Here is a 57,671-nt window from a genome sequence, read left to right as displayed (position 1 = left end):
CTGGTCACTCCGGTCACGCCGATGAGCGGCACGACAGATTCCTATTTGCCGCTTCCTGTTGAAGTGCAGGTGGGCGGAGCTACCGTATTCGTACTTCCCGTCGATCGTTTCGAGCATTATTGAGCATAATGAAGATCAACCCGGGCTACAGGCCCTTAAAAAGCGAAATGCTGACCACGGAGGCTGAGAGGCGTCCGGTCCAGCAAAAAAACTTCAACGATGTATTTCAACAGCAAAGCCAGCAGAAAACTATAGATGAGTTGAACCGTCAGATCAAAGATATCCAGCTGCAAGGCGACCGGCTCTCCAAATCCATGACTGTGCGTGAGCTATCCATCTACCGGAACCTGATCAAACGGTTTCTGGAGGAGACGGCCCGCCGCGGAGTGATCCTGAAGGATACCAAGGGCTGGGACCGGCGGGGCCGCGGCAAACGCTACAAGCTGCTCGAAGAGGTTGATGCCGCTCTGCTGAATATGGCAGATGATCTGCTGGACAGCGAGCAGGGCCGGATTGATCTCCTGGGCCGGGTTGGAGAGATCCGCGGGCTGCTGATTAACCTTTCTTTCTGACAACTTGGAGGAATATATGTCTTTTCATGAACTATTAGGCCAGGAGGACGCTAAACGGCTGCTTCAGAATGCCTTACGCAAGGATGCTGTCAGCCATGCTTATCTGTTCACGGGTCCGGCAGGCAGCGGGCAGGTGAAGATGGCTTTGACGTTCGCCCAGGCGATATTCTGTACCGCCAGCAAAGATGATGCCTGCGGAGAGTGCCTGGAATGCCGCAAGGTGGAGCATGGCAATCATCCTGATTTAACGCTGCTGCGCCCCGATGGGGCGAGCATTAAGATCGATCAGATTCGTGAACTTCAGCGTGTTTTTTCCTACCGCTCGGAAGGAATTAACCCGAAGGTTTATATTATAGAAGGAGCGGACAAAATGACGGTGCAAGCCGCGAATAGTCTGCTGAAATTCCTGGAGGAGCCGCCGGCCCCTGCGGTAGGCATTCTCATCTCCGATAACAGCAGTTCCCTGCTCCCGACGATCCAGTCCAGAACCCAGCGCATTCCGTTTAGCCCGCTCCATCCGGATATTATGCTTCAGGCGCTGTCCGGTGAAGGGGTTCCGGTGCCGCTGGCACGGTGCGCGGTGTCGCTGACTGCCGGTCTTGACGGCTGCAGGGAACTTTTGGCACAGAATTGGTTTGCAGAAATGAGAAATCTAGTGTTACAATTAGCGAAGGAGTCTCTGGGCAAGGGCAGCACTGCGGTAGCAACCGCGGGTTCGAAGCTGTTCAAGACCGGACTTGGTGAACATTTGGACACTCTATTCAGCATGTTCCACTTATGGTTCAAAGATATGCTCTACTTCCTGTACCGAAAGCACGAAAGTATCGTTTTCATAGATCAGTTAGACTTTATTTCGAGGGCTGCCCGTCAGAGGAGTACGCAGCAGTGGGTGGCTTATATGGAATACGCGGCGGAGAGCAAGCGGAAGCTGCGTTCCAATGCCAATGCCCAGCTGTGTCTGGAGCAGTTTTTAATCCGGCTGGAAAGCTAGAGGCTCGGGTTATTTATAATAGATCCTCCGGGATATAATCCTCAGCACCTGGAAAGACCGGGTATAGCGGACGAGGAAGGACAAGCATGGATCATCAGGGAAGCAGTCTTGCTTAAGGGTTCCTTTACCGTCAAACAAGGGGGTTAATTTTTGTACAGCGTAGTAGGTGTCCGCTTCAAAAAAGCGGGTAAAATATATTATTTCGATCCGCTTGATTTCCCGATTGAACGCGATCAATGCGTTATTGTCGAGACTGCAAGAGGGGTCGAATACGGTAAGGTTGTCGTTGGCAAAAAAGAGGTGCAGGAAGCTGACGTTGTACTGCCGCTCAAGAAAGTCATGCGCATTGCCGGTGAAACCGACGCGCGCGTGGTGGAAGAGAACAAGGGTGCAGCGAAGGATGCTTTTACCACCTGTTTAAATAAAATCCGCGATCATGGCCTCAAAATGAAGCTGGTGGATGTGGAGTTTACGTTTGACCGCAACAAGATTATTTTCTATTTCACGGCCGAGGGCCGCGTGGATTTCCGCGAGCTGGTGAAGGACCTGGCCAGTATTTTCCGTACCCGCATTGAGCTCCGGCAGATTGGTGTGCGGGATGAAGCCAAGATGCTGGGCGGATTAGGCCCATGCGGACGGGTGCTCTGCTGCTCCTCCTGGCTTGGTGATTTCGAGCCGGTGTCCATCAAGATGGCGAAGGATCAGAATCTGTCGCTTAACCCGACCAAGATCTCGGGATTATGCGGACGGCTGATGTGTTGTCTGAAGTTTGAGCATGATAATTATGAGAGCACGAAGGAAGAAATGCCGGCTGTAGGAAAAATGGTCGTTACTTCACTGGGTGACGGCAAGGTAGTCGGTATCAATGCCGGAAGCCGCACGGTTCATGTGCAGCTGTTTGAAGTGGGCAAAGTTAAAGAACTTCCAATGGATGATGTTGTCGTCAAGTAAACCATTATAAGGTTACTTTCGGGGTGGAAACTTGGAGAAGAAAAATATATTTGCACACATGCAGGAGATGGAAGCGCAGATGGATGAAATGCGCACCACTCTGGGCGATTGGAAGCAGACGGTCAAAGAGCTGATGGAAGCGAATCAGAAGCTGAGTCTGGAGAACGAGCAACTTCGTATCATATTGAAAAGGGAAGCGCCTGTAGATAAGGCCGCACTGTCTGCGGAGGCGGAGGCTATACTTGCTGCCGAAGGGAAAGAGGAGGTTGTCGGGGAAGGCTACGATAATCTGGCCCGGCTGTATCACGAAGGCTTCCACATCTGCAATGTCTACTTTGGGCATTTGCGGACGGAAGGGGATTGTCTGTTCTGCCTTTCTTTTCTTAATAAATGAGGATATCCAGCCGTAGGAGATTGTCGCCTACGGTTTTTTTGAATGTAAGGCTATGCTTCCGAAGCATACGCTCAACAAAAACTTTTAGGAGATTACATTACAATGACCCATTCAATGAACAATACACCTGTACCCTTACATGAAGCAGAACGGGTCGATGACCTGCTCACCCATGATCTGAGAATTATCCAGAGTGACGAAGTGTTCAGCTTCTCGATGGATGCCGTACTGCTGGCACGGTTCGCCAGTGTACCGCCGCGCGGACGGGTGCTTGACCTGTGTACGGGTAACGGAGTAATTCCTATGCTCCTGACTACACGGACGAAGGCTTCTATTGAAGGAATCGAGATTCAGCCCCGTCTGGCAGACATGGCCCGGCGCAGTGTATCGCTTAACGGTCTGGAGGAGCGGGTACAGATTCATGAGGGCGATTTGCGGGAGCTTCATCTTACAGCGGGCTATGGCGTATACGATGCGATCACGGTGAATCCCCCTTATATGCCGCTGAACGGGAGCGATCTGAAGCTGAATTCCCATCAGGCGATGGCCCGCCATGAAATTGGTTGTACCCTGGAGGAGGTCATTCAGGCCTGTGTCCGGCTGGTCCGTACTGGAGGCAAAGTCAGCATGGTGCATAAGCCGCAGCGCCTAGTGGATATTATCAGTCTGATGCGGAAGCACCGGCTGGAACCGAAGCTGATCCGCTTTGTACATCCCCGCGCCCATCTGGAAGCGAATATGGTTCTGATCGAGGCCGCGCGTGACGGGAAGCCGGAGGTGCGTTTACAACCGCCTTTAATCGTATATAATGAGGACAATCAATATTGCCCCGAGATTATGGATATTTATTACGGAAACAAAGAGGATACGAGCCAATGACCATACAATGCCAAAGCAGCTTTCAAAATAACCATGACGGAGCGAAGCCCGAAGGATGCGGATGCCTGTATCTGGTGGCTACGCCGATCGGCAATCTGGAGGATATGACTTACCGGGCAGTACGCACGCTGAAGGAATGCGATATTATCGCTGCTGAGGATACGAGACAGACGCGTAAGCTACTGAGCCATTTTGAAATTACACCGTCCATGCTGTTCAGTTACCATGAGCATAACAAGGCCGCCAGTGGGCCGGAGCTGATACGCTATATAATAGAAGGTAAAAATCTGGCACTCGTCAGCGATGCCGGTCTGCCGGCGATTTCCGACCCTGGTGCCGATCTGGTAGCTCTGGCTGTCAGCCATCAGATTCCGGTGATTCCGGTGCCTGGAGCAAATGCCGCCTTGTCGGCTTTGATTGCCTCAGGGCTGCCTACCGCCAGCTTCACGTTCGTCGGCTTCCTGCCTAGAGAGCGCAAGGATATAAGGGCCGTTCTTGCACCTCTGCGTTCTGCCCAGGGGACACTGCTCTTCTATGAATCGCCGCACCGAGTTGCCAAGACCCTTGTTCATTTGCAGGAGGCCTTCGGCAACCGCCGTATCACACTGGCCCGTGAGCTGACCAAGCGATATGAGGAGTTCCTGCGCGGAACGATTGAAGAATGCAGTAGATGGCTGGAGGAGCATCCTCCGCTTGGAGAGTACGTAATTGTCCTTGAGGGAGAGAGTAAAGAGGAGGCCGAGCTGGCCGAGTCTTCCTGGTGGCGTCAGCTTAGTACCGGGGAGCATGTAGCCCACTACGAGGCTTCAGGTTTAACGCGTAAGGATGCCATGAAAAAGGCAGCGTCTGACCGCGGCTTGTCCAAGCGCGATATTTATAATGAACTTCTGGAGCGGAGTTAGAACACCGCTGTGCTGAAGTTATTCGAATTCCAGTGAAAACCTAAAAATGGGTTTAATCATCTGAGCACCCAATGAAATAAATGTATTCTATACACTTATATGGATTGTAATATTCCTTTTATTAGTTATAGTTGTAGTTTATACATTTATATGTATAGGAAAAGCCAGTAACCATCCAGCACCCAAGTCGCTAGTCACTCTATGGTTAAGCGATTCTCGCAGAGAGAGCGGGTCTACGCAGATCAGTCGCACGAGAGCACCCGGCGCAGCCGCCATAGGCAACTGCCTATGGCGAAACCCTTCGACTGGCAAGGCCTGACGAATCACCGCAGGGAGGCCGAGGAGGGCCGGTACACCGCCGAACCCCGCTTCCTTCCGAGCCAGCAGCAGAGATTCACCAAGCCTCCGGGTGTCCAGAGGGCCGGGGCCCTTGGGGCCCTCCCTGCAGGGAGGGTTTGGGAGGGTAAGAATCAGAGGTTTAAGAATTAGATGTGAGGTTTAGGAAGCAGACAGGGTAGGAAAAAGGGGCATCCGGGGAAAGTCCCCGAAAATAGCGCAAAAAAATACCTCCCGCGCGAACGGGAGGCCAAGGAGATATAAAAAGGTTAGAATTAACAATTGGATTAGTTCCTATTATACCCTATTTATTTTAGTTTGTCACAGGGGTAGGGATAGCCGAAATGCATTCATGACAAACAATTTTACCTTTGAAGTAAGTTACATTCTCAGCATTGCCGCAGAAAATGCAAGCAGGCTCGTATTTCTTAAGCATGATCCGCTCACCGTCCACGTAAATTTCGAGCGCATCTTTTTCTCCAATGCCTAGGGTGCGACGCAATTCAATTGGAATAACGACCCGTCCAAGCTCATCTACCTTACGTACAATTCCTGTTGATTTCATCATTACAATCGTTGCTCCTCTCAATGTTCAAAAGCGTCATTATTCGACATTCTTCACTGTTTTATGATATTTATAATACCAACCATTCCCAAAACAGTCAACCTTTTTTCAGGCTAATTTTAAGAAATCTTTTGAGACCACATTTATTCCGCGTTTGATCGGGCAAATCACTCTTAAAAAGCTTATGAAGATGTTTGTCGATTTGGCAGTATATGAATCGCTAATATTCGACAAAGAGCGACAATATATTATATAAAACAAGAAAAGGAGATGATTTCATGAAGCAACCGCTGTCAGAAGAGAAGGTATTTAAGGACCCGGTTCACAACTACATCCACGTACAGGACACTATTATCTGGAGATTGATTAATACTATGGAATTCCAGCGTCTGCGGCGCATCCGGCAGCTGGGTACCTCCTATTTGACCTTTCACGGGGCGGAACACAGCCGGTTCTCCCATTCTCTGGGGGTATATGAGATTACGCGGAGGATTATTTCCCAGTTTGAACGGAGCGGCTATAAGGACTGGATGCCGGAGGAGAGACTGCTTACCCTGTGTGCGGCACTGCTGCATGATTTGGGGCATGGCCCATTCTCCCATTCTATAGAAGAAGCTTTCGAAATGGATCATGAAGACTGGACCTGCCGTATCATTCTGGAGGATACAGAGATTACGGCTATTCTGCGTGATGTGGCTGAAGATTTCCCCCGTAAAGTAGCCTCGGTCATCTCCAAAACCTATGAGCATGAAATTGTTGTCAATTTGGTGTCGGGACCGCTGGATGCTGACCGGATGGATTATCTGCTCCGGGATGCATATTATACTGGGGTGAATTATGGAACCATCGACATCGACCGCATTCTGCGGATGCTGCGCCCTTATGACGGCCGGGTGGTTGTGAAGGAATCGGGGATGCATGCGATTGAGGATTACCTGATGTCACGGTACCAGATGTACTGGCAGGTCTATTTCCACCCGGTAACCCGCAGCTCTGAGATTATTCTCAGGCAGATTCTCCGCCGGGCCAAGGAGCTGGTGCAGCAGCAGCATGCCTTCCGCTTCAAGATCGAGCCCTTAAGTGATCTGTTCAGCGGAGAGGTAACGGTAGGGCAGTACCTGCTGCTGGATGAAGCCTTGATGCAGACTGCCTTCATGCAGTGGACGCTGGAGGAGGATGACATTCTGAGCGACTTGTGCAGCCGGTTTATCCATCGTAAACTGTATAAATATGTGGAGATGGAGCATTTGGATTCTGACACGATTGACGAAATTCGCCGCAGCTTCGCCGGTGCGGGACTCCGGCCCGATTATGATCTGGAAATTGATTATCCCACCGATCTTCCCTATGATGTGTTCCGTCCGGGAGATGGCTTTGACAGCAAGCAGATCCTGCTTCTAGACAAGCATGACCGGCTGAGGGAAATCTCCGAGGTCTCGGATATTGTTCGCTCTATCAGTGGTATTCACCGCGGCAGATACCATCTGTATTTTCCGCAGGACAGACTGCAGAAAGCCCTTCCACAGCTGCCGCCGTCCATCGCAGAGATTTTTGCCAAATAATCAGATCAAGCTTGGAATTATAGATACAACAACAGGCCGAAAGGATGTAATGTAATGCAGTTATTCGACACCCATACCCATCTGGATGCTCCACAATTCGACGAAGACCGCGAAGAGGTCATTGCCAGGGCGCTGGAAGCCGGCGTCAGCAAGATGATCAATATTGGCTTTAACCGGGATACGATACCGACCACCATGCAGCTTGCCGAGAAATATGATTATATTTATGCAGCCGTTGGCTGGCATCCCCAGGATGCCATCACGATGAAGGACGGGGACCTCGAATGGATCGCCTCCTTATGCGCTCATCCCAAGGTGGTTGCCATCGGCGAGATTGGGCTGGATTACTACTGGGATACCTCTCCTAAGGATGTGCAGCATGAAGTATTCCGCAAGCAGATCGGGCTGGCCCGTGAGCTGAAGATGCCAATCTCTATTCATAACCGCGATGCTCATGAAGATGTAATCCGCATACTCCGTGAGGAGAAGGCGGGCGAGGTTGGCGGCGTAATGCACTCCTTCTCCGGGAGCTGGGAAAGTGCCAAGATGTGTCTTGATTTGGGCTTCCATCTTTCTTTTGGAGGACCGATTACGTTCAAGAATGCCCGGGTGCCCAAAGAGGTGCTTGCCCAGACTCCGCTGGACCGGCTGCTGATCGAAACCGACTCCCCATATCTGACTCCGCACCCCTTCCGGGGCAAGCGAAATGAGACTGCTCATGTGAGGCTGGTAGCGGAGGCGGCCGCGGCAATAAAAGGGATTGAATTACAGGAATTGGCGGAAATTACGTATGCGAACGCACTGGAACGATTTGGGATACTCTGAAAACAGGAGTAAAAGCGGTGAAAAATGAAGTATAGCGGATATATTAAACTTTTATGACGGAAAAACGGCCGATTATTACAATATTTTAATCATTTTTTTACGTAAACGTGGTTGAATCGTCCTTTACAACATGTATCAAAACAGGATATCATCTTTTCAGTGCAGTGAGCTGTTGTAACTGTGACAGTCACTAATTTCATGGATCGTCTCGCTGAGTCTCCGCAACGGAGAATGGGGGAACCAATAATGCGCTGCCGCATGAACGTACAAAAGTACTGGCACAGAATTGCCGCAGGCATTATTTGATTTCTTTACGTGGTCTTGGGGTGAATTTGAGGGCAACCGCCGTGAGCGGGTGACCTGAGATAGGGCGTCTCTCTTATGTCCGAACCCGACAGCTAACCCCGTAAGCGCAAGTAAGAGAGGAAACCTCGTGTATAAGCATTCCGACGTATTCGACACCGGGAAGCCACGAAAGAGTCCTCTATGAGCTCTTTTTAGGCTTCTTTTGTTTTGAATAATGAGAATGCTCCCGGCATACTGTTATATAACAGATCTCCGGAGTAACTATGCCGAGCAGGCGATCCATGAGCAGGAAACGCTGAAGCAAGTGCGGGCGTATCCTGTTGCAAACTCAAACCTAGTTTCGTCAGAAGTGATACAGTCACCTTGATATAACTTGGACGACGGGGCTATGTAAGGAGGATGGAAAGAGTGGGCGTATTCCAACCAGAAGTATCCCATGATTCGCAATCATCCAGCAGGTCTTTCGCATTACGGTTGAAGCAAGTGAATCCCCGCGTAGTTTTACTTGCCGGTGTGGCATCGATTGTTATCGCACTGTTAATACTGCTGTACGTACACGGTCAGAGCAAAAAAGAAATTACCCTAGTAATAGACGGACAGGTACAGACACTGGAGACGCGGGAAACGCTGTTCAGTGATGTGCTGGCTAAGGAACAGATTTCGCTGCAGGCGCATGATGAATTATCTATTGGCCTTAGTGATGAAATAAAAGACGGCGACCGTATCGTGATTAACACTGCGCAGAAGTTCGCTCTTACCGTTGACGGAAAGACCGAGACGTTATTTACGACCGAGGATACCATTGGTCAGGCCATCGACAAGCTGGGCTACAGCCTGGAAGGCTTAGACAAGATTTACCCTTCGCTAGAAACCGCAGTATCTGCAGACATGGAAATCAAAATTGTCCGGATTAACAAGCATGTGGTTCAACGGACAACTAATTTGCCTTTCCGGGTCATTAAGACAGCAGACCCCTCATTGACCAAGGGAACCGTAAGAGTGGCACAGGCAGGTAAGCCTGGCGTAATGATCCAGCACATCGAGAAGATCTATCAAGATGGCGAGCTGGCATCCATGCGCATGATCGGCAAGGAAGTACAGACGGTTACCAAGGACAAAGTCATTGCCATTGGAACCAAGCCGCTTCCTAAGCCCGTCGTAGTTACTGCCAAGGTCTCCAAACCTGTAACAACCTCCAAGTCATCTAAAGCCAGCGCAAAGGCCAGCAATGTTACCAGTAAGGCTGGTGTGGATTTCGAGTACAAAAGAATGATCAAAAACGTATCCATGACTGCGTATTCGTCGCAGGAACCGGGTATTGGAACACGTACTGCCTCCGGCACACGCGTAACGGAAGGCCGCACTATAGCTGTTGATCCTAGTGTTATACCAATTGGCTGGTGGGTGTACATTGAAGGATTAGGGTTTCGCCGAGCAGAGGATACCGGCGGTGCCATCAAAGGCAACAAGGTGGATGTCTATTACGATTCACTGAGCCATGCCCGTAATTTCGGCCGCAAGTCGCGCACACTCTATGTGATCGGACCTGTGAAGCCGGAGCTGAACTAAACGTAAAGTCTTTTGCAAATTAGCGGTTAATACGATATAGTGAGGGAAGCACTTACGAAATTTTAGAGAGCTGCCGCTCATCACTTATACATTCTTTAGCCAAAAAGAAGGGGAGCGAATCCTCTTCTTTTTGCGTTCTGGAGTAAGGAGTTAAAATATTTATGATTAAAGAGCTAATTGTGGTTGAAGGGAAAAGTGATACCGTTGCCGTTAAGCGGGCGGTTGAGGCCGATACGATTGAAACCGGGGGTTCGGCAGTGGATAACAGGGTCATTGCCAAGATCAAGCTGGCCATGGAGCGCCGGGGTGTAATCATTCTTACCGACCCGGATCATGCCGGAGAGCGAATCCGCAAAATCGTCGCGGCCAAGGTGCCGGGCTGCAAGCATGCCTTTATCCCGGAGAAGGATGCAACCCGCAAAGGAGATATCGGAATAGAGAATGCTTCGCCTGAGGCTATCCGCCATGCGCTGGAGCATGTACATACCTCCTTCGAGGGGGCGCCGCCCATCATTGGGCTGGATGAGCTTATGGCCGCAGGGCTGATGGTACATCCCCGGGCGGCTGAGCGCAGAATGCAGCTTGGCAATCTGCTCGGTATCGGTTATTGCAATGGCAAGCAGCTGTACAAACGTCTGGCGATGTTCGGCATTACCCGCGAAGAATTCGCGCAGGCCCTCGCCCAAATTGATCAGGGAGGCATTACTTCATGAGCGGTATCGAGAATATCTCGTCCCCAACAAGAACCAAAGCGATAATTCAGCGTTACGGATTCTCCTTCAAAAAAAGCCTGGGCCAGAACTTTCTGATCGATCAGAATATTCTGGACAAAATCGTGGATGCCGCCGGTCTGGACAGCACAGCCGGTGCGCTTGAGATTGGGCCGGGGATCGGAGCACTGACGGAACGGCTGGCGTTGACGGCCGGGGCCGTCACTGCGGTAGAGATTGACCGCAGGCTGATCCCGATTCTTAGGGATGTCCTGTCGCCTTATCCCCATGTAAAGATCCGTAATGACGATGTGCTGAAGGTGAATCTGCAGGAGCTGTTCGCTGAGGATTTCACGGGGAGGGACCGGGTTAGTGTCGTAGCTAACCTGCCGTATTATGTGACTACACCCATCCTCATGAAGCTGCTGGAGGAGAAGCTGCCGCTGGATAATATCGTGGTCATGATCCAGAAGGAGGTTGCCGAGCGTATGGCGGCGTCTCCGGGCGGCAAGGAGTACGGCAGCCTGAGTATTGCCGTCCAGTATTACAGCGAGCCTGAGCTGGTCTGTATGGTGCCGCGTACGGTGTTCATCCCGCAGCCTAACGTGGAATCGGCTGTGATCCGGCTGAAGGTCAGAGAACGTCCTCCGGTGGAGGTAGCCGACGAGAAGCATTTCTTTGGTGTGGTTCAGGCGTCCTTTACCCAGCGGCGCAAGACGATTGCCAATAATCTTAAGGCCCGCTTCTTCCCGGAAGAAGGGCGGGAGCGACTGGAGGTGCTGCTATCCGAAGCCGGCATTGAACCCTCGCGGCGCGGAGAGACGCTTAGCATTGAAGAGTATGCGCGGCTCAGTGCGGTTCTTCTGGCTGCAGGCATCGCATAGAATACAGAAAACCCTCCCGGCGGATGAACCAACCGGGGCCTTTGCCCATAACATGGGGTAGAGGTGGTGTTGTAATGAATCTAGGAGACTTGGTCATTCGTAAATCCTATGGCGGCGATGTGACCTTCCGGGTAGACAATATATTGCAGAATAGAGCAGTCATTAAAGGCACGGAGTTCCGTCTGCTGGCGGATTCCCCGCTGGAGGATCTGGTTCAGGTGCCTCCTACACGGGTTACCGAGCGGGGAGCGCGTGCACAGATCAAGGCAACAGAATCTCTAACCTGGTTGCGTAAAGACCGGCAGGTGCAGAGCCAGCGAAGCGGAGAGAGCGTGTCGGGGTCCACGGGAACCTGGGGCCCATCTCCGAAGGAAGCGGCTTATTTTGAAGTGCCGGGTAAGGTCCTGCATTTGGATGGTGATGCACTCTATCTGAAGAAGAGCCTGAGCCTCTACGAGCAGCTGCGCATACCGGCGGAGGGACATCATGTCAACGAATCCAAAATGGCGGAGACGCTGTACCGTCTGCTGCCCCGTGTGCGTCCCGATATCGTAGTGATTACCGGCCATGATGGAGTACTTAAGCAACAGCAGAATTATGATCTGTACAGTCTGAGCAGCTATAAGAATTCACAGAATTTTGTGGCAGCCATCCGGGTGGCCCGTGAATATGAGCGGAATTTCGATGCTTTGACGATCGTAGCCGGAGCCTGCCAGTCGCACTTCGAGGCTCTCCTAGGCAATGGCGCCAATTTCGCCAGCTCCCCGGGCAGAATACTCATTCATGCCCTGGACCCGGTGTATATCGCGGCCAAGGCCTCTTTTACCTCTATCCGGGATACGGTGAACTTAAGCGATGTACTGAGCCATACGATCAGCGGCAATCAGGGGATGGGCGGAATAGAGACGCGGGGCAGCTTCCGGATCGGAATGCCTCAGCTGCAGAATCTGGCTACGCTGAAGGTAGCGCCTTCGGTGCTATAACCGGGTAAGTGATAACTGAACAGGCGGAAGGGATAGGGTAAGCATTCGTGCTTATCCTATTTTGCTGCCACGGAAGCCGCTTATGACACAAGATGGGTCAGGGAGCAGCCGGTCATCATTACTGATAACAAGGTGCTTAAGTCAGGAATTTCCCCGTCTAAAAAAATTCCGTTGACAACTTTTTTCTCATCATCTATAATTATTTATTTAATTTGACAAGTGGTTATGGAAGTTGTATAATGGACAAGGAAAGAGGTGGTCGTCAGGTAATGGCTAATAACGCGCTGTTAGAAATTAAACGCAGTCTTGAAGCTCACGTCGGTCATAAGATCACGTTGCGGGCTAACGGTGGCCGTCGGAAGACCGTTGAACGCACCGGTGTCCTGGAAGAAACGTACCCTTCTGTATTTATTGTCAAACTCGATCAGGAGCAGCAGACATTCAAGCGTGTCTCCTATAGCTATGCCGATATACTTACTGAATCTGTGGAAATCACAGTTACCGAAGACGATGGGCAGATGCGGATTATGTATATCAAAGCTTAGCGTCATGACAGTCTCCCTGCGGGGGGGCTGTTTTTTGATAGAATTTTTATGTTTTGGGGTCCCCGCAAAGTACCTGAGTCATCACCTACGCTAAAGCCCCACTTTGTGGGGTTATTTTGCATGTAGGGGCTCTTCCTGAATTATGCTGCATGACACTGGCCTCCCGGCTGCATACTACATAGGCAGTACGTTCATCATAGAGCAGCATACAAGGGAGGAATTCGTAATGAGCCGCAGAAGACGAAGCATGATGTCGGAGGAATTGAAGACGGAGCTGGCCAAGGAGCTTGGGTTCTACGAAACGGTTGAGCAGGAGGGCTGGGGCGGAATCCGGGCAGTCGATGCCGGGAATATGGTGAAACGGGCGATTCAGCTGGCAGAGCAGGCTGCTGCGCGGAAATTGTAAGCGGCTATAGCGGTGTCATGCCGCACCGGGTATCGCCTGCGGGTGGTACCTTTTCTGCTTCATAGAACCGGATGTATATTTAATGGACTTCACTGTCAGTTTCTCATATAATATGTTAAGTTGTTTTGTACGGGAAAAGCTGAGGGTGGGTGAACGCCTTGAAAATGTATGAGAAGGCACCGGCAAAAATTAATCTGATGCTGGATGTGCTGCATAAGCGGGCTGACGGATTTCATGAAGTGGAAATGATAATGACAATGGTCGATCTGGCGGACCGTCTGGAGCTGTCGGAGCTGAAGCGGGATTCGATTATTATCTCAAGCCAGGCCGGATATATTCCGCTGGATGAGAAGAATCTGGCCTTCCAGGCGGCAAGGCTGATCAAGGACCGGTATAACGTCAGAAGCGGAGTACATATCCATCTGGACAAAAGAATTCCGGTCGCTGCCGGCCTCGCCGGCGGCAGCAGCGATGCCGCGGCTACGCTGCGCGGCCTGAACCGGCTCTGGCGCCTGGGCATCCCGGTGCAGGAGCTGCAGGAGCTGGGCGCTGAGCTGGGCTCAGACGTCCCGTTCTGCGTCACAGGAGGCACTGCCCTGGCTACGGGCAGGGGCGAACGGCTGACCCCAATCGCGAATCCTCCGCAAATGTGGGTCATCCTGGCGAAGCCGCCGATCAATGTATCGACGGCTGAGGTATACGGACGCGTGCGCGCCGGCAACATAGCGGTGCATCCGTCCGCGCTCCGCATGCAGCAGGCTCTGGAGGCCGGTGACTTCTCAGCCGTCTGTGAGGGCCTTGGCAACGTGCTGGAGGATGTGACTCTGAAGCTGCACCCTGAGGTGCAGCAGCTCAAGGAAGCGATGCTGAAGCTGGGGGCGGACGGCGTGCTGATGTCGGGGAGCGGTCCGACCGTATTTGGCCTTGTCTCCAGGCACTCCAAGGTGGCGAGAATCTATAACGGGCTGCGCGGATTCTGCAAGGAAGTCTATGCAGTGCGTTCGCTGAGCTAAGCGGAGCGGGACCATCCTCTGATAACGGAGGCAAAGCGGTTTCCGCTTGTGCAAATCCGTACAATAATGATATTATTCATAGTAATATTCGGTTTTGTATAAAGTGAATTTAAGAATCAAGCATGCATTATTCTTAAATTCAGCTTATAAGGCGAGGAGCATTCCGTGAAAAAACTTAAACGAAGCCAACGGTTAGTTGACATGACCCAATTTTTACTGGAGAAGCCGCATGATCTGCTGCCTCTGTCCACTTTTGCAGAGCGGTACGGTGCGGCGAAGTCATCGGTCAGCGAGGACCTGGCTATTATAAAAGAGGTATTTGAAGGCGAAGGAATGGGCGAGCTGCAGACACTGGCCGGGGCAGCGGGCGGAGTGCGTTATATTCCGCGCATGCCTATGGATATGGCGCTTGCCTTCGTGAACCGTCTGTGCGGGCAGCTTGAGCAGAGCGACCGGATACTGCCCGGCGGTTATCTGTATATGTCGGATCTGCTCGGCCTCCCGTCCCTGATGGAACAGGCCGGTAAGATCATTGCCACCGCCTTCTACGGCGTGGAGATTGATGTCGTCATGACGGTGGAGACCAAGGGGATTCCGCTGGCGTACGCAACGGCTGCGCAGCTGGGGCTGCCGGTCGTGCTGGTCCGCCGTGACCATCAGGTAACGGAGGGCTCGGCTGTAAGCATCAACTACGTGTCGGGCTCCCATAAGAGCATCCATACGATGTCCCTGTCCAGACGGGCACTGCGCGAGAAATCCCGGGTGCTGATTGTCGATGACTTCATGAAGGCGGGCGGCACCGTACGCGGAATGGTCGATCTGTTGGGTGAGTTCAATGCAGAGGTCGCAGGTGTGGGCGTACTCGTAGAGTCCGGCGACGTGGAGAATGAAGAACGCCTGCTGCATGACTACGTGTCGCTGGTGAAGCTGACAGAGGTGGACTCCAAGGTGCGGCGTATTTCGGCGTTTCCGGGCAACTATTTCTCCTCCTGAACGAGGGATACTGCCGGTTCTGAAAAGACGGGCATAATGTCGAAATTATGAGGATTCTTAAGATAACTGCACGAAATCTGTCGAAATCGACGATTCTGCAAAAATAATCTTCTTAATCAGGCATTATTTGGAATGAAAAAGAAGGAATTCGCTTTGCTGTGTGGAATTATACACCAAGTCTCTGATGGAAAAAGGTGGTGAACACACACATGCAAATTACGGATGTCAGACTCCGCCGCGTCAACTCTGAGGGGAGAATGAAAGCAATCGCATCCATTACAATCGATAACGAGTTTGTTGTTCATGACATTCGCGTCATCGACGGGAATAACGGGATGTTTGTTGCAATGCCCAGCAAGCGTACACCTGACGGAGAATTCCGCGATATCGCACACCCGATTTCTTCGGGAACGCGCGAGAAGATTCAATCTGCGGTTCTGGCCGAGTACGAACGTGCCGCTACGGAAGAAGAGGAAGTTATTGAAGAGGGAGCTTAAGCGGTGAACCGCTGACTCTCTGAGAGTTGCTGCCTCCCCAGGGCGGCAATAGGCCATACCGTTTTATATGTTTCGGGGTCCCCGCAGAGTACCTGGGTCAGCCTCGGAGCCAAAGCCCCACATTGTGGGGGGATTTTATTGGGGTTCGAAGAAAAGGGAACCATGCCTGCATGGTTCTCTTTTCTTTTTGCCCGGAATGAGATATATTCAGTAGTGAGTTCAAGAAGTGGGAGGTTGGCATTCTTGAAAAGAATGGCTGTTGTACTTGCTGCAGGCCAAGGCAAGCGCATGAAATCTAAATTATACAAGGTACTGCACCCTGTCTGCGGTAAACCGATGGTAGGGCACGTGCTTGATACAGTGAAGGCGACCGGATGCCAGCATAATGTAGTTGTTGTAGGCCACGGCGCCGAGAAGGTGAAGGCATACTTAGGCGAGAATGCCGAATATGTGCTGCAGGATGTCCAGCTTGGAACCGGCCATGCCGTCAAGCAGGCCAAGGATCTTCTGGGCAGCGAAGAAGGAACCACCATTGTCATCTGCGGAGATACGCCGCTTGTCATGAGCGAGACACTCGAAGGCATGATGGCGCTGCATGAAGCGCAGAATGCTGCTGCAACTGTCCTTACTGCTGTTATGGAGCAGCCTGCCGGATATGGACGGATTATCCGCGGAGAAGACGGCGGAGTGCTGAAGATTGTGGAACAGAAGGATTGCACAGAGAGTGAAGCTGCGGTTAACGAGATTAATACAGGGACGTATTGTTTTGATAACGCGAAGCTCTTTGCTGCTCTCGAGAAGGTTACGAATACCAACAACCAGCAGGAATATTATTTGACGGATGTTATCGGCATACTCCGGGCGCAGGGCGATATCGTTCTGGGCTATCAGGCCCATGATGCAGCAGAGTCCATTGGTGTGAATGACCGACTGGCGTTGTCTGAAGCCGAAGGCTATATGCGTCAGCGCATCAACCGGGGGCATATGCTCGGCGGAGTCACTATCATCGATCCGGCTTCAACCTACATCGGAGCAGATGTTGTCATTGGAGCAGATACGGTGCTGTATCCGGGCACGGTACTCAAGGGCAAGACAGTGATCGGCGAAGATTGTGTGATTGGTCCGGCAAGTGAAATTGAAGACTGCGTGATTATGGACGGAGCGGCTGTGAAGCATTCCGTGCTGAATCAGGCTCAGGTCGGCACACGGGCTTCCGTTGGGCCTTTTGCGTATTTACGTCCCGGCACCGTTCTGGGTGAGGGTGTTAAGGTCGGCGACTTCGTAGAGATCAAGAATGCTACAATCGGCGACGGCTCCAAGGTATCTCATTTAAGCTATGTCGGTGATGCTGAGGTCGGTAAGAATGTCAATATCGGCTGCGGCGCCATCACCGTTAATTATGACGGCTATAATAAGTTCAGAACCGAGATTGGCGATGATGCCTTTATCGGCAGCAACGTGAACCTTGTTGCTCCGGTTACAGTGGGCAAGGGCGCATTCATTGTCGCCGGCTCCACGATTACGCGTCCGGTTTCGGAGAACGATCTGGCGATTGCCAGAGCAAGGCAGGAGAATAAGCCGGGTTATGCAGAGAAGATCCGCTCCCGGGCCAAGGCGAAGAAAGACCAGCATAGTCCATCGTAAAGCGTATAAGCAGAAAGCAGCTGTAGGCTTAGAGCGCCGGACGGACTTCTTGCACATCCGCGCCGGTGCTTTGGCCAGTTAAATTCCGTCACGGAGGGTTTATATTTTATGACTTATTGTGATTCCAAACTCAAGATTTTCACCTGCAACTCCAATCCTAAGCTGGCCAGCCAGATTGCTGATTATATCGGCATTCCGATGGGCGAGTCCCATACGACCAGCTTCAGTGACGGAGAGATTCAGGTTAAGCTGTCGGAGAGTGTCCGGGGCTGTCATGTCTATATCGTACAGTCCACCTGCGGACCGGTGAACGACAATCTGATGGAGCTTCTGGTGATGGTAGATGCGCTTAAGCGTGCCTCCGCGAAGAGCATCAATGTTGTGATTCCTTACTACGGGTATGCCCGTCAAGACCGTAAGGCCCGTTCCCGTGATCCGATTACGGCCAAGCTGGTAGCGAACCTGATTGAGAAGGCGGGTGCACATCGCGTCATTACTATGGACCTTCATGCGATGCAGATTCAAGGCTTCTTCGACATTCCTGTGGATCATCTGCTGGGTGTTCCGATTCTGGCTCAATACTTCCGTTCGAAGCAAATTCAGAACCCGGTGGTCGTCTCTCCTGACCATGGGGGCGTGGTGCGTGCCAGAAAGCTGGCTGACTTCCTTAATGCTCCGCTGGCGATTATCGACAAGCGCCGTCCTGAACCGAACGTCAGTGAGGTTATGAACATTATCGGTAATATTGAAGGCAAAACGGCGATCCTGATCGATGATATCATCGATACGGCAGGAACGATCGTTCTGGGAGCCAATGCTCTGATGGAAGGCGGCGTGAAAGAAGTCTACGCCTGCTGTACGCATCCTGTATTATCCGGTCCCGCGCATGAGCGTCTGGAAAACTCTCCGATCAAAGAAATTATCGTGACGGATACCATTCCAATTCGCAGCAGCAACCCGACCTCCAAGCTCAAGGTACTGTCCGTGGCCCCGCTTATGGGTGAAGCTATCATTCGCGTGCATGAAGAGCTGTCGATCAGTAAGCTGTTCGAAATCGAATAGGCCGCAGGCAGATCAGCAGAAAAAGGGTTACACCTTTCGTCAAGCGGAAGGTGTAACCCTTATCGGCGTGATGCAGCGGCAGGGACTAAAGGCTCGTATAAGCTTCAATATCCCGGACGGGAGATGAAGGTGAAGAGGCTGCGGTTGTACAGCGTACCCTGCAGCTCTACGAAGCCTTCGTCCACCGCTGTAATTACACCGATGTCTACGTGCGCGTTCCCCCTATAGACTTCAACAGGCACAGCATATTGAATATGGTACTGGAAATGGCGCTGCAGTGTTAAGATATCGCCCTGATGTGGCATGTTCATCACCTGTCTCCGGAGTATAAACTTATTGTACCAAAAACGGAACTCTTCTGCTGAGAGTACCGGGCGGAAAGGAAAAACCTTAAATATGAAATGGATTGTTGGACTCGGGAATCCCGGAACGCAATACGCGAAGACCAAGCATAATGTCGGCTTCATGGCCCTCGATGAGCTTGCGTCCAGACACGGAATTGCCTTTAACCAGAATAAATGCAAATCGGTAATCGGTGAAGGGATGATCGGCGGTGTGAAGACGGTGCTGATCAAGCCGATGACCTTCATGAATCTGTCCGGGGAAGCGGTACGGGCTTATATGGATTATTATAAGGTCCAGCTGGAAGATATGATTGTGGTCTATGATGACCTGGATACGGAGCTGGGTAAGATCAGGCTGCGTTATCAAGGCAGTGCCGGCGGGCACAATGGCATCAAGTCCATCATTCAGCATACGGGCACCCAGAGCTTCAACCGGGTGCGGATGGGCATATCCCGTCCGGAGCCGGGCTTTGCTATAGTTGATTACGTACTATCTACCTTCGCCAAGAAGGATGGAGCAAGGCTTGAGAGCATGATAAGTGATACTTGCGATGCTGTGGAATATAGCCTGCAGCATACCTTTGAACAGACCATGGCCAAATTCAACGGATGAAATACAAGGCATAGGGTTCAGGACCCTGCGGCTAAAGCCCTCCCGGGCGGGGCATACTGAAGGTATATACTACCTTCAGGAGGCATATAGATGGCAATACACTATGTATGCAGGCACTGCCGGACGTTCTTGGGAAGCATTGGCAGAAGCGATATTACAGAGATGCAGCTGGGGCTGCAATCCTTGACCCCTGCGGAGCGCAGAGATATCATAGCGTATGATTCAGAAGGCGAGATTACGGTGAAGGTGACCTGCGATTACTGCAAGCAGGCGCTGGATAACAACCCCGAGCTCAGCCTGCTGGCCAGTCCGCTTCAGTAAGGTGGAAGCGCCTGTCTCTATCGTCATCCGCAAGCCTTGGCCTTATCCGCTGAGGCTTGTTTTCGATTCCAATTATAATAGGTGATAGCGGCATTGCTGCTGTCAGCCTGTTTAGTAAGAGAGGTGCACCTGTTGTTACAAGGTCTTATAGAAGCTTTTTCCAAGGATACTGATTTCCAGTCTGTCACCCGTGGCATCGCAGCAGGGATGAAGGAACAGCTTATCTCCGGTCTGTCCGGCTCGGCCAGACAAATCATGCTGGCTGCCCTGCATGAGGAGACGCAGCGTCCGCTCTTGGTTGTGACCCATAATATGTTCTCAGCCCAGAAGATGGCTGATGATTTGCAGGAAGCGCTTTCCCCGGAGCAAGTGCTGCTCTACCCGGCGAATGAGCTGGTGGCGGCTGAGGCCGCTGTCTCAAGCCCGGAGACGCTGGCCCAGCGGATTGATGTGCTGACGCGCTGCGCCCAGGGCTTCCGGGGGATTGTGGTCGTTCCCTACTCCGGCGTTCGGAGGCTGCTCCCCGCTCCGCATGTAATGGCTGAAGCCCAGCTTACGGTTTCGCAGGACGGAACCTTGCCACTGGATGACTTCCTCATGTCTATGATTGAGATGGGCTATGAGCGGGTGGAGCGGGTAGAGAACCGCGGTGAGCTTAGTGTACGCGGCGGTATTATCGACTTCTATCCCATGACCTCTCCACTGGCTTACCGGGTGGAGCTGTTTGATGATGAGGTAGACTCTATCCGCACCTTCGATCCTATGGATCAGCGCTCCATCGATAAGGTCCGCAGTGTGAAGATTACACCGGCCAAGGAGATTATATTCGATCAGCTCCGCCAGGATGCGGCTTCTACCGCTGCGTCTGCAATGCTGGAGCGGCAGCTTGAGAAGATGAGTGACCGTCAGGCCAAGCTGCGTCTGCGTGAGGAGATGGGCCGGGAGCTGGAGATGCTGCGGCAGGGCACCTATTTCCCGGAAGTCTATAAATATATCAGTCTGCTCTACCCTGAACGTATTCATCTGTATGATTATATGGCTCAGGATACTTTGCTTGTCCTGGATGAGCCGGCCAGACTTCTGGAGACCGCCAAGCAGCTGGAGCGGGATGAGTCGGAATGGAATCTGCACCTGCTGCAGAACGGCAAGACGCTGCCTGAGCTGCAGCTCTCTGTCGACAGCGAGGTTATTATGTACCAGCGTCCGTTCCAGAGCCTGTTTATGTCGATATTTCTGCGTCAGGTTCCGCATATTCAGCCACAGAATATCTTGGGCTTCATCAGCCGCGGAATGCAGGACTTCCATGGCCAGATGAATGTGCTGAAGTCCGAGATGGAGCGTTGGCACAAGTCCGGCGTGAAGGTAATCATGCTGGCGAACGGCGAGGAGCGGATGGAGCGTATCCGCCGGGTACTGGATGACTATGGCATCGAGGAGCCGACGATCCTGCAGGGTAACCTGGGCTCCGGCTTCGAGCTTCCTTCGATTCATCTCGCGGTGATCACTGAAGGTGAGATGTTCTCGCAGAAGCAGCGCAAGGCGCGTAAGGTCTCGAAGGGCATTGATAATGCCGAACGGATTAAGAGCTATACCGAGCTGAAGATTGGGGATTATGTGGTTCACCAGAATCACGGGATCGGTAAATATATGGGCATCGGGACGCTTGAGGTCAGCGGCATTCACCGCGACTATATGCATATCCTCTATGCTGGAGGCGACAAGCTCTCTGTTCCGATTGAACAGATTGACCTGATTCAGAAATATGTCGGCTCGGAAGATAAGGAGCCGAAGGTCTATAAGCTGGGCGGCAATGAATGGACCCGGGTGACCAGCAAGGTACGGAGCTCGGTTCAGGATATCGCCGATGATCTGATCAAGCTGTACGCAGAGCGCCAGAGCGCTCTTGGCTATGGCTTCGAGAAGGATACGCAGGAGCAGCGCGAATTCGAAGAGATGTTCCCTTATGAGGAGACCCGTGACCAGCTGCGGGCGATCGAAGAGATCAAGAAGGATATGGAGCAGAACCGTCCGATGGACCGGCTGCTCTGCGGTGATGTAGGCTACGGCAAGACAGAGGTGGCGATCCGGGCTGCTTTTAAATCTGCTATAGAGGGCAAGCAGGTGGCTGTGCTCGTGCCGACGACGATTCTGGCGCAGCAGCACTACGAGACCTTCCGTGAGCGCTTCGCCAATTATCCGCTGAATATTCAGGTATTGAGCCGGTTCCGCAGCCGCAAGGAGCAGAATGAGACGATCAAGGGAGTACGCCAGGGGACAGTGGATGTTATTATCGGCACACACCGGCTGCTGTCACAGGATCTGGTCTTCAAGGACCTCGGCCTTCTGATTGTCGATGAAGAGCAGCGTTTCGGCGTGACCCACAAGGAGAAGCTGAAGCGGCTGAAGACCAATGTCGATGTATTGACTCTGACAGCCACACCGATTCCCCGCACGCTGCATATGTCGATGCTCGGGGTGCGTGACCTGTCAGTTATTGAGACACCACCGGAGAACCGCTTTCCCGTACAGACGTATGTGGTGGAGCATAGCCAGACGCTGACCCGGGAAGCAGTGGAGCGCGAGCTGGCCCGTGGCGGGCAGGTCTATTATCTGTACAACCGTGTACAGGGGATTCAGGAAATGGCGGCGCAGATCTCCATGCTGGTGCCGGAGGCAAGAGTGGGTATCGGGCATGGACAGATGTCGGAATCGGAGCTTGAGAAGACGATTCTCGACTTCCTGGACGGAGAGTATGATGTGCTGGTCAGCACCAGTATTATAGAGACCGGTGTCGATATTCCTAATGTAAATACACTGATTGTTCATGATGCTGACAAAATGGGTCTGTCCCAGCTCTATCAGCTGCGCGGACGCGTCGGCCGTTCCAACCGGATTGCTTACGCCTACTTCACCTACCAGCGCGATAAAGTGCTGACCGAGGTGGCTGAGAAGCGCCTGCAGTCCATCAAGGAATTCACCGAGCTCGGTTCAGGCTTCAAAATTGCTATGCGCGATCTCTCCATCCGGGGAGCAGGCAATCTGCTGGGGGCGGAGCAGCACGGCTTCATTGCCTCGGTCGGCTTCGACCTGTATTCACAGATGCTGGCGGAGGAAATCCGCAAACGCAAGGTGAGCGTGCTTGGCGAGGAGGATACTTCGCTGAAGCAGGGGAATACGGTCATTGATTTGTCGATTGACGCGTATCTTCCTTCCGAGTATATTTACGACAGTATCCAAAAAATAGAAATCTATAAGAAGGTTGCTGCTGTGGCTTCCTTCGAAGATGCCTCCGAGCTTGAGGATGAGCTGCTGGACCGGTTCGGCGAATTGCCGGAAGCCGTTATTAATCTGCTCTCTGTGGCCCGGTTGAAGGTGTATGGCAAGCTGTACGGCATGGAATCCATGGTCCGGCGCGGGGATGATGCCCTGCTTAATTTCCACGAGGGCAGCCTCGGGGCGTTTGATACGGCAAAGCTCGCCAAAGTTGGTAATAGCTTCGAAAGGCGTGTACAATTTGATAAGGATGCCAAGGCAACGATCCGGATCAAAGCGAAGGATTTAGGTGACAAGGAGCTGCTGGATGTGCTGGAGCAATTCCTGGCGGCAGCCAAACAGTCTTTAAAATCGAAGGGAGAATTACACAATGTCGTTAAATAAAAAATCCTGGAAGGTACTGGTGGTCTCGCTGACTGCAGCCCTGTCCTTCTCCATGCTTGCTGCCTGCAGCAATAAAAGTGATGATACTGCGGTGGCAACGTATAAGGGCGGCACCATTACCCAGAAGGAATTCAATCTGGATACCCGCGTAATGAAATTCCTGTCCCCCGAGCAGGCGCAGTATCTGGAGATCGATATGTTCAAGGAGTCCATCCTGAAGCAGGAGGTCGCGTTCGAATACTTGGCGGACAAGGCCACGGATGAAGCGAAGAAGGCTGCGGAGAAGGAAGTCGATACTCAGATCGGCTCTATCAAGACTGCGCTGGGCGATAAGTACAAGAGCACGCTGAAGGAACAGGATCTAAGCGAGTCGGACCTGCGTTCCTATATGCAGCGCGTACTTACCGTATATCAGGACATGCTGCTGAAATTAACGGACGAGCAGGTCAAGACCCATTATGAAGCCACCAAGGCTGATTATAGTGTGGCTACTCTGCGCCATGTCCTGGTGGGCCTGACCGATAGCGCCGGTAAAGAGCGGACGGATGCCGATGCGCTGAAGCGCGCCCAGGAAGTGAAGGCGAAGCTGGATGGCGGGGCAGACTTTGCAGCCGTTGCCAAGGAATACTCGGATGATACCGGCACGAAGGAAACCGGCGGTGAATATAAGGACAAGGCTCTGGTAGAATATGTAGCAGAGTTCAAGGCTGCGGCCCACAGTCTTCCGCTGAATACGATCAGTGAGCCGGTCAAGACTACCTACGGATATCACATTATCAAGGTGGAAGCCCGTAAGGACACTACCTTCGATACGCTGACTGCCGACCAGCTGAAGGCTGTGAAGAACTCTGCCGCTTCTGCCAGCCTGGAGACCTTCCTGGAGAAGGAACTGGACAGTCTGGAGATTAAAATCAATCTGCCGAAGAGCTCAGCTGCTGCAGGCAGCGCGGGAGCCACAGCCACACCGGCTCCGGCTGCGGGCAGTGACACGCCAGCCGCTACAGATACACCGGCTGCTACAGAAGCCGCTAAATAAATTTAGGCTGGACAAGCCGCCTGATGCGCCATGCATCCGGGCGGTTTTTTTTGCCGCAATAGAGCAAAACGGGGAAAATACTGCGGCGGTATAGAAATGACTATTTGTGATCATAACTGGAATGATGCCGGGCCGGGGCGTTCTCATTCTCCATGAACAATTATATGCGGACTGACGGATGTATAAGGAACTGGGAAGAGATGAATACTATGGTCAGATATTACGATAAATCACCGGGATTAACCATTCCCATAATGGACAGTAGTTGGACCATACATCTTAAGGAAAGCGGGGCAACATTTGAAATGAAAGCTACTGGTATTGTAAGACGTATTGATGACCTCGGACGAGTTGTTATCCCCAAAGAGATCAGACGCACCTTACGGATTCGTGAGGGCGATCCTCTGGAAATTTTTGTTGACCGCGATGGTGAGGTTATATTGAAAAAATATTCACCGATTGGTGAATTGGGCGATTTCGCCAAGGAATATGCAGAGTCGCTGTATGAAGGAACAGGGCATATTACCATGATTACGGACCGGGACACGTTCATCGCGCTCGCCGGCGGCTCCAAGAAGGATTATCTGGAGAAGCAAGTGGGTGTGCTGCTGGAAAAGGTAATGGAAAGCCGTAAAACGATGCTTGAGACCAATGCAGGCAGCTATGACATCAGCAAGGACCACACGGAGCTGTTATCCACTTATGTGGCAGCGCCTATTATCTCTGGAGGAGATCCGATCGGCTGCGTAGTGCTGCTGAATAAGGATGATTCAGTCAAGATGGCCCAGATGGAAGTGAAAATGGCGGAGACAGCCGCAGCCTTCCTGGGCAAGCAAATGGAGCAGTAATCAGCTGGTGCTGGAGAGTCCCGCTTTTCCTTTGGTTATTATGACCGTAGGGAATGGCGGGTTTTTGCTGTGAATCGGCCCGCTAAGGAATAGACGCATAGCCATTTACACTTCTACCCTTAGATAAGTTATAATATAGAAATTCATTTGCTTAGGTTAAAGCAAGCTCTATATTATGGCAGTTATGGCTGTAGAAGCAGGTAAACGATGACATCCAATTCGCAAGGCTCGAAGCTGCTGCAGGGCGCTTTTATTCTTAGCGCGGCAGCTATTTTCTCGAAACTGATCGGTACGCTCCAGAAGATACCGCTGCAGAATCTGGGCGGGGACGCCGCGTTCGGTATCTACAATACGGTCTATCCGCTGTATACCATTCTGGTTACGGTGGCGATGCTCGGGCTGCCTGCCGCCATCTCGCGGTTCGTGGCCGAGGCTTCGGCGGCACAGGACGCGCAGAAGGGGCGGCGGGTCCTGCTGCTATCCGCCGGAATTACAGCGGCCAGCGGCCTGGTGCTCGGCATTCTGGTCTACGCCGGGGCTCCGCTCATTGCGGTATGGGTCGGCAGCTCCCATATAGTCCAGGCGCTGCGCAGCAGCGCCTGGGGGCTGGCGGTGGTGCCGCTGATGGCGGCGCTGCGCGGCTACTTCCAGGGACTGCATAATATGATGCCGACCGCCGTGTCACAGGTGGTCGAGCAGTCGGTACGCGTGGCGGTCATGATCGCGCTTCTGCTGTATCTAACAGGCGCTGGCGCAGATGCGGCAGGAATCGCTGCGGGTGCGATGCTGGGTCCAGCCGGGGGCGGGATCGCCGGTCTCGGCGTGATGCTGTTGTATTGGCGCAGCCACCGCCGGGGCTTGCCCGACAGGCTGCCTCAAGCTCCGCTTCAGAACAGAACGGCATCGGCCGTACGAAGGGATAAGCAGGGCATTCCTGCCCGCGAGCTGTTAGCCTATGGCCTCCCGGTGATGCTTGGTGCGCTGGCTGTTCCGTTAATCGGACTGGTCGATGTCTTCACAGTTCCCCGTCTGCTGGCGGGGAGCGGGAGCAGCGAGACGGCGGCGATGGCCCAGTTCGGCATTTATAACCGCGGGCTGCCGCTCGTGCAGATCGTAACGATGCTGGCGACCTCGCTCTCGGTCGTCTTCATCCCGGCACTGGCCGAAGCGAAGTACCAGCGGGATGAGGCCTTGATCCGCACGCGCATCACGCTGTCGCTGCGCTGGTTCTGGCTGCTCGGGCTGGCCGCCTCCGTAGGCCTGGCCGTGCTTGCCGAGCCGGTGAACACGGCTCTGTACGGGGACGCCGCCGGCAGCGGCGCGATGACTTGGCTGGCCTTCACCGCCGCGGGCGGCACGGTCAGCATCATCTCCGCCGCGCTGCTGCAAGGCCTGGGCGCCGTGCGCGCGCCGGCGCTGACCCTGCTGGCCGCCGCTCTGCTGAAGGCGGCCCTCAACCTGCTGCTCGTCCCGCAGCAGGGCATTACCGGTGCGGCCATCGCTGGCGTGGCCGCACATCTCTTCGCAGCAGCGCTGAACGTGCTGCTGCTCTACCGGCAGGGACATTTGCGGCTGCGCGCCGCAGATGTCCTGCTGAAGCCCGCGGCGCTGCTCGCGGGCCTGGGGCTGGCCGCCGCGGCCGTGAGCCACGGCGCAGCCTGGGCGGCAGACGCCGCCGGCTTCGGCGGCGGGCGGACCGCGGCCCTGGCGCAGAGCCTGCTCGGCGTGCTCGCAGGCTGCGCCGTCTTCGCACTCGGCGCAGTGGCGCTGCGGCTGCTCAGCGAGAGCGAGCTGCGCCAGCTTCCGGGCTTCGGCCCGCGCTTAGCGGACAAGCTGAAGAAGCTGCGCCTGTTCCCATAAGGCGCAGCTCAATAGATACATAGCGCAGCCGCCTTTCGCGAACAGCAGGACGCGGCTGCCTGGAAGGAGCAGAATGGCATGAGCGCAACATTAACGATCGTCGGCCTGGGCTCCGGGAACCCGGACCGGCTGACACTGGGCATTATCAAGAAGCTGAAGGCGGCCTCGGCCGTATACGTGCGGACCGCAGAGCATCCTGTCATGGCTGCACTGGCGGAGATGGAGATCGTCTGGGAGTCCTTCGACGGGCTGTATGAGTCGCTGTCGTCCTTCCCTGAGGTCTATGAAGCCATTGCGGCAACGCTAATGGAGAAGGCTGCATCCGCTCCGCAGGGCACGGAGATCGTCTATGCCGTGCCGGGGCATCCCATGGTGGCCGAATCCGCCGTCTCCCTGCTGCGCGGGCGCTGCCCGGAGGCGGGCATTGAGCTGAATATCCTCGGCGGCGAGAGCTTCCTGGATGAAGCGTTCGTCCGTCTGGGCTTTGATCCGATTGAAGGCTTCCAGCTGCTGGACGCCTCCGGTATCCGCAGCTCCCAGCTTCACCCGGAGCTGCACACCCTGATCGGGCAGGTCTATGACAGCTTCACTGCGTCCGAGACCAAGCTCTGCCTGATGGAGCTGTACCCGCCCGAGTATGAGGTCATTGCCGCACATGCGCTTGGCGTGGAGGGCGAGGAGCAGATTCTCCGGGTGCCGCTGTACGAGCTGGACCGGCTGGACGGCTATGGTAATCTGTCGCTGGTATATGTTCCGGCGAGCCGTGCGGATGAAGCACGTAACCGCACCTTTGCCCGGCTGCATGAGATTGTCGATATTCTGCGGAGCCCCGAGGGCTGTCCCTGGGACCGTGAGCAGACGCATGAATCCTTGCGCAAAAATCTGATCGAAGAGACCTATGAGGTGCTGGAGACGATTGACGAGGATGATCCGGACCATATGAGGGAAGAGCTGGGCGACCTGCTGCTCCAGATTATGCTGCACTCCCAGATGGAAGAGGAGCTGGGAACCTTCAGTGTCTACGATGTCATTGAGGGGCTGAATGAGAAGCTGCTGTTCCGCCACCCGCATGTATTCGGCGATCAGGCGGCGGGCAATGCCGAGGAGGCGCTGCAGAACTGGGAAGGGATGAAGGCTGAGGAGAAGCGGCGCAAAGGCGTGAAGCCCGAAGCCCTGTCCGCACTCAGCGGGGTTCCGAGGGATCTGCCGGCTCTGATGAAGGCGTATAAGCTGCAGAAGAAGGCGTCCCGCGTCGGCTTCGACTGGGATAACACCAGTGATGTGCTGGCCAAGATCCGCGAGGAGGTTGACGAGCTTCAGGAAGCGATTGAGACGGGACAGTCCGCCGAGGAGCAGATGCTGGAGCTGGGCGACCTGCTGTTCGCAGCCACCAATGTGGCCCGCTTCATCGGAGCCGATCCGGAAGAAGCGCTGACCCGCACCAACCGCAAATTCGTATCCCGCTTCGAGTATATTGAGCAGCGTCTGCGGGATCAGGGGGTCCGGCTGGAGGACAGCCCGCTCGAAGAGATGGAGGCCCTCTGGCAGGAAGCCAAGACAGAAGAGCGGAAGCAATAGATTTTAGAATTATAGTCTTCGGCGTATATCCCGCGCGTTTCACGGCAATGCTGTGACTATTGGCGCGAATCTCTGATTTAAAATGCATTGAGAGGTTTATAATGTTATAGTGCTATAACCCCCATATCCTACGCACGATGTTACTTTTTCAAAAAAAACGGCGGATCGTGGCAGGAATTGAGGGCGGAATCCAGAATATCATAAAGACGAAATGACGATTTGCCGTGATTCTCCGGTAAACCTGATTTTCATTTATTTTTTGTATCCTAGGAGGAACTTCAAATTATGAACAAGACAGATCTGGTAAACAACATTTCCGAGAAAAGCGGATTGGCCAAAAAAGACGTAGAAACCGTACTTAACGGAATGCTCGGCGAAATTACAGAAGCTCTCGCAAGCGGAGATAAAGTACAGCTGATCGGCTTCGGTACTTTTGAAACGCGCAAACGTTCCGGCCGCACCGGCCGTAACCCGCAATCGGGCACACCTATCGAAATTCCTGAATCCACAGTGCCGGCCTTCAAGGCAGGTAACAAGCTCAAAGAAGCCGTTAACTAATGCGTCTGGACAAGTTCCTGAAGGTCTCCCGTCTGATCAAGCGCCGCACCGTGGCCAAGGATGTGTCCGAACAGGGCCGGGTGTTGATCAATGGACGGGAGTCCAAACCGAGCAGCACGGTGAAGATCGGTGACGAAATTACCGTGCAGTTCGGCCAAAAGCTTGTGACGGTCAAAGTGGAAAAGCTGGTGGAAACCACCCGCAAGGACGAGGCCGCCGGAATGTATACCCTGCTCCGTGAAGAGCCTGTTGCCAAAAGCACGGGACTCGACTGGTAGCAAATGATTGCAGCATAAGGTGAAGAGGTATTCCTGAAGCCGGAAGACGGCGGAGCGGGATGCCTCTTTTTTAAAAGATAAGTATTTATATGTTTTGGGGTCCCCGCAAAGTACCTGAGTCATCATCTAAGCTAAAGCCCCACTTTGTGGGGTTATTTTGTTGTTTTCACCTGTTCTATACCCTGTCCTTCCTTCATAGATTAGAACCAAGAAGGAGGGGTACATGCTATGATCGAGCCAGCCAAAGTCAACAAACAGCATGATCTGCACATGCGCAGCCGCAAGCAGATTGAGCTTACCGGTGTGCAGAATGTGGAGAGCTTTGACAGTGAAGAGTTTCTGCTGAGTACAGAACTTGGTGAGCTGACCATTCGGGGGACTCATTTACATATCAAGAATTTAAGTCTGGAGAATGGAATGCTGTCCCTTGAAGGCAATGTTCATTCCCTGATTTATCTGGACCCCGGGGCGCAAGGCAAAAATAAAGGGATTCTCCGCAAGCTGTTTAAATGAATCCCTCCGTTCAATGGATCACCCTGCTCTATATGATTCTGTCCGGCATTGCCATGGGACTGGCCTATGACAGCTACCGGGTGCTGTCGCAGAAGCTGAGATTTCCCAATTGGCTGAATGCGCTGCTGGATTTGCTGTATTGGATAGGGGCGGCCCTGCTGGTCTTTCGCATGCTTTATGCCGGAAACCAGGGACAATTGAGGTTTTATGTCGTTCTTGGCCTCTTTCTAGGTGTATGGATCTATTTTTTGATCTTCAGTATTACGGTGCAGCGTTTTGTGGTAAGGTTAATTCAGTCAGTTCAGTATGTATGCAGGATGCTGTGGCGGTTCATTGCCATAGTCATCGGAGGCCCGATTCTCTGGCTGTGGCGCCTGGTTAAGGGAACAGTACTGCTGCTCGGCCGGGTCCTTCTTTATATTTTTAAGCTGCTGCTGCGTCTAACCAAGCCAATCTGGGTACTTCCTGTAAGGTGGGTCTCTCCGTATGCATCCCGGTTCGTTCATAGCGCCCGGATCGTGAGGATCACCGAGTGGATATCAGGGTGGCGGAAGCGCTGACCTTGAACCCTGGAACTGGAGGTAAGCTGAATGAACAGATTCTCTGCGGAAGAGAAGAATACGAACCAGAGTGCTTCGGCCGCAGGCGCGAAGAGAAGAAAGTTTATATGGATTCTTGTGATGGCTGTTTTCTTCGGCTGGGCCGGATTCACTTTCTTTGCCCAGAGCGCAGTAATCGCCGACAAGAGCGAACAGCTCGCCCGTAAGAAAGAGAACAGTGAGAGTGTAACAGCCACGATGAATCAATTGAAATATGAGGTCTCGCGGCTGAATGACGATGAGTATATCGGACAATTAGCGCGTAAATGGTACAATATGTATCCTGCAGGGGAATCCCCTATCCGTACCGAGCAATCCGGGCAATAAAAGCAGGCGAAAAGAGGCTTACGCTGTGTTGCCTTGCTTTGCTCTTTACTGTATAATCAAATCACCGCAGACAGGATGGACATTATATTCGTCTGTATATTTTTAAGGGAGGATCATTTTATTCTATGGCAATTGAAGTGGGCACCAAGTTAGAGGGCAAGGTGACAGGCATCACGCATTTCGGAGCATTTGTGGATCTGTCAGGAGGTGTCACAGGTCTCGTTCACATCTCGGAGATCGCCGATAACTACGTCAAGGATGTTAACGATCATTTGAAGATTGCGGATGTAGTAACCGTTAAGGTGATCAATGTTGACAAGGACGGCAAGATCGGACTTTCCATTAAGCAAGCCGTTGATAAGCCGGCATCGGAAGTACGTCCCCCCAGAGCTCCAAGACCTGAACGTCCAAGCGGTGGAGACCGTTTCGGCGGTGGTGGCGGCAGTGGCGGAGGCGGCGGTGGATTCAATCGTGAACGGGGTGGGCGTCCATTCAAGCCTGCAGCCGGTAAACCTTCATTCGAGGATAAAATGTCACGCTTCCTGAAAGACAGCGAAGAACGGATATCTTCGATCAAGAAGAACACAGAAGGAAAGCGCGGCGGCCGTGGAGCCAAGCGCGTATAATCTGAGTCTTGCACATCATAAATAACCGCAGGGGTGTTGCGCCCCTCGCGGTTTTTTTGTGTTTGTGCCCGCAGGCCGAATGTAGGCCAAAAACCGAACACCATCGGCAGCTTGGAGGCGCGTGAACCAAATGTAATCGGAAAACCGACTACAATCGGCAACGTGGAGGCGTACGGACCAAATGTAATCGGAAAATCGACTACAATCGGCAGCATGGAGGCGTGTGAACCAAATGTAATCGGAAAACCGATTACAATCGGCAACGTGGAGGTGTACGGACCAAATGTAATCGGAAAACCGATTACAATTTGCTCGCAACGCAGAGTATGAGCAGCCCAAGCCCACCCCAGCTCTATACCGCGCGCCCAAGCTCCCGGCTATTTTTGTCGGGCTTTGAACAAATTGCCGACAGCATCTATGCCATTCTCACATAACTCTAGGGCAATCGCTGACGAATGTCCGCGCGGCCACTACCTGCAACCGGCAGTCTGACTGCGGCAGTCCGCAGCCGATCTTTTACCCCGTATGGGATTGGGAGGCTTTTCCACAGAATGTCGGGACAGGCTTTTTTGTCGGAAATTTTTTACAGATTGCTCTCCGTTTCTGACAAACTTTCTTAAGACCCCCACTATATAATGAGAACCATAAAATTCATAAACGGGTGGTGCAGGGAATGAGTAAAAGCAATGTGGTGAATTTGCCGGAGTGGACAAGAGCAGGAAGCAAAGACAAAAATCAGAAAGAAGCCTTAGGTACGCGCTTGAAGGTGTGGGGCACCAAGCTGCCGGTTATCCAGTTCATCGCGGTCAAGAAGTGGGTACTGCTGCTTAGCCTAATGGGCTTTTTGCTGGGACGGGCTATGATCCTGGATGAGCTTACCCCGTTTGCTGCTGCTTATTTCGCCGTCATTGTATTTATGCGCAGGGATTCCATGCTGCCTGTGGCCGCAGCCATCGTGCTCGGCAGTCTCTTCACCCCATTTCCGGGTGCCATCGTGGTTGCGGCAGAGCTGATTATTTTTTATCTGATCTACAAAGGGCTGGAGAACTTCCAGCGGGTGGATCTGTCTTATGCCCCTCTGATGGTGTTCGTAGCTTCGTTTATGGTGGGACTGTTCCAGGTCGTTATCGGTCCTTCGCTCACGTGGTATCCGCTGATGATGGCGGCCATTGATGCCATACTCGGATTCGTGCTGACGCTTGTATTCCTGCAGGCGCTTCCTTTATTCACCTATAAGCAGAAAAGCAGGGCACTCCGCAATGAGGAGGTACTCTGTCTGATCATTTTGCTGGCTTCCGTCATGACTGGCCTTGTCGGCTGGACCATTAACGGTCTATCGCTGGAGCATGTTTTATCGCGGTTTCTGATTCTGATCTTTGCCCTGGCCGGAGGAGCGCCGCTTGGTGCTGCGGTTGGTGTAGTGACCGGACTAATTCTCAGTCTGGCCGATATCGGAGCCATCTATCAAATGAGCCTGCTGGCCTTTTCCGGGATGCTGGCAGGCATGATGCAGTCCGGACGCAAAGGGGCGGTCTCCATCGGGATGCTGCTGGGATCAACGATTCTATCCGTATACTTCATGGGACCGGGCGATGTCATGAATTCTACCTGGGAGACCTGTGCAGCTGTAGTATTGTTTCTTCTAACACCTAAGGGGATGATTACTGCCATTGCCAAATATGTACCAGGCACAGCCGATCACAGCCGTTCCCAGCATGAATATGCCCGGAGGGTCCGGGATATTACAGCAGACCGGGTGACCCAGTTCTCGCAGGTATTCCAGCAGCTCTCCAGCAGCTTCGGGCAGATTCCCCGGGCCGCAGAGGCGGGCAAAAGCGACCGTGAGATGGAGGACTTTATGAATACGGTAACAGAGGGAGCCTGCGCCGGATGCATCCGGCGGACCCACTGCTGGGATGCCAAGTTCTATCAGACCTACAGGTATATGACGGACATGATGACCACGGTCGAGGAGTGCCCGGACATTACCGCTGCCCAGCTACCGCCGGAGTGGAGCCGGATCTGCGGCAGGACGGGGGAGGTTCTTGAGGTGATGAAGGGCCAATATGAGCTATACCAGCATGATATGCGCTGGAAGCGGCAAATATACGACAGCCGCCAATTTGTGGCCGAGCAATTATCCGGAGTCTCGCAGGTCATGGAGGACCTGGCGAAGGAGATTAAGCGGGAAGGGCAGGCGATGTACCGGCAGGAGAGCCAGATCCGGGAGGCGCTGGAGAAGCTGGGCCTCTCCATTCACAGCATTGAGATTCTGAGTCTAGATCCCGGCCGGGTAGAGATTGAAGTCGTGCATGCCTACACCCGGGGCTTCGATGAATGCCGCAAAATGATTGCCCCGCTGCTCTCGGATATTCTGGAGGAGAATATCGCAGTGGTCAGTGAGACCGCCGTCCATCCCCGTGAGGGCCTGTCGATGGTGACCTTTGGCTCGGCCAAGGCTTACGAGATTAGCTCCGGCGTAGCTGCAACCGCCATGGGAGGCGATATGTTGTCGGGGGACAGCTTTAGTACGGTGGAGCTGGGTAACGGTACCTTCGCCGTCTCCATCAGTGACGGAATGGGCAACGGGGAGCGGGCCCGGATGGAGAGCAGCGCTGCGTTATCTATGCTGGAGAAGCTGCTGCAATCGGGAATGGATGAGAAGCTGGCGGTGAAATCCGTTAACTCCATTCTGCTGCTGCGCTCCCCGGATGAATTCTATGCGACAGTAGATATGGCGCTGATCGACCAGTATTCGGCGCAGACCATCTTCATGAAGATTGCTTCCGCTCCAAGCTTCATCCGGCGGGGCAGCGAGGTGATCCCTGTGACGGCCAGCAATCTGCCGATCGGCATCATCAAAGATATCGAAGTGGATCTGGTCACCATGCAGCTTCGCCCCGGTGATATTCTCATTATGATGACTGATGGTATTTACGATGCGCCCGGATATGCCGTTAATAAGGAGATATGGATGAAACGTCTGATTCAGGAGCTGGAGGGCGATGACCCGCAGGATATGGCGGACGAGCTGCTGGATAAGGTAATCCGCTATCAGGGCAATGAGGTCCATGATGATATGACCATCGTAGTCAGTCGTGTGGATCATTACCACCCGGAATGGTCCAGCCTGCATATGCCCGGCGTAGGCCGGATGGAGCGCCCGCGTACGGTTAGCTAACGCAGTTGCGATACGATTGGTGGGTATCACTTGAGTTTAAGTCTGATTAAGCTGAAAATGTTGTACGAAATGCAGTCTGACGCTGAAGATACCTGGGTGTTGGAGTGAGAAAGTTTGGAGCCGCAGAAGCGTTAGCGTTCGCCTTTGTCTTCTGATTTCAACCGCTAAATGGTTTTTGGTAAATCAAGAAATCGGAAGACAACAGCGATCGGAAGTCCACAATTCTTGCAGTGACCCTTGCCTCACCTTGACTTCATTCCGAAGTTTTTCAGCTATAGGCGGCGTTTGAAATCTCTCAACCTTGGCAATGCTAGTAACTAGACAAGGAAGGGAGGAACGGTCATGAAGCAAATTCTGCTGATCACGGACGGTTGTTCGAATGTGGGGGAGAGTCCGGTGCTGGCGGCAGCACACGCCCGTCAGGAGGGCATCACGGTCAATGTTGTAGGGGTCGTGGATTATGGAACCATCGGTGAGCTGGGCAGCCGGGAGATTGCCGATATTGCCAAGGCAGGGGGCGGGATCAGCCGGATCGTGGGAACCCCGCAGCTGGCCCAGACCATTCAGATGATGACACGCAAGACGGTGGTTCAGACCATTCAGCAGGCGGTTAATAAAGAGGTGCAAAAAATTCTCGGCGACGGCTCACTGGCGGAGCTGCCTCCGCAGCAGCGTTCACAGGTGGTTACCGTGGTCGATGAGCTGACCGAGACCTCGCCGCTGCGCATTGCGCTTTTAATTGATGCAAGCGCCAGTATGAAGCCGAAGCTTGGCGCGGTGGAGGACGCCATCCGTGATCTGGCGCTCAGTCTGGAGGCCCGGGAAGGGCGCAGCGAGATTGCCGTGTTCCATTTTCCCGGACGCTCCGGCAGTGAGGATGCCATGCTGGATATCGACTGGACCCGGAATGTGTCCGAGGTCCGCTCCCTCTTTTCCAGACTGAAGATGCGGGGGGCTACGCCGACCGGGCCGGCTATTTTCAAGGTGCTGGAACATTACCGGTATGATAAACTGGAAGAACATCGTAATTATCTTCCAGGGGAAGATGACGGGGCAAGAGAAGGGATGATTGATGGGTATGTCGTCTAATCCATCCTATCCGGCAGGCACAGTGATTACCGGCAAATGGCGGGGGAACCGTTATGTCGTGGAGCGTGTGCTGGGGAAGGGGGCAAACGGAACCGTATATCTGGTGCAGCGGGAAGGCCGACGGGAGCGGTATGCGCTCAAGATCGGATACGATACGCTGGAGCTGCAGTCTGAGATTAACGTGCTGACCTCCTTGCAGTCCTGCCGTAAGCGCAGCGAGCACCGGGCCCGCAAGGAATCGCCGCTATCCTCCTATCTGCTGGAATCGGATGATTTCAAGGACCGGGACCATACCCCCTTTTATGTGATGCGTTATGTGGAAGGAAGGCCGCTGCACCATTTCCTGTCCAGGAACGGTGCCTCCTGGCTGGGGCTTGTCGGAATGACGATTCTGGAGAAGCTGCAGACGCTGCATGAGTGCGGCTTCGTGTTCGGGGACCTGAAGCCGGAGAATGTCATGGTATCCAGCTACGGGGAAGCCGAGCTGATTGATTACGGAGGGGCAAGTCCAATCGGACGGAGCGTGAAGCAGTTCACCGAATGGCATGACCGCGGATTCTGGAATGCCGGCAGCCGGACAGGCGACCAGAGCTATGACCTGTTTGCTTTTGCCGTCCTGTGCCTGCGTCTGCTTAATGAAGAAGGGCTGAAGTCTGCCGCCCAGCAGCTGCCGCAGACAAGGAGCGTAGAGGAGCTGATGAAGCTGGCCCGGGAGCTGCCGGATAAGAAGCTGTCCTCCTGGCTATGCCTCGCGCTCAAAGGCGGTTTTCCCGGTTCCGCGCAGGCAGCAGAGATCTGGAGAAGCCACATCTACAGAGGACGGAAGACCGGACACGAGACGATGGCGACCCCGCGCTGGCTCAAAAATGCGTTCGCGCTGTCTTTATTTCTGCTGGCATTCACGCTATACTGGGTGTTCCGTTTCTGAGATCTGAAATCGTACATAATCCACAAGATGCTGACCGCCGGAGCAGGCCGTGTAAGGGATGGCAGGAAAGGAAGCCCCTATGGAGCACAGGAAGGAACTGGTGGAATCCGTAATGGAGGCTGCGGCTGAATATGAGCTGTGGGCGCCCCATGACACCATTGTAGTCGCAGTTTCCGGAGGGCCGGACTCTGTGGCTCTTTTGCGTATTCTGCATGAGATATCCCTGACCCGGATGCCGCTGACGCTGATCTGCGCCCATGTCAATCACGGGTTCAGAGCCGAGTCGGTTGAGGAAGCAGAGCTGGTCCGGGACCTCGCGGCCGAGCTGGGTATTCCCTTCGAGCTGGGCGAATTCGATATTCCGTCCATCATTAAGGAGAGCGGGCTTGGGCCGGAAGGGGCTGCACGGGAGAAGCGTTACCAGTTCCTGATTGCTACCGCACACCGTTATCAGGCGCGTTCGGTGGCGCTGGCCCATCATGCAGACGATCAGGCCGAGACGGTGCTTATGCGGCTGCTGCGGGGGAGCGGGCCTTCGGGCCTTGCCGGCATGCGCTGGAAACGGACCGAAAAAAAGGTGGAACTCATCCGCCCCTTCCTGCGTATTAACAAAACGGCTCTTGTCGGCTTTTGCCGGGAGGAGGGCCTGGCTTATGCGGAGGATACGACCAACCTCCTGACGCAGTACAAGCGGAATGCAGTCAGGCTGGAGCTGCTCCCTATGCTGGAGCAGCATAATCCGAGAGTGAGACAATCGCTTCTGCAGCTGGCTGAAATTGCCTCGGCGGAAGATGAATATATGGAGGCGAATGCGGCAAAATGCTTTGATGAGCTGGTTTTCACCGAGCATGGAAAATACACCTTGAAAAGAGCTGCCTTTGCGGCCATACCCTCCGCTTTACAACGGCGTTTGATTAAACTAATATTAAATTATCTGTCGGCGGATTCATCATTCATGGATTTTTCCAAGATTGAAGCAGTACGCCGGGGAACGCTGCAGGAATACCCTACCGTCTGGACGCTGGATATGGGTGGCGGTTATGTCTGCGTGCGGCAATATGATACCATTGTGTTCTCGTCCAAGCCCTTGACCCGGCAGGTAAGCTATACATACCGGCTGTCTTTGACTCATCCCCGGATTAAGCTGATGGAGATAGGAAAGGTTATGACGATGAGGGGGCTTGCGGGGGAAGTTTTTTCTGCACAGGAGGAGGATTACGGGAAGAACTCGGCTTGGTTTGACGGGGACGATCTTGTCCTGCCGCTCACCATTCGTTCCCGGTTGCCTGGAGATACCATAAGGGTTATGGGATTAAACGGAAGCAAAAAGGTAAAAGATATTTACATTGATGATAAAATACCTTCTTCCGAACGGCCTGCAATTCCCCTCGTATGTGATGCACTCGGCAATATCGTCTGGATTCCGGGCGTAAGGCGCTCGGTGCATGCCGCAGTTGGGCGGCACACGGCCTCAGTTCTGCTCCTGACCCTGGAAGACTTGGAACAGGGCGAAGAATCGTAATGGCCGAAGTAAGTCTTTCATAAGTATATCTTAGGAGGTTCGCAAGTTGCAGAATGATATTCAGGAAATCTTGATCAGCGAAGATGAAATTCAACAAAGAATCAGGGAGCTTGGCGCCCAGCTGAGCAAGGAATATGCAGACCGCACACCTTTAGTGATTTGTGTACTCAAAGGTGCGTTTATTTTTATGGCGGATCTGGTTAAAGTGATTACAGTACCCGTTGAAATGGACTTCATGGCGGTATCCAGCTATGGCGGTACAACCAAATCATCCGGCGTAGTCAAAATCATCAAGGATTTGGACACATCGGTTGAAGGCCGTGATGTTCTGATTGTCGAGGATATTATCGACAGTGGCCTTACACTCAGCTATCTGATTGACATGCTGCAGGGGCGCAATGCCGCTTCTGTCAATGTAGTCACTCTGTTCGACAAGCCCTCGGGCCGTGCAGTGAATCTTGAAGCCCAGTATACCGGCTTTGTGATTCCTGATGCATTCCTTGTAGGTTATGGACTGGACTATGCCGAGCTGTACCGGAACCTCCCTTATGTAGGTGTACTGAAGCCTGAAATTTATACCAAATGAACTACCCGACAGCCTTAGATCTACGGATCACTTTTCTGGATTTCCTGACAATTTGAGGAGTCCGGTCAGGCTATGGTACAATAACTTGAGCGTTGCGAGAGGAGGTAGGGGATGAATCGGTTCATCCGGAATTCTGGTTTTTATTTGATTTTATTTTTAGTCGTGGTGGGCATAGTCCAGTTTGTAAGCAATGGAAATGAATCCGCCGATCTCCCTAGATATGATGAGTTGCGGCAGGAGATCTCGAACAATAATGTGAAGAGCATGACGGTTCAGTTTGAGGGGAATGCATTTCTGGTTACTGGCGAATATAAAGAGCTGCCACCCGAGGCTAAATCGAAGAATTTCTCCACTTATGTTCCTCCTACAGACGAGGCCCTTAACGAGCTTGTGGCTGCCAGCGATAAGAACGGCATAGAACTTAGCCAAAAGAAAATGGAAGGTGACAGCATCTGGCTGACATTCCTCTCTTCCATGATTCCACTGGTCATCATGTTCATCCTGTTCTTCTTCCTGTTCAATAATGCACAGGGCGGCGGCGGCAAGGTGATGAACTTCGGCAAGAGCAAGGCCCGGTTATATAATGAAGAGAAGAAGAAGATCAGCTTCGAGGATGTTGCAGGAGCTGACGAAGAGAAGCAAGAGCTGGTTGAGGTTGTTGAATTCCTCAAGGACCCCCGCAAATTCGCAGCGGTGGGTGCCCGGATTCCGAAGGGGGTACTCCTTGTAGGTCCTCCGGGAACAGGTAAAACCTTGCTGGCCCGTGCAGTTGCAGGGGAAGCGGGCGTTCCGTTCTTCAGCATCTCCGGTTCCGACTTCGTGGAAATGTTCGTCGGTGTCGGCGCATCCCGCGTACGTGACTTGTTCGAGAACGCGAAGAAGAACGCTCCTTGTATTATCTTTATCGATGAGATCGATGCTGTGGGACGTCAGCGCGGCGCAGGACTTGGCGGCGGACATGACGAACGGGAACAGACCCTTAACCAATTGCTCGTTGAAATGGACGGCTTTGGCGGCAACGAAGGCATTATCATTGTCGCGGCTACCAACCGCGCAGATATTCTTGACCCGGCGCTGCTCCGTCCGGGACGTTTCGACCGTCAGATTACGGTTGACCGTCCAGATGTGAAGGGCCGTGAAGCTGTACTGAAGGTTCACTCCCGCAACAAACCGCTGACCAAGGATGTAAGACTTGACGTTATCGCCAAGCGTACTACCGGCTTCACTGGTGCCGATCTGGAGAACCTGCTAAACGAAGCGGCATTGCTTGCTGCACGCCGTAACCGCAAGGACATTACGATGCGTGAAGTGGATGAAGCGATTGACCGTGTCATCGTCGGTACCGAGAAGCGCAGCCGCGTCATCAGTGACCGCGAGAAACGGATTGTCGCATATCACGAAGCAGGCCATACCATTGCCGGCTACTTCCTTGAGCATGCTGATGTGGTTCACAAGGTTACCATTATCCCGCGCGGCCGTGCCGGCGGATATGTTATTATGCTTCCTAAGGAAGACCGGATGATCGTAACCAAGCAAGAGCTTCTGGATAAGGTTACCGGATTGCTTGGTGGACGCGTTGCTGAAGAAATGTTCATTGGCGAAATCGGCACAGGCGCTTACAGTGACTTCCAGCAGGCTACGCGCATTGTGCGTGCGATGATTATGGAATACGGAATGAGCGATAAGCTTGGGCCCTTGCAGTTCGGTGCAACCCAAGGCCAAGTCTTCCTGGGCCGGGATATCGGACATGAACAGAATTACAGTGACTCCATTGCTTATGAGATTGATCAGGAAATGCAGAACCTTATCCGCAGCAGCTATGAGCGCTGCAGAGAGCTGCTGACCAAGCATTCCAAAGAAATGCACCTGATTGCCAACACCCTGCTTGAGAAGGAAACGCTGGAGCTTGATCAGATCACAGAATTGATTGAGCAAGGCTACCTGAGCGAGGATGGCAAGCCAGAAGAAGGCGAGGCCATTACCAATGAAGCGGGCGAGCCGATCATTGATTCCATCGGTGATGTGCGTGTCCGGATTCAAGGCAAAACTGGCGAGGAATCCCCATTAGACCTGTCCAAGGATATTCCGAACAAGCCGGACCCAGAAGAGGGCAACGGACCGGATGACGGGAATAAGGGCGGCGGAAGCCTGGTCTAAGCTGTATCGCAGCAAATTGTGTAATCTAGCCCGGAGAACCACTGGTTCTCCGGGCTTTTCTTTTAAAATATAAGAATGTATATGTTTCACACGGCAACTTGTCCTCCGGTTTCTCTCTGAAACAGAGCGCCCGCTTAGATTGACAGGGGGTGGAACGTTGTGTACATTAGTGAATAAATATTAAATTTATCATTTATAAGAAATGTATTGGCGTTAAGCCATGAAGACATAAGGGGGAGACTGACCGTGGAAGCTCTGGCGCTTGAGCGCAAGCAGGAACAGAATCGTGAACTTCGTGTGCGCCTCGAACAGCTTAAGAAGGAACGGAATGCTATTATTCTGGCTCATTATTATCAGCGTGATGAAATTCAGGAAGTTGCCGATTTCCGGGGAGACTCGTTTTTGCTGGCCCAGAAGGCGGCGGAGACAGAGGCAGATGTAATTGTATTCTGCGGCGTTCATTTCATGGGGGAAAGCGCCAAGATTCTGGCGCCGAACAAGACGGTCCTGATTCCTGATGAACGTGCTGGTTGCCCGATGGCTGACATGGTCAATGTGGATGGGCTGCGTAAGCTGAAGGCGCAGCATCCCAATGCGAAGGTAGTAACCTATATCAATTCCTCTGCAGAGATTAAGGCGGAGACAGATATTTGCTGCACCTCAGCGAATGCGGTGAAGGTGATCGAATCACTCGATGCTGAAGAAATCATCTGGGTGCCCGATAAGAATCTGGGTCAATATGTGCAGGATCAGACCGGCAAGAAGCTGATTATCTGGGAGGGCTATTGCAATACTCATGACATGCTTACCGTCAAGGATGTCATGGAGATGAGAGCCAAATACCCGGAAGCTGAATTTGTTGTACACCCCGAATGCCGCCCGGAAGTCGTGGCAATGGGGGACTATGTGGGCAGCACTACCTCAATTCTGGAATATTGCCGGAAATCGGACCGCCGGCAGTTTATTGTGGGTACTGAGGATGGAACCGGGTATCAGCTGCGGCTGGACAGCCCGGATAAGGAGTTTCATTTTGCCACCAAATTCCTGGTATGTCCTAATATGAAGGTAAATAATTTGAAAAAGCTGGTCAAATGCCTGGAGACGATGAAGCCGCAGATCTATGTACCGCCTGCAGTCGCCGACAAAGCCAGAACATCCTTAGAGCGCATGCTACAAGTCCGGTAGCATGCGCTACTCTTTCGTTGAAACAGGTGAAAAGCGGTCATGATTCCACAATATTTGGTTGATTTTGATCTTCAGGGACTTCCTGTAGTTAAGACAGACTGCCTGGTCATTGGTTCCGGTATTGCCGGGTTATTCACAGCGATCAAGGCCAGCGAAGACCGGAAGGTTATTATGATTACGAAGAAGACCGTAATGGAGAGCAACACACGGTATGCCCAGGGCGGAATTGCGGCCGTCATTTCGGAGGATGATTCGCCGGCGTATCACCGTCAGGATACCCTGATGGCCGGCGCGGGACTGAACTCCTCTGCGGCTGTGGATGTGCTGGTCAATGAAGGGCCCGAAGGCGTCCGAGAACTGATCCGGCTTGGCACGATTTTCGATAAGGAGAATGGTGTACTTGCCTTAACCCAGGAGGGGGCACATAGCCACCGCCGTATTTTACATGCAAATGGGGATGCTACAGGATATGAGATTGTCCGCGCACTCGCTGAACAGGCTGCCCGGCATGAGAATATTGAGACCTGGGATGACCATTATGTCGTTGACCTGATTACGGAGGACGGAGAGTGTCTGGGAGCGCTTGTACAGCGGCCTGACGGCGGGCGTTTATTCCTGCAGGCAGATGCAACAATCCTATGCTCCGGCGGAGCAGGACAGCTATACCGTTACACGACCAATCCTGAGGTGGCCACCGGAGACGGGGTAGCCATTGCTTATCGTGCCGGTGCCCATATCCGGGATATGGAGTTCATTCAGTTTCATCCGACAGCACTCAGCTATCCTGGCGCTCCGCGCTTCCTGATCTCGGAGGCTGTGCGGGGAGAAGGCGCTGTGCTGCGGAACATTAACGGTGAGCGGTTCATGGAACGTTATCATGAGCTGCAGGAGCTGGCCCCGCGGGATATTGTTGCCCGCGCCATTGTAAGCGAGATGGAATTGACCAAATCCACCTTTGTCTATCTGGATATTACGCATGAACCGGCGGATATGGTTAAACACCGCTTCCCGACCATTTATGCAACCTGCATGAGCTACGGGCTGGATATTACAAGTGACTGGATTCCGGTGGCTCCTGCTGCGCATTATATGATGGGGGGCGTGAAGACCGACCTGAGCGGAGAGAGCACGGTTGCCCGCCTGTTTGCCTGCGGTGAGGTATCATCTACTGGTGTGCAAGGTGCCAACCGGCTGGCCAGCAACTCCTTGTCGGAAGCTGTTGTGTTCGGCCGCCGGATCATTGAACGAATCCGCCAGCTTCCACCGCTTGACCGGGATAACCTATCGGTAGCCTATCATCAGGCAAGGGTAGAAGCTCCTGCACAGGCAATTGTAGAACGGCGGTTGAAGCTGCAAAAGGCTATGGTGCGGTACGCCGGACTGCGGCGGAACCGGGAAATGCTGAACAAAGGCTTGGATGAGATAAAGCGCCAACTGCCGATTTTTAATACCAAGCTGACAACACGGGAAGAATACGAGTTCGCCAATATGCTTACATGCTGTCTGCTGATCACTGAATCGGCCCTGGCACGGGAGGAGAGCCGCGGTGCGCATTATCGTGAGGATTATCCGCTGCGCAGTGACGCACAGTGGCAGAAGCATCTGCTCCAGATTCGCGAACTTGGAATAGTGGAGGAATTAAGTGATGATGTTTAACGGATACAATGAAGATCTGCTTAAGGCTATTAAGGGCTGGCTGCAGGAGGATGTCGGCTCGGGCGATATTACTACCCGAACAACCATTCCTGCCGGGCATGAGTCCAAGGGAATCATCCATGCCAAGGAAGACGGGATTATTTGTGGAATCCCCGTGGCCGAGCTGGTATTCGAAGTTGTTGATCCTGGGCTCGTATTCACGGCGCTGGTCCAGGAAGGACAAGCTGTCTCCAAGGGCACTGTGATTGCTGAGGTAGAAGGCAGCACTCATGCCATCCTGACCGGTGAACGGCTTGCCCTCAACTTGATGCAGCGTTTATCCGGTGTGGCCTCGCGCACGGCTTCTTTTGTAGAGAAGCTTCAAGGGCTGCCGACCCGCCTGGTGGATACCCGCAAGACCACACCGGGTCACCGGATGCTGGAGAAATATGCAGTCCGCATAGGCGGCGGAGCCAACCACCGTTACGGTCTGTATGATGCGGTAATGATTAAGGACAATCATATCAAGGGGGCCGGCGGCATCCGTCAGGCAGTAGGGCGTGCCCGTGCCAATATCCCGCACACCATGACCATTGAAGTAGAGACGGAGAGTCTGGAGCAGGTAGAGGAAGCGCTGGCGGCCGGAGCGGATATTATTATGCTCGATAACATGTCTCCTGAGCAGATGGCTGAAGCCGTGAGAAGAATCCGGACCAAGGCGAAGCATGTCACCATCGAGGCATCGGGCAATGTATCTCTAGAGACGGTCCGGGGCATTGCTGAATCGGGTGTGGATGTGATTTCGGTAGGACGGCTGACGTATTCCTTCGCGAGTCTCGATATCAGCCTGGATCTGAATGGCAAGAAGGAGGGAGCCCTCTGATGATACTTGTCGTCGATATCGGCAATACGAACATCGTGCTGGGTGTCTACCGGGGCAGTGAGCTGCTGCACCATTTCCGGCTGAGCACTGCCCGCGGGTCCACTGTCGATGAATATGGTGTAATGATTCATAATCTGTTCAGCATGTCGAATCTCTCGTTCAGGGATGTCGAGGGGGTCATCATCTCCTCGGTTGTTCCGCCGCTCGTGCAGGTTATCGTAGAGATGTGTGTCAAATTCATCGGCAAGGACCCGCTCCTTGTGGGGCCTGGTATCAAAACCGGGCTTAATCTGCGTTATGAGAACCCGCGCGAAGTGGGGGCGGACCGGATTGTGAACGCGGTTGCGGCGATTGAGCAGTATAAATGTCCGCTTGTCGTCGTTGATTTCGGCACGGCAACCACCTTCGACTGCATTGATGCCGGGGCCAACTATCTGGGCGGTGCTATCGTGCCGGGTCTGGGCATTTCCACGGAGGCCCTCTATCTGCGGGCATCCAAGCTGCCCCGGATTGAGCTGGAGAAGCCCAAGAAGGTAATCGGGCGCAATACCGTACATGCGATGCAGGCAGGGATCATTTTTGGCTATGCCGGTCAGGTTGAGGGTATCGTCAGACGCATCAAGCAGGAGATGAATGCTCCCGTTCTCAAGGTTATTGCTACCGGAGGGCTGGCCTCACTGATTGCCAGTGAGACAGAATGTATCGATGAGGTGAATCCGATGCTGACGCTTGAAGGATTGCGCATTATTTACAACCGTAACAAATAATCATAAAGATGAACCTATACAGAAGAGAGAGATAGGAGGAGTAGGCACCCAATGGATAATAAGAAGGACCGGCTGGTCCGGGGGACGGCGATGAACGGAAGAGTCAGAGCGTTCGCTGTCCGTACCACAGAGCTTGTCGATGAATTGCGGCGCAGACATGATACGTATCCGACGGCTACGGCAGCGCTTGGACGTACGGTTACTGCCGCAGCTATAATGGGAGCCATGCTCAAGGGGCAGGAGAAGCTCGCGATTATGGTCAAAGGAAACGGTCCGCTCGGGCAGATTACGGCTGAATCCAATGCCCTGGGAGAAGTTCGCGGCTATGTGCGCAATCCGCATGTTCATCTGCCAAGCAACAGCATGGGCAAGCTGGATGTTGCAGGGGCGGTAGGTACGGAAGGCTTCATTGATATCAGCAAGGATCTGGGGATGAAGGAGCCGTACCGCGGCAGTGTGCCTATCGTTTCAGGAGAGCTGGGTGAGGATTTTACCTATTATTTTGCCCTCTCGGAGCAAACGCCTGCTGCTGTAGGACTTGGAGTGCTGGTGGAGACCGATAATTCAGTCAGAGTTGCCGGAGGCTTTATTATTCAGCTGCTGCCCGGGCTGACCGATGAGGAGATTACCGAGGTTGAGCAAGCGGTTGGAGCCATGCCTTCGGTTACGTCCGTGCTGGATCAGGGGCTTGAGCCTGAGGAAATGCTGCGGCTGCTGCTGCCGGATGCTGTGATCATGGATGAGCTGGAGGTCCGATTTGTATGTCAGTGCTCACGGGAACGGATTGAGCAGACTCTGGTTAGTCTGGGTGAGCACGAGCTGGAACGGCTGATCGAAGAAGATGATACGGCAGAAGTTGTCTGCCACTATTGCAATGAGAGCTATGTATTTAACAAGGATGAACTGCAGGTAATCCTCGATCAAGCGAAGTCATAGGGCTATGAAATGGTGACAAGACAGGAGCGCGCGCTGCGCAATGCCGTTATATTACTTGCTGTGGCAACGCTGGTGCTGGGAGGGCTATTATTCTGGAGCCTGCGTGCCATGGCACTGCTGAAGGCAGAGACGGCTGAAGGAGAAGCCTCGGATGTCGCTGCTGCCGGAGGACAGCCGGTCACGGAACAGGAATGGATAGAGGAGCTTCAGAAGAAGCACGGGGAAGAAGTGCTGCTGAGCATGCTGAATCACATCGTGGTAGGCAAGGAAGCCGCAGCGCTGGGAATTATGGTCACGGATGATGAGATTGAATGGGAACTGAAGCGGGGAATGTCCGGTTACAGCTCGGAGGAGCAATATTATCAGCAGATGCAGTCTGAGCTTGGACTATCCCGTCAGGAGCTGCGTGAGGAGACGGCATACCGGCTGACACTCCAGGCCATAGCAACGGCCGGCATTACGGTCAGCGATGCGGAAATTGATGATTATCTGAAGCAAAATAGCGAGAGATTCATGCCCCGCAAGCAAATGCAGCTCTCTATCATCCAGACCTCCACCTATAACGAGGCCAGTACAGTGATGGACCGCCTGGAGCGGGGTGAGGATTTTGCAGTGCTGGCCCGTGAGGTCTCGATCGACGAGGAGAGCCGCCAGCATGGCGGCAGTATCGGAACGGTCGAGGAGAAGGACCCGTTCTGGCCTGAGGAGCTGCTGGAGACAGCAGCCGGGCTGGAGAATGGCGATATCGCAGGACCGCTGCAGGTTGACGGGGGGTATGCTGTGATCCGTCTGGAGAAGCTGATTGATCCTGTGAAGCCGGATCAGGAGGAACTGCGGCGGATGATCGGCCAGCAGCTGAGACTGGAGCAGGCAGCGCCCTTGCAGCAGGTAGAGCGTGAATTACGGGCCAAATATGATACAGCAATATATATTGACAACAGCCTGCAAGATTGATAATATGAAATTAAATATAAAACCTACTGATTTAGTCGGAAATATTAAGCGGTACAATTACAACTGTTAGTTACCCAGGCATTGTGAACCGGGAGCTACGGTAATATATGCTGATAGCATCTGTCATAAGTTCCGCACCCTAATTCATTTATCATTCCAAGGAGGTTTTTACTCATGGCTAAAGTCGTCAACAGTGTAACAGATTTGATCGGTGGCACACCGCTCGTCCGCCTGAACCGGATTGTTCCGGAAGGCTCGGCAGAGATCTTCCTGAAGCTGGAATACCAGAATCCAGGCTCCAGTGTGAAAGACCGTATTGCCATCAGCATCGTAGAAGAGGCTGAGAAAGAGGGCCTGTTGAAGCCGGGTGGCACGATTGTAGAAGCGACCAGCGGTAATACAGGGATCGGCCTGGCGCTTGTTGCAGCTGCCAAAGGCTACAAGGCCATTATTGTTATGCCGGAAACGATGAGCCTTGAACGCCGCAACCTGCTGCGCGCTTACGGCGCTGAGCTCGTATTGACTCCGGGATCAGAAGGAATGAACGGTGCGGTCAAGAAGGCTGAGCAGATTCTGAGCGAGAATCCGGATTATTTCCTTGCGGAGCAGTTCAAGAACAAGGCTAACGTGAAGATCCATCGCGAGACCACTGGACCGGAGATCGTTGAAGCGATCGAATCCGTAGGCGGCCCGCTGGATGCATTCATTGCCGGTGTCGGCACAGGCGGAACGATCAGCGGTGCGGGTGAAGTGCTGAAGAGTCAATATCCGGGCGTGAAGATCTATGCGGTAGAACCTGCGGCTTCACCGATCCTGGCTGGAGGCAAACCGGGCCCGCACAAGATTCAGGGTATCGGGGCTAACTTCGTGCCAGAAATTCTGAACCAGAATATCTATGATGAGATTATTCATGTTGAGAATGATGAAGCGTTCGAAACTGCCCGTCGCGTAGCCAAGGAAGAAGGCGTGCTGTCCGGTATTTCCTCCGGTGCGGCTGTATTTGCTGCACTGAAGGTAGCGAAGGAACTTGGCGCAGGCAAGAAAATTGTTGTCATCATCCCAAGCAACGGCGAACGTTACCTGAGCACTCCGCTCTATAACTTTGAAGTATAATTGCTGAGAATTCAGCTCTTACGAAGAGCCTGCCCTATCCGCTTTCACAGGGATACCGCAGGCTCTTTTTTCGGATAATAAGCATTTATAAGAATTGCGGGCTTTTCAAAGTAACCCTATGTACAGTATACTGACAGGCAATAAACTATCGATGAGACGGGAGAATGGTTGTGGAGATCTTAACGGCTTGGCAGGACTGGGAGCAGTGGGCAGAGGCAGATGAGGCCTGGAGCGTCCTTCCCCTGATCCTGAGGAAACGGCAGGACAACCAAGGCTTGCCCCGCAGCTGGAAGCAGGCCTGGGAACAGGCTTCCCCCTATTCGGTTGTCCTGGAGAGCGGCAAGGGCGGGCGCTACACCTATCTGGGCCTGAGCCCTGTCTCCATCATCGAAGGGCGGGGAGCCGTTGCGGAGAGCTATACTCCCGGAGCCAAGGCTTCGGGGCTTATAGAATCTGCCGTAACGGAAGGCCAGCCGCTACAAGTGCTGCAGGCATGGATGGGGGAATATACATCCCCCCGCCTGCCGCTTGACGGTCTGCCGCCGTTCATCGGCGGCTGTATCGGATTTCTTGGCTATGATGTGGCCCGTTCCCTGGAGAAGCTGCCGTCGCTTGCCAGGAACAACCCTGAGTTTCCGGATTATCTGTTCATGAGACTGGAAGAAGTGTGGATCTACGATGAGCAGGAGCAGCAGCTCTACTGTGCAGTTCATATCTCTGTGCCGGATACTGTATCCGGTAACCTGGATGGGCTAAGGAGTCTTTATGAGGCTGCTGTGCACCGTGCGGAGCGCATGCTGGAGCAGTGGAGCCTTCTCTACGCACCGGCAGAGCCGGAAGAAGCGGCCGATGCAAGGTACGCCGGGCTTACGCGCAGGGTGGAGAGCGAGGCCGAGATCACCGGCGAGTGGCCCGGTATGAGCTCGGATTTCTCAGCTGCACCCTTCCAGCAGGCTGTGCTGAAGGTCCAGGAATACATCCGTGCCGGAGATGTATTCCAAGTGAACCTCTCGCTGCGCCAGCAGGCGCAGCTCAAGTCCACACCCGAGGAAGTCTACGAATGGCTCCGTAGACTCAACCCGTCCCCGTACATGGGGCTGCTCCGCACGCCCGGCTTCGCGCTCTCCAGCGCATCGCCGGAGCTGCTCGTCAAGCTGCACGGGGACAAGGTCAGCGCCCGCCCCATTGCCGGCACCCGGCGGCGGGGCCATACTCCCGCGGAGGACGCCGCCATGGAGGCGGAGCTGCGCGGGAGCGAGAAGGAGATCGCCGAGCATATTATGCTTGTCGATCTGGAGCGCAGCGACATCGGCCGTGTCGCCGCCTACGGAACGGTCAGCGTGCCGGAGCTGCTGACCGTAGAGCGATACTCGCATGTCATGCATCTCGTCTCGCAGGTCGAGGGAATCGTCGCACCCGGCAGGGATGCGTACGATGTCATTGCCGCCTTGTTCCCCGGCGGCACCATCACGGGCGCGCCCAAGGTGCGCACCATGGAGATCATCGAAGAGCTGGAGCCGGTCCGCCGGGGGCCATATACTGGATCTATGGGCTGGATTGACTATAACGGCAATATGGAATTAAATATAATCATACGTACGCTCGCAGTGAAGGACGGAATCGGCTACATTCAGACAGGTGCGGGAATTGTGATCGATTCAGACCCTTACCGTGAGTACCGGGAATGCCACAACAAAGCCAAAGCGGTAGTAAAAGCCATTCTCTGCAGTGAACGCGAGCAGGAAGAGCGGGCTGCCCTCGGCGCCGAAGGAGGAAGCGCAATATGATCTTGGTCATCGATAATTATGATTCCTTTACGTATAACCTGGTGCAGTATCTGGGTGAGCTGGGGGGAGAAGTTAAGGTAGCGCGCAACGATGAGATCAGCATTGAGGAGATAGAAGCATTAGCCCCCGATCATATTCTGATCTCCCCGGGACCCTGCACACCGAATGAGGCAGGCATCAGCCTTGCGCTGCTGCAGCATTTCAAGGGCATCATCCCCATATTCGGCGTATGTCTCGGACACCAGGCGATCGGACAGGCTTTTGGCGGTAATGTCATCCGCGCAGAGCGCCTTATGCATGGCAAAACCTCACCCATCCACCATAACGGTACCTCCGTATTTGAGGGGCTGGAGTCTCCTTTCACGGCGACACGCTATCATTCACTGATCGTGGAACGAGAGAGTCTGCCGGATTGCCTGGAGATTACCGCCGAGACCGCTGAAGGCGAGATTATGGCCCTGCGGCATAAGGAATACCCGATTGAAGGGGTACAGTTCCATCCCGAGTCGATTATTACGAATCACGGCCATACCATGCTGCGCAATTTCCTGAAACGGAGAGCCGGAGAACCGGCATGAAATATATAGGACTTAACAACAAAGCAGTCGACGCCAAAGACGCCGTGGTCTCCGCTCTGGATCACGGCTTTTTGTACGGCATGGGTCTGTTCGAGACCTTCCGTACGTATGGGGGACAGCCCTTCCTGCTGGAGCGCCATCTGAGCAGAATGGCAGAGGGCTGCCGCCAGCTGGGCATTCCCTTTGAGCCGGACGTACAGGAGCTGCGGGAATGGATTCGGCTTGTAATGGACAAGAATGAGCTTAGTGAGGCGTATATCCGCTACACCGTTACAGCCGGTGAGGATATTCTGGGTCTGCCATCCGCAGCCTATAAGCAGCCTAATTATCTGCTCTATATCAAAGCCCTGCCGGTCACACCAACCGGCTTATACACGGAAGGCAAAGAACTTCAGCTTCTGAACCACCGGCGTAATACCCCGGAGGGTGCGGTAAGGCTTAAATCGCTGCACTATATGAACAACATCCTGGCAAAACGTGAATTGTCCGGTTATCCGTCCGCAGAGCGAGGAGTCGAGGGACTGATGCTGACCGCACAGGGCGAGGTCGCCGAAGGGATTGTGAGTAATATTTTTTTTATCTCCAATAAGCGGCTCTATACCCCCGATATCTCCACCGGGATTCTTCCGGGAATTACCCGGGAAATGGTGCTTGAGCTGGCAGCGGCCAGCCATCAGCCTGAACAAGGTTTTTACCGCTGGGAACAGCTTGCGGCTGCGGATGAAATCTTCCTCACCAATTCTGTGCAGGAGATCGTACCGGTAAGCACATTATGGAATGGAGACCGGCGGATAACCATAGGCAGCGGGCGTTGTGGAGAGCAGACGGCTGCACTTATGAGACTGTACAGAGAAAGGACGGATATGCTGATATGAAGCCAATGATCTATGAGCGGACTTACCGCTGCGGAAGCAGCGAGCTGAAATTGGGCAAGCGCACGCTAATTATGGGCATACTCAATGTGACGCCGGACTCTTTTTCAGATGGGGGCCTGTGGACAGAGCGGGATAGAGCGGTAGAGCATGCATTGCAAATGGCGGCAGAGGGTGCCGATATTATCGATATAGGCGGGGAATCCACGCGTCCGGGTCACCAGCCGGTAAGTTCTGAAGAGGAATTGGCCCGTGTACTTCCTGTTATTGAGCGTATCCATCAGGCCGCCCCGCATCTCCCCCTCTCTATAGATACCTATAAGGCGGAAGTCGCCCGTCAGGCGATTCAGGCCGGTGCGCATATCATCAATGATGTATGGGGAGCCAAGGCCGATCCGCAGATGGCGGCGGTTGCTGCGCAGGCAGACTGTCCGATCATTCTGATGCATAACCGCCATGACCGTGAGTATAAGGACTTGATCAGCGATATGACGGATGACCTGAGCGAGAGCATTCACCTGGCGCTGGCAGCCGGAGTGAAGCCGGACAATATTATTTTGGACCCGGGAATCGGCTTCGCCAAGGACTATGAAGAGAATCTTCAGGTCATGACTGGCCTCGGCGCACTGACGAAGCTGGGATATCCGGTGCTGCTGGCCACTTCGCGTAAAAAATTCATTCGTACCGTCCTAGGTCTGCCCGCAGATGATGTCCTGGAGGGGACCGCAGCTACTGTTGCCTTCGGGATTGCCCAGGGCTGTCAGCTTGTGCGGGTTCATGATATTGCGGCAATGAAACGTACCGTAGAGATGTGTGACGCCATGTTATATGCAGGTTCACCTGTGCTCTGCGTATAGACTATATTCTTCAAGAGAAGGCAGGTACCCTTAATGGATAAAATGAAGCTGCACCGCATGGAGTACTACGGTTACCATGGCGTGTTTGAAGAGGAGCGGAAGCTTGGCCAGCGTTATTATATCGACCTTGAGCTGGAGCTTGATTTGCAGGGAGCAGGGCTCAGCGATGATCTGGAGCAGACTGTGAATTATGCTGAAGTTCATGTTGTAGTCAAAAAAATTGTCGAAACCCAGTCCTTCAAGCTGATAGAAGCTTTGGCGGAACATATTGCATCCGGGTTACTGGACACTTATACTGTTATCAATGCAGTAACGGTCCAGGTGACCAAGCCGCATCCTCCTTTTGATATTCACTTCCAGGGAGTCACTGTAGAATTGCGCCGGACGAGAAAGTGAGACAGACTGATGAACATACCTTCTACCTCTGAGGCATCAGAGGCTTATATTGCTTTAGGGGCTAACCTGGGTGACCGTCAAGGCACCTTGAGAGAAGCCCTGCACCGGCTGGAGCATCACGACAAGATTGAAGTTATGCGCACCTCCCGGGTCTACGAGACGGAGCCTGTCGGATATCTGGATCAGCCTCAGTTTCTTAACATGGCGGCTGTTCTGCGCACCACACTAGCACCGGAGGAGCTGCTTCATGTGATGCTGGACACGGAGACCCAGTTAGGCCGGGTGAGGGATGTGCGGTATGGACCGAGAACGGTAGATTTGGATTTGCTGTGGGTAGAGGGGTTGACCCTGGACACGCCGGATCTGACGCTGCCTCATCCGAGGATGCTGGAGCGGGCGTTTGTCCTTCTGCCGCTCAGCGATATCTTATCGCAGAACGAAGAGTCTTCCGGTTTCCGCAGATTAATTACAACAGCGCTGCAAGACATAGACGGAAAGGCAGGAATTCGCCTGTGGACAACAAACGTATGGGAATGCGGGTCAGAGCGTTCCGGAAGCTGAAGGGCTACACGCAGCAGGAACTGGCGGATTCTGTCGGAATATCACTTGCTGTGCTTGGCGCAGTGGAGCGGGGCAACAGACGTTTGGAAGATCAAATTTTAAATAAAATTGCGGATTTTCTGGAAGTGACGGTAGAGGAACTGGCCCATCCGGCACCCTAAGACCGGGCTGAACGTTACAAATTGAGGTAGGGAAGTGATTGGGCCATGCTGAAGATTGGTGATATTGAATTGAAGAATCAGGTCGTGCTGGCGCCTATGGCTGGCGTATGTAACCCGGCATTTCGTCTGATTGCCAAAGAATTCGGGACTGGCCTGGTCTGTGCGGAGATGGTCAGCGGCAAGGCGATCGTACATGGCAACCAGCGTACGCGTGAGATGCTCTTTGTCGATGAGCGCGAGAAACCGCTGAGCCTGCAGATTTTTGGCGGTGACCGGGAATCGCTGGTGGATGCGGCGAGAATTGTCGATAAAGAGACGAATGCCGATATCATCGACATTAACATGGGCTGCCCGGTGCCCAAGGTGACCAAATGCGATGCCGGAGCACGCTGGCTGCTGAATCCGGACAAAATCTATGAGATGGTATCCGCAGTAGTGGAGGCCGTGGACAAACCGGTCACCGTGAAAATGCGGATCGGCTGGGACAGCGAGCATATCTTCGTTGAAGAGAATGCACGTGCGGTGGAACGGGCCGGTGGAGCGGCGGTCAGCGTACATGGGCGGACCCGCGAGCAGCTCTATACGGGACGTGCCGACTGGAATTATATCCGTATGGCTAAAGAGGCAGTATCGATCCCGGTAATCGGCAATGGCGATGTGAATACGCCGGAGGATGCGCGGGCGATGCTGGACCAGACCGGCTGTGACGGTGTAATGATCGGGCGTGGCGCACTGGGCAATCCGTGGATGCTGTACCGGACGATTCAATATTTGGATACCGGTGTTCTGATGCCTGAGCCTGGCGCTGAAGAGAAGATTAAGGTAGCCATTCTTCATATGGACCGCCTGATTGCTCTTAAGGGTGAAGCTGTGGCTGTCCGCGAGATGCGCAAGCATCTGGCCTGGTATTTGAAGGGCTTTAAGGCGGCGGCACGCGTGAAGGACGTTATTATGGAAGAAACGAAACGTGACGAGATGGTGCGGATTTTGAATGATTTTGTCGGTCAGCTTAAGCAGGATGAGGAGCAGAACAGCGCGGATAGCGAGCTTTTTGCCGTATGAGCCTCACATATTCCTGGGACTAAGCCCCGTTCCTGTGTGCTTTATTGATTATTGCTAAACATTATATGGGGCGTCATTGACATTTTGTAGCGGTTCCAATATAATTTCACAGTATAAAATCGCCGTTACAGCAGGAGCAATGGTGAAGGAGGGTTCTGATCCCTCCGGATTCGCATATAGTATGGTGTTTTCAATAAATGTATACGACAGGAGAATCGGTTAAGATGAGCGATAAAGAAGTCATCCTTACACCGGACGGACTTAAGCGTCTGGAAGAAGAACTGGAGTTCCTCAAATCCGTTAAACGCCGCGAAGTAGCGGAACGTATCAAAGTGGCTATCGGCTACGGAGATATCAGTGAGAACTCGGAATATGAAGACGCGAAGAATGAACAGGCCTTCATTGAAGGACGGGTTCTTACTTTGGAGAAGATGCTCCGCAATGCCCGTATTATTAATAGTGATGAGATCGTGACAGATGTGGTAAGCATCGGAGTAACGGTGAACGTTGAAGATATGGAGTATGGCGACATTATGGAGTACACCATCGTGGGTACTGCCGAATCCGATCCGCTGAACAACAAAATTTCCAATGAGAGCCCTGTAGGCAGAGCGATCATCGGCAAGAAGATTGGTACGATTGTGGATGTTAGTGTCCCTGCAGGCGTCATTCAATATAAAATTCTTGATATCAAAATGAAGTAAGACGGTTCCGAAAGCTTCCTTAGGGAAGCTTTTTTCAAAAGATATGAATACCAGCCGTAAAATATGGGTGAACACATACAGCTTATATTTTGTACCGGAACGGACTGTCCTCTAGATCGGGGCGGAGCCGTTTCTTCTTTTGTATAGTGAGTAAGAGAGGATGAAGAACATGACGGAAGAAATCAACAACGTCGAAGCTACAGAGAATGAATTAAGTGAATTGCTGCAGATCCGCCGGGGCAAGCTGGACGAGCTCCGCGCACTCGGGATCGACCCGTTTGGCAAGAAATATGAGCGTACCGCTGCTGCAGGCGATCTTCTGGCCAAATACGACGGGCAAACCAAGGAAGAGCTGGACGAGCTGGCGCTGGAGGTTAGTGTGGCCGGACGCATTATGGCGAAACGGGTCATGGGCAAGGCAAGCTTTTCTCACATCCAGGACCTTAGCGGCAAAATCCAGATCTATGTGCGCCAGGACAGTATCCCTGAGTCGCAATATGCAGCCTTCACGATCCTTGATCTTGGCGATATCGTCGGTATCCGGGGAACCCTGTTCAAGACAAAGACCGGCGAAACCTCTATTAAAGTGGATAACCTTGAGGTGCTGTCCAAGTCCTTGCTTCCGCTTCCCGAGAAGTATCATGGTCTGAAGGATGTAGAACTCCGCTATCGTCAGCGTTATGTGGACCTGATCATTAACCCTGAGGTACAGCAGACCTTCATCATGCGTTCACGGATTATCCAATCGATGCGCCGTTATCTGGACTCGCTGGGTTATTTAGAGGTGGAGACTCCGACCCTGCATGCCATCGCTGGCGGAGCAGCGGCCCGTCCGTTTATTACACACCACAACACGCTGGATATGCAGCTGTATATGCGGATTGCCATCGAATTGCACCTGAAGCGTCTAATCGTCGGCGGTCTGGAGAAAGTCTATGAGATTGGCCGTGTATACCGTAATGAGGGTATTTCAACACGCCATAATCCGGAATTCACAATGATCGAGCTGTATGAAGCGTATGCGGATTACAAGGACATTATGCATCTGACAGAGAGTCTGATCGCTCATATTGCCAGCGAGGTGCTGGGCTCCCAGGTAATTAATTATCAAGGACAGGAAGTGGATCTGTCTCCAGGCTGGCGCCGCGTTACTATGGTGGATGCCGTTAAGGAAGTAACCGGAGTAGACTTCGGTGTTCAGATGACGGATGAAGAAGCACAGGCTCTGGCTAAGGAACACCGGGTACCGGTAGAGAAGCATATGACCTTTGGACATATCCTGAATGCGTTCTTCGAGCAGTTTGTTGAAGAGACGCTGATTCAGCCGACATTCGTAATGGGACATCCTGTAGAGATCTCACCGCTTGCCAAAAAGAATGAAGAGGACCCGCGCTTCACCGACCGGTTCGAGCTGTTCATTGTGGCCCGCGAGCATGCCAATGCGTTCAGCGAGCTGAATGATCCGATTGACCAGCGTCAGCGCTTCGAAGCACAGATTCACGAGAAAGAGCAGGGCAATGATGAAGCCCATGAGATGGATGATGATTTCATCCGCGCTCTGGAGTACGGCATGCCGCCAACAGGCGGACTGGGTATCGGTGTAGACCGTCTGATCATGCTGCTGACCAATTCAGCATCTATCCGTGACGTGCTGCTGTTCCCTCATATGCGTAATAAAGACTAAGGATTTCTCTGATTCCAGACCCGGATAACCAAGGGAGCTGCTCAGGCAGTTCTCTTGGCATCGGGGATTGAATACTCTGGTCAAATGATTTAGAAATAATGCTTGCAATGAATGTCTATCCGTGATATATTCTATTTCTGGCCGCGAAACATCAACGCCTGGCTCGAACAAGAAGTTGAAAAAAGAGCTTGCATTGATCGGCTGGATGTGATATATTATAAGAGTTGCTGGTGACGACAACATCGACGCTAACAACGAGCTTGATCTTTGAAAACTGAACAACGAGTGAGTATCTGGAGATCACTTCGGTGAGATCCAAAAATGAG

Annotated in this window: 58 protein-coding genes and 1 riboswitch (1 of these 59 running past the window's edge); of the genes, 56 read left to right on the top strand and 2 right to left on the bottom strand. The window is 53.2% G+C overall.

Features of this window, described 5'->3' with window-relative positions; translation table 11 throughout:
• From C173_RS08315 to rsmI, 7 genes are all read left to right on the top strand, one after another.
• On the top strand, window positions 1-123 hold the 3' end of the coding sequence (locus tag C173_RS08315; protein WP_036723983.1) for a cyclic-di-AMP receptor. Its footprint begins 207 nt before the window's first position; the window shows 123 of its 330 coding nt (coding positions 208-330); the start codon falls outside the window, past its left edge; it ends in the stop codon at window positions 121-123.
• 5 nt (window positions 124-128) lie between these two features.
• Window positions 129-572: a YaaR family protein gene (locus C173_RS08310; RefSeq protein WP_036723982.1), complete on the top strand. Its 444-nt coding sequence runs from the start codon at window positions 129-131 to the stop codon at window positions 570-572.
• Between the two features lie 16 nt (window positions 573-588).
• Entirely contained in the window at window positions 589-1,563 is a 975-nt protein-coding gene (gene holB, locus C173_RS08305; RefSeq protein WP_036696363.1) for a DNA polymerase III subunit delta', read from the top strand.
• 150 nt (window positions 1,564-1,713) lie between these two features.
• Window positions 1,714-2,514, top strand: a complete 801-nt coding sequence (locus tag C173_RS08300; protein ID WP_036696365.1) for a PSP1 domain-containing protein — start codon at window positions 1,714-1,716, stop codon at window positions 2,512-2,514.
• Window positions 2,515-2,545: 31 nt separating this feature from the next.
• Window positions 2,546-2,908, top strand: coding sequence for a DNA replication initiation control protein YabA (yabA, locus tag C173_RS08295; protein ID WP_036723981.1), 363 nt, complete (start codon window positions 2,546-2,548; stop codon window positions 2,906-2,908).
• Window positions 2,909-3,010: 102 nt separating this feature from the next.
• Window positions 3,011-3,787 (top strand): tRNA1(Val) (adenine(37)-N6)-methyltransferase, encoded by a 777-nt coding sequence (locus C173_RS08290; protein WP_200869522.1) that lies wholly within the window; start codon window positions 3,011-3,013, stop codon window positions 3,785-3,787.
• The gene (gene rsmI / locus C173_RS08285; RefSeq protein ID WP_036723980.1) at window positions 3,784-4,689 is read left to right on the top strand and encodes a 16S rRNA (cytidine(1402)-2'-O)-methyltransferase; all 906 of its coding nucleotides are present in this window, start codon (window positions 3,784-3,786) and stop codon (window positions 4,687-4,689) included. Before C173_RS08290 ends, rsmI begins: the two co-directional genes overlap by 4 nt.
• Before the next feature lie 649 nt (window positions 4,690-5,338).
• On the opposite strand, the gene C173_RS08275 is transcribed toward rsmI, so the two are convergent.
• Window positions 5,339-5,593, bottom strand: a complete 255-nt coding sequence (locus C173_RS08275) for an AbrB/MazE/SpoVT family DNA-binding domain-containing protein (protein ID WP_019914502.1) — start codon at window positions 5,591-5,593, stop codon at window positions 5,339-5,341.
• A 275-nt stretch (window positions 5,594-5,868) separates the two neighbouring features.
• Between C173_RS08275 and C173_RS08270 the strand changes: the two genes are divergently transcribed.
• The 13 genes from C173_RS08270 to C173_RS08210 all read left to right on the top strand — a co-directional run bounded on the left by C173_RS08270 (window position 5,869) and on the right by C173_RS08210 (window position 18,589).
• Window positions 5,869-7,152 carry an HD domain-containing protein gene (locus C173_RS08270; RefSeq protein WP_036723978.1) on the top strand — a complete coding sequence of 428 codons (1,284 nt, stop codon included), beginning with the start codon at window positions 5,869-5,871 and terminating at the stop codon, window positions 7,150-7,152.
• Between the two features lie 54 nt (window positions 7,153-7,206).
• A complete protein-coding gene (locus C173_RS08265; RefSeq protein ID WP_036723976.1) occupies window positions 7,207-7,977 on the top strand; it encodes a TatD family hydrolase in 771 nt (256 codons plus the stop codon).
• 199 nt (window positions 7,978-8,176) lie between these two features.
• Window positions 8,177-8,405: riboswitch (cyclic di-AMP (ydaO/yuaA leader) on the top strand.
• Window positions 8,406-8,691: 286 nt separating this feature from the next.
• Window positions 8,692-9,852: a 3D domain-containing protein gene (locus C173_RS08260; RefSeq protein WP_036723975.1), complete on the top strand. Its 1,161-nt coding sequence runs from the start codon at window positions 8,692-8,694 to the stop codon at window positions 9,850-9,852.
• 161 nt (window positions 9,853-10,013) lie between these two features.
• Window positions 10,014-10,565, top strand: a complete 552-nt coding sequence (gene rnmV / locus C173_RS08255; protein ID WP_036723973.1) for a ribonuclease M5 — start codon at window positions 10,014-10,016, stop codon at window positions 10,563-10,565.
• Window positions 10,562-11,446 (top strand): 16S rRNA (adenine(1518)-N(6)/adenine(1519)-N(6))-dimethyltransferase RsmA, encoded by an 885-nt coding sequence (rsmA, locus tag C173_RS08250; RefSeq protein WP_036723971.1) that lies wholly within the window; start codon window positions 10,562-10,564, stop codon window positions 11,444-11,446. The genes rnmV and rsmA overlap by 4 nt, the downstream gene beginning before the upstream one ends.
• A 74-nt stretch (window positions 11,447-11,520) precedes the next feature.
• Window positions 11,521-12,429, top strand: coding sequence for a sporulation peptidase YabG (gene yabG, locus C173_RS08245; protein WP_036723969.1), 909 nt, complete (start codon window positions 11,521-11,523; stop codon window positions 12,427-12,429).
• 269 nt (window positions 12,430-12,698) lie between these two features.
• A complete protein-coding gene (veg, locus tag C173_RS08240) occupies window positions 12,699-12,974 on the top strand; it encodes a biofilm formation stimulator Veg (RefSeq protein WP_036696386.1) in 276 nt (91 codons plus the stop codon).
• A 226-nt stretch (window positions 12,975-13,200) separates the two neighbouring features.
• A complete protein-coding gene (locus tag C173_RS08235; RefSeq protein ID WP_036723967.1) occupies window positions 13,201-13,380 on the top strand; it encodes a small, acid-soluble spore protein, alpha/beta type in 180 nt (59 codons plus the stop codon).
• 158 nt (window positions 13,381-13,538) lie between these two features.
• Window positions 13,539-14,393: a 4-(cytidine 5'-diphospho)-2-C-methyl-D-erythritol kinase gene (gene ispE / locus C173_RS08230; RefSeq protein ID WP_036723966.1), complete on the top strand. Its 855-nt coding sequence runs from the start codon at window positions 13,539-13,541 to the stop codon at window positions 14,391-14,393.
• Between the two features lie 165 nt (window positions 14,394-14,558).
• Entirely contained in the window at window positions 14,559-15,386 is an 828-nt protein-coding gene (purR, locus tag C173_RS08225) for a pur operon repressor (RefSeq protein WP_036723965.1), read from the top strand.
• A gap of 209 nt (window positions 15,387-15,595) precedes the next feature.
• On the top strand, window positions 15,596-15,883 hold the full coding sequence (gene spoVG, locus C173_RS08220) for a septation regulator SpoVG (RefSeq protein WP_036696395.1): 288 nt from the start codon (window positions 15,596-15,598) through the stop codon (window positions 15,881-15,883).
• A 243-nt stretch (window positions 15,884-16,126) separates the two neighbouring features.
• Window positions 16,127-17,527 carry a bifunctional UDP-N-acetylglucosamine diphosphorylase/glucosamine-1-phosphate N-acetyltransferase GlmU gene (glmU, locus tag C173_RS08215; protein ID WP_036723963.1) on the top strand — a complete coding sequence of 467 codons (1,401 nt, stop codon included), beginning with the start codon at window positions 16,127-16,129 and terminating at the stop codon, window positions 17,525-17,527.
• A gap of 108 nt (window positions 17,528-17,635) precedes the next feature.
• Window positions 17,636-18,589 (top strand): ribose-phosphate diphosphokinase, encoded by a 954-nt coding sequence (locus C173_RS08210; protein ID WP_019914487.1) that lies wholly within the window; start codon window positions 17,636-17,638, stop codon window positions 18,587-18,589.
• A gap of 104 nt (window positions 18,590-18,693) precedes the next feature.
• Here C173_RS08210 and C173_RS08205 read toward each other — a convergent pair whose 3' ends face one another.
• Window positions 18,694-18,900: a hypothetical protein gene (locus tag C173_RS08205; RefSeq protein ID WP_379254216.1), complete on the bottom strand. Its 207-nt coding sequence runs from the start codon at window positions 18,898-18,900 to the stop codon at window positions 18,694-18,696.
• 85 nt (window positions 18,901-18,985) lie between these two features.
• Between C173_RS08205 and pth the strand changes: the two genes are divergently transcribed.
• The 36 genes from pth to lysS all read left to right on the top strand — a co-directional run bounded on the left by pth (window position 18,986) and on the right by lysS (window position 57,345).
• Entirely contained in the window at window positions 18,986-19,546 is a 561-nt protein-coding gene (gene pth, locus C173_RS08200) for an aminoacyl-tRNA hydrolase (protein ID WP_036723962.1), read from the top strand.
• A 90-nt stretch (window positions 19,547-19,636) separates the two neighbouring features.
• Entirely contained in the window at window positions 19,637-19,867 is a 231-nt protein-coding gene (locus C173_RS08195; protein ID WP_036696405.1) for an anti-sigma-F factor Fin family protein, read from the top strand.
• 132 nt (window positions 19,868-19,999) lie between these two features.
• Window positions 20,000-23,524: a transcription-repair coupling factor gene (gene mfd / locus C173_RS08190; protein ID WP_036723961.1), complete on the top strand. Its 3,525-nt coding sequence runs from the start codon at window positions 20,000-20,002 to the stop codon at window positions 23,522-23,524.
• Window positions 23,511-24,560, top strand: coding sequence for a peptidylprolyl isomerase (locus tag C173_RS08185; protein WP_036723960.1), 1,050 nt, complete (start codon window positions 23,511-23,513; stop codon window positions 24,558-24,560). The genes mfd and C173_RS08185 overlap by 14 nt, the downstream gene beginning before the upstream one ends.
• Before the next feature lie 305 nt (window positions 24,561-24,865).
• A complete protein-coding gene (gene spoVT, locus C173_RS08180) occupies window positions 24,866-25,408 on the top strand; it encodes a stage V sporulation protein T (protein WP_036723994.1) in 543 nt (180 codons plus the stop codon).
• A gap of 207 nt (window positions 25,409-25,615) precedes the next feature.
• Window positions 25,616-27,268 carry a putative polysaccharide biosynthesis protein gene (locus tag C173_RS08175; RefSeq protein WP_036723959.1) on the top strand — a complete coding sequence of 551 codons (1,653 nt, stop codon included), beginning with the start codon at window positions 25,616-25,618 and terminating at the stop codon, window positions 27,266-27,268.
• A gap of 78 nt (window positions 27,269-27,346) precedes the next feature.
• A complete protein-coding gene (mazG, locus tag C173_RS08170; RefSeq protein WP_036723956.1) occupies window positions 27,347-28,846 on the top strand; it encodes a nucleoside triphosphate pyrophosphohydrolase in 1,500 nt (499 codons plus the stop codon).
• A gap of 285 nt (window positions 28,847-29,131) precedes the next feature.
• Window positions 29,132-29,404 (top strand): HU family DNA-binding protein, encoded by a 273-nt coding sequence (locus C173_RS08165; RefSeq protein ID WP_036723954.1) that lies wholly within the window; start codon window positions 29,132-29,134, stop codon window positions 29,402-29,404.
• A complete protein-coding gene (locus C173_RS08160; protein ID WP_036723951.1) occupies window positions 29,404-29,682 on the top strand; it encodes an RNA-binding S4 domain-containing protein in 279 nt (92 codons plus the stop codon). Before C173_RS08165 ends, C173_RS08160 begins: the two co-directional genes overlap by 1 nt.
• A 228-nt stretch (window positions 29,683-29,910) precedes the next feature.
• On the top strand, window positions 29,911-30,195 hold the full coding sequence (gene yabP, locus C173_RS08155) for a sporulation protein YabP (protein ID WP_036723950.1): 285 nt from the start codon (window positions 29,911-29,913) through the stop codon (window positions 30,193-30,195).
• Window positions 30,192-30,755 (top strand): spore cortex biosynthesis protein YabQ, encoded by a 564-nt coding sequence (yabQ, locus tag C173_RS08150; protein ID WP_036723948.1) that lies wholly within the window; start codon window positions 30,192-30,194, stop codon window positions 30,753-30,755. Before yabP ends, yabQ begins: the two co-directional genes overlap by 4 nt.
• A gap of 30 nt (window positions 30,756-30,785) precedes the next feature.
• Window positions 30,786-31,121, top strand: coding sequence for an FtsB family cell division protein (locus tag C173_RS08145; protein WP_036723947.1), 336 nt, complete (start codon window positions 30,786-30,788; stop codon window positions 31,119-31,121).
• A 125-nt stretch (window positions 31,122-31,246) separates the two neighbouring features.
• Window positions 31,247-31,747: a S1 domain-containing RNA-binding protein gene (locus tag C173_RS08140; protein ID WP_036696437.1), complete on the top strand. Its 501-nt coding sequence runs from the start codon at window positions 31,247-31,249 to the stop codon at window positions 31,745-31,747.
• Between the two features lie 673 nt (window positions 31,748-32,420).
• A complete protein-coding gene (gene spoIIE, locus C173_RS08135; protein ID WP_036723945.1) occupies window positions 32,421-34,928 on the top strand; it encodes a stage II sporulation protein E in 2,508 nt (835 codons plus the stop codon).
• 342 nt (window positions 34,929-35,270) lie between these two features.
• Entirely contained in the window at window positions 35,271-36,017 is a 747-nt protein-coding gene (locus C173_RS08130) for a hypothetical protein (RefSeq protein ID WP_036723943.1), read from the top strand.
• Entirely contained in the window at window positions 36,007-36,945 is a 939-nt protein-coding gene (locus C173_RS08125; RefSeq protein WP_442792623.1) for a serine/threonine protein kinase, read from the top strand. The genes C173_RS08130 and C173_RS08125 overlap by 11 nt, the downstream gene beginning before the upstream one ends.
• A gap of 58 nt (window positions 36,946-37,003) precedes the next feature.
• Window positions 37,004-38,467 (top strand): tRNA lysidine(34) synthetase TilS, encoded by a 1,464-nt coding sequence (gene tilS / locus C173_RS08120; RefSeq protein WP_442792622.1) that lies wholly within the window; start codon window positions 37,004-37,006, stop codon window positions 38,465-38,467.
• Between the two features lie 46 nt (window positions 38,468-38,513).
• Complete coding sequence (gene hpt / locus C173_RS08115; RefSeq protein WP_036723938.1) at window positions 38,514-39,053, top strand: hypoxanthine phosphoribosyltransferase; 540 nt, start codon at window positions 38,514-38,516, stop codon at window positions 39,051-39,053.
• 111 nt (window positions 39,054-39,164) lie between these two features.
• A complete protein-coding gene (ftsH, locus tag C173_RS08110) occupies window positions 39,165-41,210 on the top strand; it encodes an ATP-dependent zinc metalloprotease FtsH (RefSeq protein WP_036723935.1) in 2,046 nt (681 codons plus the stop codon).
• A gap of 246 nt (window positions 41,211-41,456) precedes the next feature.
• Window positions 41,457-42,395: a quinolinate synthase NadA gene (gene nadA, locus C173_RS08105; protein WP_036723934.1), complete on the top strand. Its 939-nt coding sequence runs from the start codon at window positions 41,457-41,459 to the stop codon at window positions 42,393-42,395.
• A 39-nt stretch (window positions 42,396-42,434) separates the two neighbouring features.
• A complete protein-coding gene (gene nadB, locus C173_RS08100; RefSeq protein WP_036723931.1) occupies window positions 42,435-44,051 on the top strand; it encodes an L-aspartate oxidase in 1,617 nt (538 codons plus the stop codon).
• Entirely contained in the window at window positions 44,041-44,913 is an 873-nt protein-coding gene (nadC, locus tag C173_RS08095; RefSeq protein WP_036723928.1) for a carboxylating nicotinate-nucleotide diphosphorylase, read from the top strand. Before nadB ends, nadC begins: the two co-directional genes overlap by 11 nt.
• Window positions 44,913-45,680, top strand: a complete 768-nt coding sequence (locus tag C173_RS08090) for a type III pantothenate kinase (protein ID WP_036723925.1) — start codon at window positions 44,913-44,915, stop codon at window positions 45,678-45,680. Before nadC ends, C173_RS08090 begins: the two co-directional genes overlap by 1 nt.
• A 51-nt stretch (window positions 45,681-45,731) precedes the next feature.
• Window positions 45,732-46,616, top strand: coding sequence for an Hsp33 family molecular chaperone HslO (hslO, locus tag C173_RS08085; protein ID WP_036723923.1), 885 nt, complete (start codon window positions 45,732-45,734; stop codon window positions 46,614-46,616).
• A 9-nt stretch (window positions 46,617-46,625) separates the two neighbouring features.
• Entirely contained in the window at window positions 46,626-47,570 is a 945-nt protein-coding gene (locus C173_RS08080; RefSeq protein WP_051477909.1) for a peptidylprolyl isomerase, read from the top strand.
• Window positions 47,571-47,744: 174 nt separating this feature from the next.
• Entirely contained in the window at window positions 47,745-48,683 is a 939-nt protein-coding gene (gene cysK / locus C173_RS08075; RefSeq protein ID WP_036723922.1) for a cysteine synthase A, read from the top strand.
• Window positions 48,684-48,847: 164 nt separating this feature from the next.
• Complete coding sequence (locus tag C173_RS08070; RefSeq protein WP_036723919.1) at window positions 48,848-50,470, top strand: anthranilate synthase component I family protein; 1,623 nt, start codon at window positions 48,848-48,850, stop codon at window positions 50,468-50,470.
• Window positions 50,467-51,048, top strand: coding sequence for an aminodeoxychorismate/anthranilate synthase component II (pabA, locus tag C173_RS08065; protein WP_036723918.1), 582 nt, complete (start codon window positions 50,467-50,469; stop codon window positions 51,046-51,048). The genes C173_RS08070 and pabA overlap by 4 nt, the downstream gene beginning before the upstream one ends.
• A complete protein-coding gene (locus C173_RS08060; protein ID WP_036723916.1) occupies window positions 51,045-51,923 on the top strand; it encodes an aminotransferase class IV in 879 nt (292 codons plus the stop codon). The genes pabA and C173_RS08060 overlap by 4 nt, the downstream gene beginning before the upstream one ends.
• Window positions 51,920-52,777, top strand: a complete 858-nt coding sequence (folP, locus tag C173_RS08055; RefSeq protein ID WP_036723914.1) for a dihydropteroate synthase — start codon at window positions 51,920-51,922, stop codon at window positions 52,775-52,777. The genes C173_RS08060 and folP overlap by 4 nt, the downstream gene beginning before the upstream one ends.
• Window positions 52,778-52,810: 33 nt before the next feature.
• Window positions 52,811-53,173: a dihydroneopterin aldolase gene (gene folB / locus C173_RS08050; protein ID WP_036696480.1), complete on the top strand. Its 363-nt coding sequence runs from the start codon at window positions 52,811-52,813 to the stop codon at window positions 53,171-53,173.
• A gap of 9 nt (window positions 53,174-53,182) precedes the next feature.
• Window positions 53,183-53,734: a 2-amino-4-hydroxy-6-hydroxymethyldihydropteridine diphosphokinase gene (gene folK, locus C173_RS08045; RefSeq protein WP_036723913.1), complete on the top strand. Its 552-nt coding sequence runs from the start codon at window positions 53,183-53,185 to the stop codon at window positions 53,732-53,734.
• On the top strand, window positions 53,686-53,895 hold the full coding sequence (locus tag C173_RS08040; RefSeq protein WP_036696484.1) for a helix-turn-helix domain-containing protein: 210 nt from the start codon (window positions 53,686-53,688) through the stop codon (window positions 53,893-53,895). Before folK ends, C173_RS08040 begins: the two co-directional genes overlap by 49 nt.
• A gap of 45 nt (window positions 53,896-53,940) precedes the next feature.
• Window positions 53,941-54,957, top strand: a complete 1,017-nt coding sequence (gene dusB, locus C173_RS08035) for a tRNA dihydrouridine synthase DusB (RefSeq protein WP_036723910.1) — start codon at window positions 53,941-53,943, stop codon at window positions 54,955-54,957.
• Window positions 54,958-55,181: 224 nt separating this feature from the next.
• Window positions 55,182-55,661, top strand: coding sequence for a transcription elongation factor GreA (gene greA / locus C173_RS08030; RefSeq protein WP_036696487.1), 480 nt, complete (start codon window positions 55,182-55,184; stop codon window positions 55,659-55,661).
• Window positions 55,662-55,830: 169 nt separating this feature from the next.
• On the top strand, window positions 55,831-57,345 hold the full coding sequence (gene lysS, locus C173_RS08025; RefSeq protein ID WP_036723908.1) for a lysine--tRNA ligase: 1,515 nt from the start codon (window positions 55,831-55,833) through the stop codon (window positions 57,343-57,345).
• Window positions 57,346-57,671: the final 326 nt, after the last annotated feature.

Source organism: Paenibacillus sp. FSL R7-277 (assembly GCF_000517965.1).
Taxonomy (GTDB): domain Bacteria; phylum Bacillota; class Bacilli; order Paenibacillales; family Paenibacillaceae; genus Paenibacillus_AQ; species Paenibacillus_AQ silagei.
Note: the sequence above shows the minus strand (reverse complement) of the source record. Positions and strands in the feature narration are given on the sequence as shown.

Bases quoted from the DNA above. Each gene is read 5' to 3' on its own strand.
- C173_RS08310 (WP_036723982.1), top strand. From the start codon at position 129: ATGAAGATCAACCCGGGCTACAGGCCCTTAAAAAGCGAAATGCTGACC.
- holB (WP_036696363.1), top strand. From the start codon at position 589: ATGTCTTTTCATGAACTATTAGGCCAGGAGGACGCTAAACGGCTGCTT.
- C173_RS08290 (WP_200869522.1), top strand. From the start codon at position 3,011: ATGACCCATTCAATGAACAATACACCTGTACCCTTACATGAAGCAGAA.
- rsmI (WP_036723980.1), top strand. From the start codon at position 3,784: ATGACCATACAATGCCAAAGCAGCTTTCAAAATAACCATGACGGAGCG.
- C173_RS08275 (WP_019914502.1), bottom strand. From the start codon at position 5,593: ATGATGAAATCAACAGGAATTGTACGTAAGGTAGATGAGCTTGGACGG.
- C173_RS08270 (WP_036723978.1), top strand. From the start codon at position 5,869: ATGAAGCAACCGCTGTCAGAAGAGAAGGTATTTAAGGACCCGGTTCAC.
- C173_RS08265 (WP_036723976.1), top strand. From the start codon at position 7,207: ATGCAGTTATTCGACACCCATACCCATCTGGATGCTCCACAATTCGAC.
- rnmV (WP_036723973.1), top strand. From the start codon at position 10,014: ATGATTAAAGAGCTAATTGTGGTTGAAGGGAAAAGTGATACCGTTGCC.
- rsmA (WP_036723971.1), top strand. From the start codon at position 10,562: ATGAGCGGTATCGAGAATATCTCGTCCCCAACAAGAACCAAAGCGATA.
- yabG (WP_036723969.1), top strand. From the start codon at position 11,521: ATGAATCTAGGAGACTTGGTCATTCGTAAATCCTATGGCGGCGATGTG.
- veg (WP_036696386.1), top strand. From the start codon at position 12,699: ATGGCTAATAACGCGCTGTTAGAAATTAAACGCAGTCTTGAAGCTCAC.
- C173_RS08235 (WP_036723967.1), top strand. From the start codon at position 13,201: ATGAGCCGCAGAAGACGAAGCATGATGTCGGAGGAATTGAAGACGGAG.
- spoVG (WP_036696395.1), top strand. From the start codon at position 15,596: ATGCAAATTACGGATGTCAGACTCCGCCGCGTCAACTCTGAGGGGAGA.
- C173_RS08210 (WP_019914487.1), top strand. From the start codon at position 17,636: ATGACTTATTGTGATTCCAAACTCAAGATTTTCACCTGCAACTCCAAT.
- C173_RS08205 (WP_379254216.1), bottom strand. From the start codon at position 18,900: ATGAACATGCCACATCAGGGCGATATCTTAACACTGCAGCGCCATTTC.
- pth (WP_036723962.1), top strand. From the start codon at position 18,986: ATGAAATGGATTGTTGGACTCGGGAATCCCGGAACGCAATACGCGAAG.
- C173_RS08195 (WP_036696405.1), top strand. From the start codon at position 19,637: ATGGCAATACACTATGTATGCAGGCACTGCCGGACGTTCTTGGGAAGC.
- C173_RS08185 (WP_036723960.1), top strand. From the start codon at position 23,511: ATGTCGTTAAATAAAAAATCCTGGAAGGTACTGGTGGTCTCGCTGACT.
- spoVT (WP_036723994.1), top strand. From the start codon at position 24,866: ATGAAAGCTACTGGTATTGTAAGACGTATTGATGACCTCGGACGAGTT.
- C173_RS08175 (WP_036723959.1), top strand. From the start codon at position 25,616: ATGACATCCAATTCGCAAGGCTCGAAGCTGCTGCAGGGCGCTTTTATT.
- mazG (WP_036723956.1), top strand. From the start codon at position 27,347: ATGAGCGCAACATTAACGATCGTCGGCCTGGGCTCCGGGAACCCGGAC.
- C173_RS08165 (WP_036723954.1), top strand. From the start codon at position 29,132: ATGAACAAGACAGATCTGGTAAACAACATTTCCGAGAAAAGCGGATTG.
- C173_RS08160 (WP_036723951.1), top strand. From the start codon at position 29,404: ATGCGTCTGGACAAGTTCCTGAAGGTCTCCCGTCTGATCAAGCGCCGC.
- yabP (WP_036723950.1), top strand. From the start codon at position 29,911: ATGATCGAGCCAGCCAAAGTCAACAAACAGCATGATCTGCACATGCGC.
- yabQ (WP_036723948.1), top strand. From the start codon at position 30,192: ATGAATCCCTCCGTTCAATGGATCACCCTGCTCTATATGATTCTGTCC.
- C173_RS08145 (WP_036723947.1), top strand. From the start codon at position 30,786: ATGAACAGATTCTCTGCGGAAGAGAAGAATACGAACCAGAGTGCTTCG.
- C173_RS08140 (WP_036696437.1), top strand. From the start codon at position 31,247: ATGGCAATTGAAGTGGGCACCAAGTTAGAGGGCAAGGTGACAGGCATC.
- spoIIE (WP_036723945.1), top strand. From the start codon at position 32,421: ATGAGTAAAAGCAATGTGGTGAATTTGCCGGAGTGGACAAGAGCAGGA.
- C173_RS08130 (WP_036723943.1), top strand. From the start codon at position 35,271: ATGAAGCAAATTCTGCTGATCACGGACGGTTGTTCGAATGTGGGGGAG.
- C173_RS08125 (WP_442792623.1), top strand. From the start codon at position 36,007: ATGTCGTCTAATCCATCCTATCCGGCAGGCACAGTGATTACCGGCAAA.
- tilS (WP_442792622.1), top strand. From the start codon at position 37,004: ATGGCAGGAAAGGAAGCCCCTATGGAGCACAGGAAGGAACTGGTGGAA.
- ftsH (WP_036723935.1), top strand. From the start codon at position 39,165: ATGAATCGGTTCATCCGGAATTCTGGTTTTTATTTGATTTTATTTTTA.
- nadB (WP_036723931.1), top strand. From the start codon at position 42,435: ATGATTCCACAATATTTGGTTGATTTTGATCTTCAGGGACTTCCTGTA.
- nadC (WP_036723928.1), top strand. From the start codon at position 44,041: ATGATGTTTAACGGATACAATGAAGATCTGCTTAAGGCTATTAAGGGC.
- C173_RS08090 (WP_036723925.1), top strand. From the start codon at position 44,913: ATGATACTTGTCGTCGATATCGGCAATACGAACATCGTGCTGGGTGTC.
- hslO (WP_036723923.1), top strand. From the start codon at position 45,732: ATGGATAATAAGAAGGACCGGCTGGTCCGGGGGACGGCGATGAACGGA.
- C173_RS08080 (WP_051477909.1), top strand. From the start codon at position 46,626: ATGGTGACAAGACAGGAGCGCGCGCTGCGCAATGCCGTTATATTACTT.
- cysK (WP_036723922.1), top strand. From the start codon at position 47,745: ATGGCTAAAGTCGTCAACAGTGTAACAGATTTGATCGGTGGCACACCG.
- C173_RS08070 (WP_036723919.1), top strand. From the start codon at position 48,848: ATGGTTGTGGAGATCTTAACGGCTTGGCAGGACTGGGAGCAGTGGGCA.
- pabA (WP_036723918.1), top strand. From the start codon at position 50,467: ATGATCTTGGTCATCGATAATTATGATTCCTTTACGTATAACCTGGTG.
- C173_RS08060 (WP_036723916.1), top strand. From the start codon at position 51,045: ATGAAATATATAGGACTTAACAACAAAGCAGTCGACGCCAAAGACGCC.
- folP (WP_036723914.1), top strand. From the start codon at position 51,920: ATGAAGCCAATGATCTATGAGCGGACTTACCGCTGCGGAAGCAGCGAG.
- folB (WP_036696480.1), top strand. From the start codon at position 52,811: ATGGATAAAATGAAGCTGCACCGCATGGAGTACTACGGTTACCATGGC.
- folK (WP_036723913.1), top strand. From the start codon at position 53,183: ATGAACATACCTTCTACCTCTGAGGCATCAGAGGCTTATATTGCTTTA.
- dusB (WP_036723910.1), top strand. From the start codon at position 53,941: ATGCTGAAGATTGGTGATATTGAATTGAAGAATCAGGTCGTGCTGGCG.
- greA (WP_036696487.1), top strand. From the start codon at position 55,182: ATGAGCGATAAAGAAGTCATCCTTACACCGGACGGACTTAAGCGTCTG.
- lysS (WP_036723908.1), top strand. From the start codon at position 55,831: ATGACGGAAGAAATCAACAACGTCGAAGCTACAGAGAATGAATTAAGT.